Raw genomic sequence first — 54,614 nt, 5'->3', positions numbered from 1 at the left:
CCGGCGGCGAGCCCTTCAGGCCGGACACGCTGTGCGCCTCCTGGTACTCGCTCATGTTGATGGTGACCATCTTGCGCTCGCCGCCGTACAGCACGTCGGCCAGCGCGAGCGCGGTCTCGGTCTTGCCGACGCCCGACGGCCCGATGAACAGGAACACGCCGCGCGGCTTGTCCGGATCCTCGAGGCCGGCGGTGGCGGTGCGCACGCGCTGCGCCACCGCGTCGAGCGCGTGGTCCTGGCCGATCACGCGCGCGCCGAGCAGCGCCTTCAGGTTCATCACGGTCTCGATCTCGTCCTTGACCATGCGGCCGAGCGGAATCCCGGTCCACGCGGCGACGATCTCGGCCACCACGTGCGCATCCACCTGCAGCGGCACCATCGGCTCGACGCCCTGCACCGCCTTCAGCGCGGCCACGCGTTCGGCCAGCTGCGCGCGCACCGCGTCGGCGTCGATCCGCTCGCCGTCGGCCGAGGCCTCGCGCGCGGCGTCGATCTGCGCGCGCAGCGCGACGATCTGGGCCACGATCGCCTGCTCCTCGGCATAGCGCGCCTCGGCCGCCGCCAGCGCGGCCAGGTCGGCCTCGCGCGCCTCGCCGAGCGCGGCGAGCCGCTCGTCGTGCGCGGCACCGCCCGCCACCTCGCGTTCGAGCGCGGCGATCTCGGCGGCCGTGCGTTCGAGGCGCTTCTTCAGGTCGTCGATCGCCGCCGGCGTCGCGCTCTGCGCCAGCGCGACCTTCGCGCAGGCGGTGTCGAGCACGCTGATCGCCTTGTCCGGCAGCTGCCGGCCGCTGATGTAGCGATGCGACAGGCGCACCGCCTCGGTGATCGCGTCGTCGAGGATCCGCACGTTGAAGTGGCGCTCCATCAGCCCGGCCATGCCGCGCAGCATCGCGGCCGCGAGCGGCTCGCTCGGCTCCTCGATCTTGACCACCTGGAAGCGCCGCGCCAGCGCCGCGTCCTTCTCGAAGTATTTTTTGTACTCGCTCCAGGTGGTGGCCGCGATGGTGCGCAGCTCGCCGCGCGCGAGCGCCGGCTTGAGCAGGTTAGCCGCGTCGTTCTGGCCGGCCTGGCCGCCCGCGCCGATGATGGTGTGCGCCTCGTCGATGAACAGGATGATCGGATGCGCGCTCTTCTTGACCTCGTCGATCACGCTCTTCAGGCGGTTCTCGAACTCGCCCTTCACGCTCGCGCCGGCCTGCAGCAGCCCCATGTCGAGCACGTGCAGCGCCACGCCCGCGAGCGGCGGCGGCACGTCGCCGGCGGCGATCCGCAGCGCCAGCCCTTCCACCACGGCGGTCTTCCCGACGCCGGCCTCGCCGGTCATGATCGGGTTGTTCTGGCGGCGCCGCATCAGGATGTCGATCGCCTGGCGGATTTCGGCGTCGCGGCCGATCACCGGGTCGATCCTGCCGTCGCGCGCGCGCTGCGTGAGGTTGGTGGTGTAGGTGTCGAGCGCGGGCGTCTTCGACGGGCCGCCCGCGGCGCCGGCCCCGGCATGGGCCTCGGGCTCGTCGTCGTGCGCGGCCTCGGCGCCGCGCGGCTCGGCCTCGTTCGAGCCGGCCGTGATCTCGTCGAACTTGTGCTTGAGATCGGTCACGCGCACCTGCGCGAACTGCGGCGACATGCGCTGCGCGAATTGCGCGAGATCGGGCGCGCTCAGCAGCGCGAGCAGCAGGTGGCCGGAACGGATCCGGCCGATCTGCGCGTCGAGCGAGGCGATCAGCCAGGCCTGCTGGAACAGCTCGCTCAGATGCACCGAGAACACCGGCGTGCGCGTGTTGCCGCTCTTGAGCGTGTCGAGCTCGCGCTCGAGGTCGCGGCGCAGCGCGTGCGGATCGACGCCGCTCGCGCGCAGCACCACCGGCATGTCGCCCGAGGTCTCGTCGAGCAGCGCGACGAACAGATGCTCCAGATCGACCTCGTAGTGGCCGCGCGCGAGGCATTGGCTGGCCGCGCGTTCGGCCGCCTTGCGGCAGGTCGGGTTCAGTTTCGCAATCAGGGTTTTGAGGGGCGTGCTCATGACGTCGGTCGCTCTCGGGTTCGCTCGGTCGTTGGATTCGGGGGCTTGGCCTGCTCGGGCGCGGCGCTCAGTGGATCACGTGCAGCTCGTAGCGCGCGTCGGCGCGGTCGTGCCGCGCCTCCTGCGTGCAGAGGAACGCGTCCCAGCCGAGCCGCCCGCCGGTGTTGAGGATGGTCGGGCCGACCTCGGCGCGCTTGAGCACCAGCCGGACCTCGTATTCGAGCGTGACGCCGGCCAGCAGCGTCAGCATCCGCTCCAGCGCGACCGCGCGGTCGCCGCCGGGCAGGAACGCCTCGTAGTCGCGCTTCGACAGCGGGCCGACCACCAGCCTCGCGCGCATGTCGCGCTGCCAGACGCGCTCGCCCACCAGCGCGGTGGCGCCGAGCGTGGCGTTGATCTCGCCGAGCACGCTCAGCTGGTCGGGCGGCACGTCGTACCACTTGCCGACGAACTGCTCGACGCGGATCGCCACCTTGAAGTAGTCGGACAGCGTGCGCTGCAGATAGGCGGCCGACACCGGCCGGTGCCGCGCGGCGAGCGCGTAGCCGGCGATCGCCTCGTCGATCACGGCGCCCGTGCCTTCCTGCATCGCGCGCCGCGCGCCGCGATGCGACACGCCGGCCAGCGCGAGCAGCAGCGGCAGGTAGCGCTCGTCGCGGTCGAGTTCGTAGTGCAGCGGCAGCCGGTACTTCTTCCACGCCGAATAGAACAGCGCGGTGGCGCGGTTCGAGAACACGTCGAAGAACGCGCGCGCGGCGTGATCGCGCTTCAGGTGCTCGCGCGCCACCACCTGCTCGGTGTAGTGGTGCGGCAGCGCGCCCTGCCCGCCCAGCAGCCCGAAGAACGCCGGCATGATCGACACGCGGTCGATCGCCTCGCTGCCGATCGCGGCCGCGCGCGCCTCCTCGGTCACGCGCTCGCCGGCCGCGTCGAACGACTGCGCTTCCTCGATCTCGCTCGGCGGGAAGCCGAGCGAGATCGAGTTGCGGAACGCCACGCGCCGCTCGACGATCTCGCCGGGCCGCAGCGCATCGGGCTTCTCCGGGTCGCGCCGCGCGAACCAGGTTTCGAGCAAGCGCACCGCCTGGAAGAACTCGAAGCGATACGGCTCGTCGAGGAACTGCCCGACTACGCCAGGATCGATTCGCCGCTTCGCGGTTTGCATCGCATGATCTCCTCGCCGGTGCGCTTGGACACGACGATCAGTTGCACAAAGCTGTTGAGGTGGACGTACAGCCCGAAGAACGCGTCGAGCATGCGCGCGAACGCGGCCAGGCTGGTGCCGACGAAGTGTTCCTCGTCGATCGTGAGGCGGATCTCGATGCCGCGCACGAAGGTCGCGAACGGCTTGCCGGGCAGCCACTGCACGGCGCCGCGCTGCTCGACCGCGACCAGCCCGTCGATGTGGCGCGTCGAGACCGCCGAGCGGCGCAGGTCGTAGAGCGTGAGCAGTTCCTTGAGCGGCGCGAGGCCGTCGGCCACCAGCGAGACGTGGTTCAGCGCGAGGTGCGAGATCAGCCGCCAGTGCGCGGCGCGCCCGCGCGCGAAGCGCACGCTCGCGGTGGGCCGGCGCAGCATCGTGATGTCGCCGAAATCGGCGCCGCCGTCGGCGAACAGGTCGCCGCCCGCGAGGCCGGTGGCGAGCCCGGCCGGCAGGTCGCGGTTGGTGCAGGTCAGGCGCAGGCTCAGCGTGTCGGTCTGCGGCGCCGACGGCTCGAAATCGATGTCGACGATCGACAGCTCGGTCTCGTAGCCGGGGCTGTGCTGCGCGACCCACTCGTTGCGGCGCGCGAACCAGTAGTGGCCGACGTGGCCGGCCTCGCCGTGGTGCAGCGAGTAGAACGGCCGGAACTCCACCACCGCCTCCTCGTGCGCGGTCTGGCGCACCAGATGCACCGAGTCGATCGAATAGACCTCGTAGGCGAACGCGCGGCGCGCCTCGGCGATCACCGGGTACGCCACGCTCTGGTGATCGACGCGGATCGGCTCGCCGTTCTGCTTGAACAGGTTCACCACCGGCGTGCAGAACAGGCGCAGGTGCGTGGCGCCGAGCATGTCGAGCAGCCGCGCCACGTGCGAATCGCTGCGCACGTCGCTGAGCACGATGTGCAGCGTCAGGCGGTGGCACGGCCCCGCGCGGCGCACCATCGCGGCCAGGTCGAAATCGACGAAATCGAACTTGTCGGGAAACGCGAAGTATTCGGTCAGCAGCCGGTAGGCCGGATGCGAGCGCGCCGGGTAGTCGATCAGCGCGTCCCGCTCCTCGAAGCCGGCCTGCGTGACGGGCGAGCGGCGCAGCGCGGTCCAGCGGCCGTTGCGCTCGGGCTCGACGTAGGTGGCCAGCGTGTTGATGAACAGGCAGTCGGCCAGCGCGGCGACGAACGACTGCTCGCCGTGCAGATGCGCGCGCAGCGCGTCGAGCTTCAGCGCGCCGAGATCGAACTGCGGCGCGAGCGATTCGAAGGTGATCGAGATCACGCCGGTGGCGTTGCCGGGCAGCACGGTGGCGGCCGGCGCGGCGGCGATCGAGGAATAGCGCGCTTCGCTGATGCGGATCGGCGCGATCGTCACGTCGTAGGCGGTGCGGAACTGGCACTGCACGCCGCGGATCGCACGGCTCTTCAGCTCGGTGCCGCGCGCCACGCGATGCGGCGCGGTCAGCTGCGAGACCGCCGAGGTGGGCGCGAACTGCGCGATGGTGCAGGACGGGAACGGCCGCAGGTAGTGCGGATAGAGCACGTCGACGAGCGCCTCGGTGAACTCCGGGTAGTCGTCGTCGAGCTTCTTGTTGATGCGCGCGCCGAGCAGCGCGAACGATTCGATCATGCGCTCGACGTGCGGGTCGTCGCAATGCTCGCCCGTCATCGCGAGCCGCGCCGCGATCTTCGGATAGCGCCGCGCGAACTCGTGCGAGTAGCGCCGCAGAAACGACAGTTCGCGCTCGTAGTACGGCAGCAGCTCTTCCATCCTGATCCCCGAGAAGCCTGGCGCCCGTCCACCATCGGCGGCCGGGCCTGGTCGCCGTCGCGCCGCGCGAGGCGCGCGGCGAAACGATTGAATTTATGTCTTGGCGGCGCGGCCGCGCGTCACCGAGTACTGCAAGGTGGACGGCTGCAGCATCGCGTCGAAGCTGACGGGCTCCTGCGCCGGATGCACGACCAGCAGCGCCCGGATCGCGAAGTTCAACGAGTTGGTCGATTGCTCGTTGAGTTCGAACGATACCGCCACCTGGCGCAAGCGCGGCTCGTGCCGGTCGATCGCCTGCTGGATCGACTTGCAGATGAACGCGCGGTCGTAGTGACTCGCGAGGCTCAGGCCCGCGAAGTCGTTGAGGCCGTAGGTCAGCACCGACTGCTGGCACTGCGGCAGCGCCGTGAGGTCGTCGTCCGTCAGCGCGATGCGCGTGTTCAGGATCGATTCGACGTCACGGGCGACGGTGTTCTTCAGCTCGTCCAGCGACAATTGCCGCATCGCGGGCGAGGCCGGCAGATGCGGTTCGTCGTCGAACAGCTTGTCGAGGAAACTCGGCTCGAAACGTTTCATGGAACGGCGGGCAGCGGTGAAGCAAGACGCCGGGCGGGGCAGCGCATGCCCCGCCCGGTGGGTGTCACGACGCGCTTAGACCGCGTAGGTCTTGTCGTTCTTCGTGAGGCTCCAGGCGCCCTGCGTGTTGCCGCCCTGGTTGCCGCCGATGTTCTGCTTGGTCTGCTTCCACTGCACCGCGGCGTACTTCAGCGAGAACTGCTCGACCGGCAGGCCTTCCTTCTGCACGCTCGGCGTGACGCTCGAGATGATCACGTACTTGAGCTTGATCTCGAGGTACTTGACGCGCTTGCCTTCGCCGTCCGAACGCATGAAGTCGATCGACACTTCGTCGAACGTCGTGCCGCCCGAGGCGTGCTGGTACAGCAGCGGGCTCGCCATGTCGAGCTCCTTCGTGAACACCATGTCGCTGTGTTCGCAGCGCTCGGCGGTGTGGCCGCCCGAGGTGGACGAGGTGGCCGAACGCGGCTGCGTGACCGACCAGTCCCACGACTTGAGTTCGATCCAGCCCGAGTGGTCCTTGTCCTGCGACTCGCCCTTGATGGCCGGATTACCGAAATTGAGATAGATATCTAACATGACGCATCGACTCCCCAAAGAGGTGGTTTTCCCATTTCTGCCCGGGCGGCCCGCCCGGGCGACTTCGACTCAAACGCTCATGAATTTGCCGACTTGGGCAGATCCGCGACCAGGCGCAGCGAGATCGAGAGTTCGTCGAGCTGGAAGTGCGGACGCAGGAACGCGACCGAACGATACGAGCCCGGCTTGCCCGGAATCTCGGCCACCTGGACCGAAGCTTCGCGCAGCGGAAACTGCGCCTTCTGTTCCTGGGTCGCGTTGTCGTCCAGCAGCACGTACTGGGAGATCCAGCGATTCAGGAAAGATTCCACGTTTTGCGCGGAAGCGAAGCTGCCGATCTTGTCCCGCATCATCGCCTTCAGGTAGTGCGCGATGCGCGATACCGAGAAGATGTACTGGAGCTGAGCGGACAGCACTGCGTTCGCGTTCGCGCTGTCGGTGTTGTATTTCTTGGGCTTCTGCACCGACTGGGCGGCGAAGAAGGCGGCGTAGTCGGAGTTCTTGCAGTGGACCAGCGGGATGAAGCCGAGGTCGCTCAGCTCCTTCTCGCGGCGGTCGGTGATCGCGATCTCGGTCGGGCACTTCAGCGCGATCTCGCCGTCGTCGGTCTTGAAGGTATGGGTGGGCAGGTCCTCGACCAGGCCGCCGCCTTCCACGCCGCGGATCGCCGCGCACCAGCCGAAGTCGTCGAACGCGGCGGTCAGGCGCGCCGCGAACGCCCAGGCGGCGTTGCACCATAGATATTTCGAATGATCGGTGCCGTCGACGTCCTCGACGAAATTGAAGCTCTCGGCAATCTGGCCGTCCTTCGGATGGAACGGCAGGCGGCCGAGGAAGCGCGGCAGCGTGAGGCCGACGTAGCGCGAATCCTCCGCGTCGCGGAACGACTTCCACTTCGCGTATTCGACCGTGTCGAACACCTTGCCGAGGTCGCGCGGCTTGCCGAGGTCGGCGAACGACTCGAGGCCGATCAGCTCGGGCGCGGCCGAGGCGATGAACGGCGCGTGCGCGGCCGCGGCCACGTGCGACATCTGCTCGATGAAGTACATGTCCTCGGGCTGGCGCGAGATCTCGTAGTCGCCGATCAGCGCGCCGAACGGCGCGCCGCCGAAGGTGCCGAACTCTTCTTCGTAGACCTTCTTGAACAGCGCGCTCTGGTCGAACTCGGTGGCGGCCTTGAAGTCGCGCACCAGCTCGCGCTTGGGCGCGTGCATCGCCTTGATCTTGATGGTCGAGCCGGTGTTGCTCTCCGAGACCAGATAGTCGAGGCCGCGCCAGGTGCTTTCGAGGCGCTGGAATTCGGCCGCGTGCATCACCGCGCTCATCTGCGCCGAGATCAGCCGGTCGAGTTCGGCCACGCGCGCGTCGATGGTGGCCGACAGGTTGTCCGAGACGATCACGGTGCCGTCGAGCACCTGATGCACGAGTTCGCCGATCAGGTCCTTCGCACGCGCGTGCTCGGATTGCGATTTGGCGACCTTGCTCTTCTCGACGATCTCGTCGAGAAGCGATGTGTCGGCGCCCTCGAGGGCGCCGGACTGCTGGGCCGCAGCCGTTTGCTGGTTCATCTCACCCCCGTGGCTCATTCGCCGCTGTGCTTGCCGTCGTCCGGCTTGCCGTCCGCTTCACCCGACTGCTTCGCGAGCGCCTCGAGCTGCTGCGTGTTGCTGAGCACCTCGCTCAGCAGATCCTCGAGCTTGTCGTTGCCGGCCAGCTTGTTGCGCAGGTCGGCCAGCTTCGAGCGCGCCTCGATCAGGCGGCGCAGCGGATCGATCTGGTTGACCACCTGGTCCGGATCGAAATCGTCGAGCGAGCGGAACTTCAGGTCCACGGCGAACTTGCCGCCGTCCTCGCTGAGCTTGTTCTCGACCTGGAAGGCCGCGCGCGGCTCGATCGCCTTCATCACGTCATCGAAGTTGTCGCGATCGATGTTGACGAACTTGCGATCGCGCAGCTTCGGCATCTCGACCTCGGACTGCCCGGCCAGGTCGCCGACCACGCCGACCACGAACGGCAGCTCCTTCACCTCGATCGCGTCGCCGCGCTCGACCTCGTAGGTCAGCTGCACGCGGGGCGGCCGCACCTTTTGCAGGCGTTTCTGGATACTTTCTTTTTTCGCCATGACGGCTCTCCCGATAACGTGTGGTGGTGGACGTGCGGGGTGCTCAGCGCAGCGCGCTGAACGGGTCGGCGCCGCCCTTGGCCGGCGCCGCTGCCGGCGCGGCCGGCTTGGCGGGTTCGGCGGCCGGTGCCGCGGCGGCCGGCGCGGCGGCGTTCGTCGCCTCGTGCGTGACGCGCTTGCGGTAGACCTTGCGGCGCTTCGGCTGCGGCTTGTCGGCCTGCTGCTCGGGCGGGAACAGCGCGTCCTCGCCGAGCGTGTCGCGCAGCTGCTTGGCGAGCACCAGCGCGTCGGACTTCGCGTCGCCGGCCAGCGACGAATCCTGGCGCAGCTCGCTCAGCGATTCGGTGGCGATGCGCAGGCCCGCCACGGCCAGCACGCTCTTCGACTGGCGGTCGGTGTTGTCGCGCTGCAGCGCTTCCTGCGCCGCGACGATCGCCTGGCCGTAATGGCCCTGCTGGAACTGGATCTGGGCGATGCGCGCCCACGGTTCCTCGCGCGTCGGGTCGGACTTCGCGAGCTGCTGGTAGAGGCCGATCGCCTTGTCCTGGTCTCCCGCCTTCGCGACCGCGTCCGCGTCGTCGAGCGACTTGTTGAACGCGTCGGGCGTCGGCGGAGCCGGCGGCTGCGTTGCACAGCCGGCGATCACGCCACATGCCATCACTACTGCGGAAAGTTTTGCGAACAGTCGGTCTTTCATCGTTTTATCACCGGGCGCGGAGTTTTAAATCGTTGAGTTTCAGTAGTTTTGCTTTGATGCTAGTGCGCGGGTATAGTACCGATCAATTTTTCATAATTCAATGACTGCGACGCGAGTGCCGATTTAAATCCTCGCTGAGGCCCGCCGGATATGGCTGAACGCAATCCCTTCAGCAAAGTGGATAGTAATTTGATGAGAAACATTTACTTGGGTTTTCGTAAATGCGACTGAATTGAAGAAAAAATTTCCGAACGATTGATGCGAGTTGCGGGCAGCCGTTACCGGGGTGCTGGACGGACCCGCAACACAACCACACACGCTATCCAGGCATTTCTGACAGGAACCGACTCGCGTCGCCCTCGATCCACGATGACTCCGTTTCTCTCCCGCTTCGCGCTGCCGCTCGCGGCCTGCGCGCTTCTGGCAGGCTGCGCGGCGGCGGTGCCGCTGCTCGGCTCGGCAAGCAGCGCCGCGCTGCAGATGGTCGGCATCGGCAAGCCCGAGGTGCCTGACGCGCAGAAGCCGCCGCGCAATCTGGGCGTGACCCTCTACGCCGCGCCGAACCTGAACGCCGCCAACGACAACAAGCCGCTCGCGTTAGTAGTCAGGCTCTATACGTTGAAGGATCCGACCTCGTTCCAGCAGGCGCCGTTCGACGCGTTCACCGATCCGGCCAAGGAGAAGGCCGCGCTCGGCGCCGACCTGCTCAGCGTGCGCGAGGTGACGCTGATTCCGGGGCAGCGCTACAACGCCACCGAAAAGGTCTCGCGCGAGGCGCAGGCGTTCGGCATCGTCGCGCTGTTTCGCGCCCCCGCGCTGCAACGCTGGAAACTGGCATTCGATCCGGCGAAATCGGAGAAATCCGGCATAATCATCGGCCTGCACAACTGCGCGATGACGGTGACCGGCGGTAACGTCATCGCGCCGCAACAGGGCATGCCGGTACAGCAGCTCAATATGCTGTCGTCGGTAAGCTGCGGTGGCTGACGGACTCGATGACGATTCAAAGTCAATTAGACAGGTTTGACATTTACGTGACGCGGCGCGCGATTAACCACGGCCGCCACGTAATCACATTCAGGGTTTGAGATGAGTTATTCGGCCAAGGTGCTATGGGGTGAAGGCCTGTTTCTGCGGCCTCAGCACTTTCAACGTCAGGACGCCTATCACGAGGCGCGCCTGTTCGAGTCCGTGCAGGCGATCCAGCCGTACAACTGGGGCGTGCGCTCGGTGAAGCTGGACCGCGACGCGATCAGCAGCAACGTGCTGCGGCTCTCCGAACTGTCGCTGATCTTCCCCGACGGCGCGCTGTACTCCGCGCCGCAGGCCGACGACCTGCCGCCGCCCGTCGCGCTCGACACGCTGCCCGAGGGCATCAACGAATTCACGTTCTACCTCGCGCTGCATCCGCTGCGCGAAGCCGGTTCGAACTACGTGGAAGACGCCGAGGGCGGCTTCGCGAGCCGCTTCACGAGCGAGAACAACCCGATCGCCGACCAGTTCACCGACGCGGCCGAGGCCGACATCACGTTCCTGCGCACCAACGTGAAGCTGATCGCGCACAGCGAGCCGCGCGACCAACTGCTCGCGATCCCGCTCGTGCGCGTGCGCCGCACCGCCACCTCCGGCTTCGAGTTCGACGACACGTTCGTGCCGCCGTGCCTCGCCATCGAGGCTTCCGGCATCCTGATGCAGCGGCTGCGCCAGTTGATCGACGCGCTGCAGGCCAAGGTCAACGCGCTGTACGGCTTCCACCGCGAGCCGACCAAGAACATCATCGAGTTCCGCTCCGGCGACATCGCCTCGTTCTGGCTGCTGCACACCGCGAACGCCGCGTTCGCCTCGCTCGCGCACCTGTACCAGCATGCCGCGCTGCATCCCGAGCGGCTGTTCCAGGAGCTGCTGCGGCTGGCCGGCCAGCTGATGACGTTCTCGAAGTCCTACGCGCTCGCCGACCTGCCCGCCTATCGCCACGACGATCCCGGCCCGCCGTTCGCGCGCCTCGACACCATGCTGCGCGAGTTGCTCGAGACCGTGATCTCGACGCGCTACTTCGCGATCACGCTCGAGGAAGTGCGGCCGTCGTTCCATATCGGCCGGCTCGACTCCGGCAAGATCGACGACAAGACCGAGTTCTACCTCGCCGTGTCCGCCGACATGGCGTCGGTGGAGCTGGTGGACGCCGTGCCCGCGCGCTTCAAGGTCGGCGCGCCCGACGACGTCGACAAGCTGGTGCTGTCCGCGATGCCGGGCGTGCGGCTGTCGTACACGCCGCAGGTGCCGCCCGCGATCCCCGTGCGCCCCGGCGCCTGCTACTTCGCGCTCGACGCGCGCAGCCCGCTCTATGAGCGCATGCTGCAGTCGCAGTCCGCGATGATCTACGCACCGTCGGGCATCAACGACCTCAAATTCGAACTGATCGCCGTCACATCATGAGCTACGCGCCCTCCCTGTTCGGCGGCAACACGCCGCCTCCCGCCCCGCATTCGGCCTCGTCGACCGACGCCAGCTTCCAGGCGCGTTCGCTGCTCGACCTGCTGTACGACGGCTTCTTCATGATGTTCCTGCTGAAGAACGGCCGCGAGCCCGGCGAGGCCAACGAATTCCGCACGCGGATCCAGGAGTTCCTCGCCGATTTCGAGCGCGGCGCGAAGAAGCTCAACGCCGGCGCCGACGACGTGTACGCCGCCAAGTTCGCGTTCTGTGCCGCGATCGACGAGGCCGTGCTGTCGTCGCAATTCAATGTGCGTGCCGAATGGGAGCGCCGGCCGCTGCAGCTCGTGCTGTTCGGCGAACAGCTGGCCGGCGAGAAGTTCTTCCAGTACCTCGAGGAATGCCGCGCGCGCGGCGCCGCGCGCCTGCAGTCGCTCGAGGTGTTCCACATGTGCCTGCTGCTCGGCTTCCAGGGCAAGTACCTGCTCGAAGGGCCCGAGAAGCTCGCCTACCTGACCGCGCGGATCGGCGACGAGATCGCGCAGATGAAGGGCAAGCGCGCGCCGTTCGCGCCGCACTGGGCGCTGCCCGACCAGATCGCGCACCGCCTGAAGCGCGAGGTGCCGCTGTGGGCGATCGGCGCCGTGTTCGCGCTGGTGGGGCTGCTCGCGTTCATCGGGCTCAATGCGTACCTGCGCGACCACACGCTGAAGGCGCTCGCGCCGTATTCGCAGATCATCAAGGTCGGGCCGGAATCGGCGAATTTGACGATTTCGCTGCCTTGAGGGTGATTGGGGGTGGTTTGACGGGTTGAGTTCGGGGCGGCTGCCGGGCTCTGTCTGGATGGCTGCCCGATGTTTTTGTACCGGCGGCGGCGGCCTTGCGCCGCCGTGCTGGTGTCGCTTCTCTTCTTCTCTTGCTGGGCCGGCCGCGCGCTTCATTCATGCGCGTGTACTGCCCGCCCTGCTGCGTTCGCCGTGCGTCCTGCGCGGCGGCTTCCCCTATATTTCAGGCCGACTCGAACTGTGCGATCGCCGATTGCGAGAGGCCCGCGTGCGCGCAGACGCGGTTGCGGCCCGAGATCTTCGCGTCGTAGAGCGCGCGGTCCGCGCGCGCCGACAGCTGTTCGAAGGTTTCGCCCGGCATGCGGCTCGCGAGGCCGCCGCTGGTGCTGTACGAGCAGGGTCCCGCCGCGGTTTCCACCGTGTGCCGGTTGACCTCGTCGCGCAGGCGGTCGGCGATGCGCAGCGCGTCCGAGAGCGTCGTGCGCGGCAGCAGGATCGCGAACTCCTCGCCGCCGAGGCGGCCCAGCGCGTCGCCGCCGCGCAGCTTCTGCAGCATCAGTTCGGCGAACTCGCGCAGCACGCTGTCACCGCCCGCGTGGCCGTAGGTGTCGTTGATCGACTTGAAGTGATCGAGGTCGATCAGCAGCAGCGACAGCGGCGTGCCGTCGCGCTCCGCGTCGCGCACGCGGGCACGCGCCACCACCTCGAAACGCTGCCGCGACAGCGCGCGCGTGAGGAAGTCGTGGTCGATCACGCGGCGCGCGGCCAGCTGCATCGAATCGTGGACCATCATGATCGCGCACATCGACATCACCGGCATGATCGCCGCGCCCACGCAGAGCAGGCTGATGTTGAACGTCGTCAGGTAGACCTGCGCGCCCGCCGGGCCCGGCAGCATGACGAAATAGGCGCCGCGCAGCACCTGGCTGATCGCGAACAGCGTGGCGAAGCCCGCGGTGGCGACGTAGGGATAGCGCGACTGGCCCGAGCGATAGCGCCGGATCACGATCGCCGCGATCGCGAAGCAGACGATCGCCGTGTAGAGCGTGGTGATGCCCACGCGCATCGGGATGCTGTCGGCCACGTAATGCCAGTAGACGAGGGCCGGCAGCGTCAGGCCCGTGAGCAGCCCGAGCCAGGGCCAGCGCGGCGGCAGGTCGAGGAAGCGCGCGTAGCCGGCATAGAGCGTGACGCCCGACAGCACGAACATGCCGTTGCCCAGCACCACCGTGAAGACGTCGGGAATCCGGCCGCGCGCGAGCAGCAGCGCGAGCGACAACGACAGCAGCAGGTTCGCCGCGAACCACTCGCGCACGCCGGCCACGCCGGTGCGAACCAGCGAGCCGAGCAGCACGAGCATCACGAGCCCGAACAGCGCGGTGGTAGCCAGAGCAACGGTGATGGCGGACATGGCAGGTGCGGATACTCGGCACGGCGGCGGACGGCGCGCGGTACACGGACGGATCGACGGAGACCGGAATTTAACAGCTTCGGGAAAAATCGAATGTGAAATAGGATGGCGCGGGGTGGGGGTCGAGGCGCCCGGGATCGGTGCGAAAAGGTTTGCGGGGCGGGGGTGGGGGTGGGCGACGGGAATTGGGAACGGTTCCGTGGCAGCGGCATGGTCCCGAGGAAACGGCCAGATTGCAGGGCTGGCGCGGAAAAACGGACGATTGCAAGGCGCCTCCGCATGCTGTCTGAAAGTTGCGGAGAGAATACGGGTTTATCCCTAGGCCGGGATTTACCATTTTTGTCACATTGGTGTGGTTTGGGGGATGAAAACGGGAGGCGGAGGATGCGCTTCGAGGCGGCTGCAGTCGGTCGCGGGTCCACTGTCTAGTGTCCTGTGGGCAGTCCAATCGTAGGCCAGCAGCGTCTAGCATTCCCTGGGCAGACCATCCCTGCAACGGGTCGCGACTGCCATAGTCACGCGCTAATACGCCCAATTTTCATGCCGTACCGGCAAGCGGTTCAGTTCATCTCTCAGTTGCCGCCACTGCGGCATGAAACGGTCCATCAACGACTGGAACCGAGCGTTGTGCGTCGGCTCGATCAGGTGCAGCAACTCATGCACGAGGATGTATTCCAAGCACTCTGTTGGCTTGCGAGCCAAGTCCGTATTCAGGCGGACGTTGCCCAATACCGGGTTGCAGCTTCCCCACTGCGTTTTCATGTGCTGCACGAGGACACGGTGGGCTTTCACGCCCAGAAGCGGCTCCCACTTTTTCAGCAACGCCGGCACGACTGCACGAACCTGGTCCCGGTACCAAGCGTCAAGCGCTTCACGGCGGCGGCTCGCGTCACCGCCGGGGCGTATGCTGAGTTCGAGCGTCGAATGGTTCAGCCGCACGGCCGGTGCCGAATCGGATTCCACAATTCGCAACAGGTAACGCTTTCCCCACACATAGTGGCTCTCCCGGTCCAGATATTCACGTGCCGTCTCCCGTTCCTGCGAAAGTAGTTTGCGTTGCTCTCGCCTGATCCAGCCCAGCCGGGTGATGGCATACGCGCGGATGATGTCGGGCGTCATGAGCAGCGGCGCAGAAATCCGAACGCGCCCGTCCGGCGGGTATCGATTCGTTTCAGCACCGCCAGGATCTCGGGAGCGTCAATTTCCGCAATCGGACGCTTGTCGAGCCAAGAAAACACACCGCTCTTCAGCCGCACCAACGTCCTCTCGTGCTGCCAAGGCTCGACGTACGGTCGACGCTCCTCTAACCAAGCCCGCCACAACTTCGAATGAATTATCAGCCGCTAAACGGGCAGCTCGCCTATCCGCCTTCTCCGCCTCGCCCGAATCCGATCCCTTTGCCAATTACTCGCGTGCCTCCGCTCGCCGCTGACGGGCAAGGGCGAGGCGAACCTCGGGGTAGACGCCCAAGGCCAAGGTTTTCTGCTTTCCCGGATAGCGGTAAGCGAGCCGCCAATACTTCCAGCCGTTCGACTGGAGCACAGGAACATGCCGTTGCCGTCCGTCAGCACGTAAGGCTTGTTGAGGCTTGCGTTGCGAATCGCGAGGTCTGAAAGATTCATTTCGTTGATACCAACGAACATACCCGCAAGCCTTTCAGACCTAGTTGGATTTCTTCGGCCCCCAAAGGACGCCGTACAACAAAAAACCCCGCAGAATCAAGGATTCTAGCGGGGTTTTCGGACGATTTCGGAGAAGCATTTGGTGCCGGCTGCAGGACTCGAACCCGCCACCTGATGATTACAAATGCCTATCGAACTGGCACTATACGCCACTATCGCTTACTACACGGGCGAGGAGCCCCACACAGGCCACTTCATGCCCCCGTCCGCTAACTATTGCGTTGACAGTCGGTTGACGCGCAGCTGACACGCGTCGCGCAAGGCATCGGACACCACGAAGAAGACGAATGGAACCAACAATCAGCGTAACATCGATTGCAGTGAAGAGCACCGTGTCGGCGATCTGGAGCTTGCTGAAAAAGCCGTTCGAGCTCGTCACCCAACTCCTCTTTTATGCTGCCTACGAGGTGTCCACGCAGCATCGGTCCCTCCGGGATTTCAAGGGCCTATGGCGAGACGAACTCGGCGATTACTTTGACTACAGCGTGAACTGGAGAAAGGTGTTTCTTGGAAAGGAACAACAGGCATGCACGCTGTGGATCAAGGCGAAGGAGGGACGGTCGTTTCGGCGGGTCACCGTGTGCGTGACAGCATCGCTCGAAACGCTGTGCTATCAATCGGTGGTGATCCTTTACGACATCGGCGAGACGCCGACGGTCGTGGCCGTTCCAAGCATTCCGCTTCGACATGTCGAGGTGCGGGGCAATATGGTCTATGTTCCATACAACACCGTGCGCGCCGAAGTGAAAGAGTTGGTCGACGCCGACGGCGAACCAATTCCGCTACCGCGCAAAACGGCGGACTACGGGCACCCTATCGACAACCTCGAAGCGGCGATGGGGCTCCGTAAGAGCGACGTGTTTCGGTGGGGGAAATGGTGGAACCTCGACCTCTTGGAAGGCGAGAAGCACGAATTCAGAGTCAACTTTCGTGGCATGGCCTTCCACGCGAAGTTTCACGGCCAAAGATTCTCCCACGGTTGGTACTCCTTGCTGGCCTGGCTTTCCAAGTGGAACTGGTTTCTTGAAGCCTGTTTTTGGTCGCAAAATCTGGTTACAGCAAAGCAACTGAGGCGCGCATTTGCGGAACATTTCAGCGGTGACGCATAAACAGCCAGATCCAATCAGCACGTTCCATCGGTACCAATCCCGCTGCATCTATCGCCCCAGTCAGACCCATTTAGTGTCGCTAACACAAGTCATCCACGAATCTCGAGCAGATAACGGCGGCAGCCAGGAAGAGCAAAGCGGCATGAATATCGAGACGGCGCTCGAAGCGAATCCGGAGCTTTCCAAATCCGGCGAACCAAGCGTGCGTGCGCTCGACGACCCAACGATGCCGCCCCAGCCGTTCGCTGCTTTCGATACCGCGGCGGGCGATACGGGCCTTGATGCCGCGCTGTCTCAGATAACGCCGGCAACGCACGAAGTCATACCCTTTGTCAGCGTGCAGTTTGCTCGGACGCTTGCGCGGCTGGCCGTTCAGGCCCGGTACCGCAGGAATGGCATCAAGCGTGGGTTCGAATGCCATCGAATCGTGCCGGTTGGCTCCCGTAATCGTGATAGCCAGCGGGATGCCGCGTGCATCTACGACGATGTATCGTTTCGATCCGAGCTTGCCTCGGTCCGTCGGGTTGGGGCCGGTTTCCTGGCCCCCCGGGGGCTGGAGACGCTCGCTCCATCGAGGCTCGCGCGCTCCCAATCGATCTGGTCGTGTTCACGCAACCGACGCAGCATCGCCAGATGAAGCCGATGCCATACGCCTTGCGCTTGCCAATCTCGCAGACGTCGCCAGCACGTCATGCCACTGCCGAAACCCAGTTCCTGCGGCAGGTCTTCCCACGGAATGCCAGTTTGCAGCACATACAGGATGCCGCTGAGCGCGGCTCGATCATCGACCGTGCGTCGTCGTCCGCCCTTGGGCGAGGGAGTGAACTCCGGAATCAGAGGTTCCAGAGCCACCCACAACTCGTTGCTGATTTTGCGTCTTGCCATGCAGCAGACGATACGACGTCTGCTGCATCATGTCTAGGTTGCGTTAGCGGCTCTAAGGCCGGCTGGCTCGTCGACATCCAGCCTGGGGGCCGCGGAGGAAAGCGCTACCGCAAAACGCTCAAGACGCAAGCCGAAGCGAAAGCATACGAAGCATGGCTCACGGCGAAGGTTGTTCAAGCACCCGAGTGGGTCCCCGCACCGAAAGACTCGCGGCGTCTGTCGGAACTCATCGAACTATGGAATCTTCATCACGGAATGCAATTGCGGCACACGCGCACGTACCCGACGCTCAAACGTATTTGCGTAGCGCTAGGCAACCCGCTGGCGACAGCATTCAGTGCTGAAGACTTCGCGTCTTATAGGGCATCGAGGATCGCGGAGGGTGTAACTGCCAACACGGTCAATCGCGAGCACGCCTATTTGAGAGCCGTCTTCAACGAGCTCGCGCGTCTCGGTCATTGGCCCGGAGCAAATCCGCTAGCACGCCTCCGTCAATTTCGGATCGCAGAGCGAGAGTTATCCTTTCTAACATTGGAACAGATCGAGGTATTGCTGGACGCCCTCGGTCGGAGGAAAAGAAAAGATGCCCTCCTGATTACTAAGCTGTGCTTGGCAACTGGAGCTCGCTGGAGCGAAGCCGAAAGTCTTCGCTTGCAACAACTGCGGGGAAACGCAGTGCACTACACGCAAACAAAGACTGATAAAAATCGCTCAGTGCCCCTCGACGGTACGTTAGCCGACGAAATATTAGCGTTCCACGCCTCAAAGCCGAAAGCTATCGGCGATCGCTTTTTCGAAAATTCCGCCGGAGCCTTCCGAATGGCAATTGAAGATGCGCAAATTGACTTGCCTGAAGGGCAGCTTACGCATGTTCTACGTCATACATTCGCGAGCCATTTTATGATGAACGGCGGGAACATCTTAACGCTGCAACGCATCCTCGGGCATTCAAGCCTACAAATGACGATGCGTTACGCCCACCTAGCCCCCGATCATTTGCAAGAAGCACGGCAGCACAACCCCTTAGCGACCCTCCGGAATAGGGAGCGTCTCGCGAATGCGCCATCAACCAAACTCACAGCGAATTGATGTCACTGATTTTGCTTCGCGGAGCTGACCTCGACGCTACGTCGATAATCAAAAGCAACGCGCGATGGGTACGCAACAGATCACCGACCTCCAGCTCTTCGAAGGTAGCGCCCAACATTAGTCGTATCGAGGATGCCACGACCGTGCCCAAATCCATCACGCATAACCAACGCGCATCGATGGTAAAACCCAAGGCGGCTGAGGCGGCGCTGGACCAAGACTTCCAGTTTTTGCAGTAAAGTATCGTCGAATCGAAGCGGATAACAATCGCCACACCGCCCCGGGGAAAAATGTCAGCATCCAGAAAGCATGTCCAGGCTCGGCGCATTTGCGCTCACGCTTGGACGCAGTCATCCAACTTCGAGCACTCGCCCATAAGCGCCACGTCGTCTAGGCGTCAACTGTTGCAGGAGCTCGAATGATCAATCTTCCAGTTCTGGAGCGCGTGCGCGTAAGCAATTACGCGTTGTATGTTGGCACCCCAGATTCACCCGGCCTGGACCACACCTTCAGACCAGGCGTAAACGTCATTGTCGGCATCAACGGCCTAGGCAAGACTACTCTGCTCAATATCCTTCTCCGCTCGTTGACCGGTGCGTCAGACATCCCGGGAGACGATCAACTGGGAGACAAGAAACGCCGCCTGGTGCCCTCAGATCGGCTATGGTTTCGCCGCAGAGTGCCTGACGACGCCGTCGATGCACGAGTTACCGTGTGGTTCCATTTGGGAGCTCAATACTTCGAGGTGACGCGCTCGCTTGCCAACCTAGACATCCTTGAACTCTCGGTCGATCAACAATCGCTTCCCGCAGCACGGCCAGCAGAGCTAGAAGCAACATTTCGCGAACATGTAGTCGCGGCGACGGGGCTTACGTCGTTCGATGATTTCGTGTTCCTTCTACGTTATGTTGTCTTTTACCTTGAGGATCGCCGCAGTCTGGTCTGGGATGCTGCAGCACAGGGCGATATTCTAGGCATCCTTTTTGGAGAGAAAGGTGCCGACCGCAAAGAATATGTCGAGCTGTTCAACGAGCTTGTAAGCAAGGACAGCGAATACCGAAACGTGTATGCCGTCGTAAACAAGCGTAGAAAGGATATCGCTAGGCAAGTCAGCAGCATCGAAGGTGGACAAATCGACTTACTCATAAAGACGCTGGAAGCGCGACGGAGTGAGCTGACCGACCTTGCAAAGCAGAAAAACGATGTCTCGCGCGAGCGCGACTCGTTGCGCCAGCAAATAGAGAACCGACGACAGGAAGTACACGAGAAGCGCGCCGACCTAGCGTATCGACTCAACACATTTTACGAAACGTTCTTCCCAAGCGTAAATGACGCCGGACGATACTTGCTCGCCCACTTTGAGGCTGGCGCAGGGTGCTTAGTCTGTGGCAATCAGGACGCTGACGCCGTCGCACACGTGAACACGAAGCTCTACATGAATACCTGTCCGGTGTGCGAAAGCCCTATCGATGACGGGATACAGACAGAGCACGATCCGCACGCCAGCGAATACATAGAACAACAGCGAGCTTTAATTTCTAAGGCTGAGCGTGATTTGGACGCAATGCAGTCCCCGCTGAAGGATGCAGAAAATGCCTATTCAGAAACTGCGGCGAAGCTGGTAGCCGCCACAGCAGCGGTGACATCACTGGAACAGCAACTACAAGCGTTTGGCCAGACAATGCCAGAGGCGATAGAACGTCGTACTGAACTGGAAGGACGGCTAGCGACGTTCGAAGCTACACTGAATCAGATCGACGTAGAAAGAATCGAGCTAACCGAGCAATTCCGGGAGTTGGCACATGCTATCGACCGCGAGGTGCAAGCGGTCTCAACACAGATCGAAACAGTGTTCGCTAAGTATATACGCGGCTTTTTGGCGGAGCAGTGTGAAATCAAATACACGCCAAGGCAGAGCCGTATTGGACAGCGCAGTGCTACGGAGAGTTTCCCGTTTCCACATTTCGTGCCTGCGCTGACATCCGGTGTCCATCGCGACACAGCGACCGTTAGGGAGTTTGGGCAATCAGTCTCCGAATCACAAAAGGAATTTATCGACCTCGCGTTTCGCATGGCACTGCTGGAACTGGCCGCGCCGGACGCACCCACAATGCTCATACTAGAAACGCCTGAAGCAAGCTTGGATTCCGTCTTTGTACCGCGGGCTGCCGATCTGCTGAGACGATTTGCGTCGCGTCCGGGGAATGCTGCTGCGACTAGACTGATTGCGTCGTCCAACGTCAATCGCGAGCAGATGATTCCAGCTTTGTTTGGAGCTTACCCCGACCAACGATTTTATGGTCAAGTAACCGACGAGGCGCCACAAGAGACGCCAGCTGCGATCCCCATGGAGCAGCGAGCCGCGCATGTCCTCGATCTCCTAACGATCGCAGCCCCCACCAGGGCGCTCGATCGGTTCCGGCAAGCCTACGAGGACGAACGAGACCATGCCATCTATCCGGAACGCTACGTCGGAACGAACGCATGAGCACGCCAACGCATGAGGCACGATTAGAGAATGCCGGCATGTGGAAGGCATGGGTGCTGCTGTGCATCGCGGAAGCATCTCGCATGGGGCTTACGCCGATGGCAACGCCTCAGCTACATGTCGTCCTGTACCTAGCCAACACGTTGGCCGACTTGTTCGACGTAACCCGTGTCCGCGGACGTGTCTTGAAGCATGGTCCGTTTCCGTTCTTTCCGGATGTACAGCGTGAAATTGACAGGCTCGCCTTTGCGGGCGTGCTGTCGATCGAGCGAGTTGACTTCGGATCAAAAAATCGTCTGACGGCGCATTACTCATTAGGTGCCACTGGTCGGCAGATCTACTCCAACTTACTAAATCACGCCGAGGCCAAACGCACAGCGAGATTGTTTCGGGAACTCGTTTCCGCATGCTTCGGCCGCTTTCTCGCTAATAGAGCTGACATCGGCCCCATCGACGCCAATTATGGCAATGCCACGGTGATAGATGGAGAAGTCGTCGATTTCGCTGAGTGGACAGACGAGAACAAGAATATCGAGGTAGCGCATCACCTGATCGATCGGCTACGGGCTCTCCGACCCGATGCTGAGCGTGACGGCGTACGCCTTTACTGCGACTACCTTGACAAAGCGATGGCACTGACATGAATAAGTCGACCAAGAGCCAATTTGGCGGAGCTCTTCAGGCAGCATTAGACGCAGTGATCGAAAAAGGGGCGTCAGTCATTTCTGTGGCTGAGGCGGGGAGCAAGGAGGCGTTCTTGGACGGTTGGACAAGGACTCTGATCGCACATGCTCGCCACCTACGAGCCAGCAAACAAGAACTGCATGGGCCGATCGTCATGGTGCATATCGACGATAGCGGTCCGTTTGCGACCAGCATGGGCTGGAAACGTAACCCAATGCTTGGTTCGTCGCCAACGGATAAGCTCGCTGGTATTTTGGCCGCCGGCACTGGAGACATCGGTGGCTGCGTGCATCCGAAGCGATTCACTGGCACAACCGAAGTCGTGGAAGAAATTCAGAATGCGGGCCTCGGTTCTGCGCTCACCGTCGCGTTAACGAGCGTTTCAAAACTAGTTATTTGGCCGCGCGGCATTGACGATCTGTCCGCGCCGTATCAGCACGAGCTAGATGACGCTCCAGTGGTCGTTGATCTAGCGGCCATCGCGCAGGCGCTCGACCAATTCTACGAGGTGTGCGCGCGGCAAACCACGACCTGGTGGCTAAATGCGAAACAGCGGGTCACGGTTTCGAGCCCAGAAAGCACGGTGCAAAACGACCTGTGGCACTTCTTGCTAGGAAAGTACTCGGACGTCGCACGCATCCGCTCCGAGCCAAACATCGGAAACGGTCGAGCCGATCTGACGGTAATACCCTTCAATGTGGGCCACAACAGTGCTGTCCTTGAACTGAAGACCACCCGCGACGCGTACACGCCTGCTAACGATCCAACAGCAGTGCCGGACCCCTTAAAGAAGAAGAAACTGACCAAGATCAGCTTGAAGGAAAACATCGCATGGGCATGCTCAGGCATCCAGCAGACCGCGGCCTACCGGGATCATGAAAAGCTGGATGGCGCTTTCCTATGCGTTTACGACTTCTGCGCTGGCAATAAGAAAGAGATCGACGATGCCATTCAAACGCCGGCGATCACATACAACGTTATTGCCAAGCGCTACTGGATCACCGCTTCCCACAAGGAGCACCGTGAGGACCTGTACCCGCTCGAAGACCCCCCCGCCTAATTCGGATCAAAGGCTGAGTTCGACCACGCTCTCAGCAAGCTGGAAGTGGCCACCTTGCTGAGCACTCAGCCGCATTTGACGAACTTCGCGAGTCAACACGTGACCGAAACCGATCTCCGACGCGAGTTCCGCAAGAATTGCCGCCACCTCGATGCGCACACTCGCGTAGCGGGAGTCTCCCACCACCATAATGACCTTTCCTGACGGCGCAAGAAGGCGCTTGCACTGCTCTAGCACAGCCTCCAGATCTCGGAAGTAGGCGCCAACCATGGCCGGGATGTTGCCGTCCCACAAAGTCTCTTGATGCGAATGAAGCGCCTTCAGCGTTTGACTCAGCTTGTGCGACGGCCTCTGCGGAAGCTCATAAGGACGTCGAATCTGGACATGGGAGCGGAGGGTTTCCTTACGCAGTTTCTGATTCTCCGTGGCACTGCGAAGATAGCCAAGCACCCAAAGTTCGACATTGTAGATGTCCGTGTAATCGAAGGAGTTTGGGTACGGCGGGGAGAAGACGATCAAGTCCGCCGGCTCATTGATCTGAGGCAGTGCCGCACGCGAGTCCCCATTGATAACCGAGACGCGAGAACGAGGGCGCTGCTCGAAACGAAGAACGTCTTCGAACGATGTGTTGAACTGACTTGCAAACATCTCGTCCAATAGGCGCGGAGTCGGTTCGTTTTCCTGCCAACCGGACCGATAGCGCCGGCCCTTCCCATTAACGTATACGTTACTGCAGTCCACGAGCACGGCACCTAGCACTACTCGAAAGAAGCGCTGGACAACATCATCTTCAATGGCATCGATGCAGGTGAGGTATTGCGACAATCGCCGAGCAACATTCAGGGGGAAAATCCAACGATTCTTGCCTTCCCCTTCGACGAACGTTGGCGGCCAATGACCCAGCCGAGAAATGTTGCTACGGGTGCTAGGCAGCATCGCTTGGAAATCGGCTGCGGCCGAGCGCAGCGCATCCGCGGAAAGCGTGCTTACTTTTGCTTGAATTACGTCTGCTAGAAATGGATTGACCTCAATTGTCGTTGCATCGATCGACAATAGTTGCGCGGTGATTGCGCTCGTGCCAGAACCTCCAAATGGATCGATCACATGGCGAGGACGATACCCAAGCGAATCAATGGCAGCGCTTACGAAGTCTGGAGAGAACGCTTCCTTGAAGTGAAACCAACGCTGAAAGGCTGTGTGCTTTCCATCCTGATTTGTTGTCAGAGGGGCAGTCGGTGCGCGCGCGTAGTCTGCTTCGCAGTCTTTGCCGGCGCCGAGCCACTGCGGCGCCCTTGCAAAACACTCCTGCAGGATCTGTAGATAACGCTCCGGTGGATTTCGCATGATGGCCAGGCCTTGTTGGTGATTGCGATCGCGAAGTACGCGCGCACGAAATTGTCAGCCGGAAGTTCTACATCACAGAGGCTAGTCACCTACCCCGTCAGATGGCGATGAAAGACACAATCGGGCTCCTCCTGCTGCACCCGAGGGAGGGCGCTGATAAGAGAGCTTATATGTCCGCTTTTATCGTTGGTGTCAACTGCGACTTCTTTTGAGCTACGCGGCGGCAACACATCACCGCCAGACGTTTATTTGCTTGGCAGCAATTGCCGGTCGCGACCATCGGCGCAATGGCCGCAGATGCCTCCAACCCACACATGCCGTTGACAGTTCGTTGACGAGAACCAGAAACGTCAAGGGCTTAGCCAAAGCTAAGCCCTTGATTTATTTGGTGCCGGCTGCAGGACTCGAACCCGCCACCTGATGATTACAAATCAACTGCTCTACCAGATGAGCTAAGCCGGCGTAGCCGCGGATTCTACCTCATTTCACGATCTTGAGGCGGGGTCGGTTGCTCTTTCCCGCCGCGCCGTCGTCGTCGGGTGAAGGCGACGGCGTGGATGAGGACGAAGCCGAAGCCGAGCCCGAAGGCACGTCCGCGCCCTCCGACGGCTCCGCAGCCCCATCGGCAGCCGAACGCGAGGCACCACCAGCGCCAGCCCCCGCCGCACCACCGTCACCCTCGTCCGCCTCCACCAGCGTCGTCTCACCCGGCTCATCGGCCGCCAGATCGACCTGGAACGCCATCCCCTGCCCGTTCTCGCGCGCGTAGATCGCGAGAACGTTCGCCACCGGCACCTCGAGCTTGTGCGCCTTGCCCGAAAAGCGCGCCGTGAATTCGATCCAGTCGTTGCCCATCTGCAGCGCGGTGGTCGCCTCGAAGCTGATGTTCAACACGATCTCGCCGTCGCGCACGTACTGCCGCGGCACGCGCGTCGAGTTGTCGACGCGCACCGCGATGTGCGGCGTATAACCGTTGTCCGTACACCACTCGTAGAGCGCGCGCAGCAGATACGGCTTCGTGGAAGTCTCTTGCATCACTGTCCTCGTACAGGCACGCGCGCGGCAGGCTGCGCCGCGCGCGCACCGATGGCCGCAGGCCGTTTAACGGCGCATCACCTTTTCCGACGGCGTCAGCGCCTCGATGTAGGCCGGGCGGCTGAAAATGCGCTCGGCATACTTCATCAGCGGTGCCGCGTTCTTCGACAGCTCGATGCCGTAGTGATCGAGGCGCCACAGCAGCGGCGCGATCGCGACGTCGAGCATCGAGAACTCCTCGCCGAGCATGTACTTGTTCTTCACGAAGATCGGCGCGAGCTGCGTGAGCCGGTCGCGAATCGCGAGGCGCGCCTTCTCGTGGTTCTTCTCGGCGGCCTTGCCCTTCTCGTTCTCGAGCGTGCTGACGTGAACGAACAGCTCCTTCTCGAAGTTCAGCAGGAACAGGCGCGCGCGCGCACGCTGCACCGGGTCGGCCGGCATCAGCTGCGGGTGCGGGAAGCGCTCGTCGATGTACTCGTTGATGATGTTCGATTCGTACAGAATCAGATCACGCTCGACGAGAATCGGCACCTGACCATACGGATTCATCACGGCGATGTCCTCGGGCTTGTTGAACAAGTCCACATCGCGAATCTCGAAGTCCATGCCCTTTTCGAACAGCACCAGCCGGCAGCGCTGGGAGAAGGGGCACGTCGTGCCGGAATACAGAACCATCATAATTAGCGTTTCCTAAAAAAAGCCGAGGGCCGGCGCGCGGATCAACCTGCCAGCAGGTCGCTCCTTGCGACGGCCCCACGCCGGTCTTGGCGTGTCTACTTGATATCTTTCCAATAGGCGGCGTTGAGCCGCCAGGCGAAAAAGCTCAGGATGCCGAGGAACAGCAGCACCCAGACGCCCACGCGCTTGCGGGTCTGCTGCTCGGGCTCGGACATCCAGCCCAGATACGCGACGAGGTCGGCCACGGCAGCATCATAATCCACCGCCGAAAGCGTCCCCTGCGTGACGGTCTGGAAGCCGACGAGCCTGCGCACCTTCTCGCCCGTCTCCTCGTTCGTCGTTTCCTCGTATTTCGGCACACGCTGCCCCTGCAACTGCCACAGCACATGGGGCATGCTGACGTTCTCGAACACCGCGTTGTTCCAGCCCGTCGGGCGCGTCTCGTCGCGGTAGAAACTTCGCAGATACGTATAGAGCCAGTCGCGGCCGCGCGCGCGCGCTTCCACCGAGAGGTCGGGCGGCGTCACGCCGAACCAGCGCTTGGCGTCGTCGGGCCGCATCGCCACCGACATCGGGTTGCCGACCTTGTCCGTCGTGAACAGGAGATTCGCCTCGATCTCCTTCTGGGATATCCCCAGATCCGTCAGACGGTTGTAGCGCATCAGGTTCGCGCTATGGCAATTCAGGCAATAGTTTACAAACAATTGCGCGCCATGTTGCAGGGCAACGAGATTTTCCGCGTTATCGGGCGCCCGGTCGAGCGGAAAATTACCCTCGTCGGCACGCGCCGCGCCGCCCAGCAGCGCCAGCGACGTCGCACCAATCAGCAGGAACGTCTTCAATAGCGTCCTCATCATCGTGTTCTCCTCGCTCGCATTAGTGGGGCCGGAATTTGACGCGCTCGGGCGGCTGCTTGAATGTGCCAAGCGGGGTCCAGAGCGGCATGCCGAGGAAAAACGCGAAGTAGACCAGCGCGCATACCTGCGCGATCAGCGTCTTGGCGGGCGACGGCGACTGGGTGCCGAGGAACCCGAGCGTCAGGAACGCGACGACGAAAATCCCGAGGAACACCTTGTGGAACGTGGGCCGGTAGCGGATCGACTTGACCGGGCTGCGGTCGAGCCAGGGCAGGAAGAACAGCGAGATCACGGCGCCGCCCATCACCACCACGCCCCAGAACTTCGATTCGGTCAGCGCCATGAACACGATCAGCACGACGGCCAGCCCCGGCAGGCCGATCCGCCATTTGCCGCGGGCCCGCCAGAGCGCGACCAGCCCGAGCACGGCGATCACCACCATCAGCACGATCTTGAACGGATCGGTGGTGGCGCGCAGCATCGCGTAGAACGCGGTGAAATACCACACCGGCGCGATCTCGGGCGGCGTCTGCAGCGGGTTGGCGGGCACGAAGTTGTTGGCTTCGAGGAAGTAGCCGCCCATCTCCGGCGCGAAGAACACCACCAGCGCGAAGATCATCAGGAACACGCAGACCCCGAAGTAGTCATGCACGGAGTAGTAGGGGTGGAACGGGATGCCGTCGAGCGGAATCCCGTGCTCGTCCTTCTTCTCCTTGATCTCGATGCCGTCGGGGTTGTTCGAGCCGGTCTCGTGCAGCGCGACCAGGTGCGCGACCACCAGCCCGACCAGCACCAGCGGAATCGCGATCACGTGGAACGCGAAGAAGCGGTTCAGCGTGACGTCGGACACCACGTAGTCGCCGCGGATCCAGAGCGAGAGGTCCGGCCCGACGAACGGGATCGCCGAGAACAGGTTCACGATCACCTGCGCGCCCCAGAACGACATCTGGCCCCACGGCAGCAGGTAGCCGAAGAACGCCTCGGCCATCAGGCACAGGAAGATCGCGCAGCCGAAGATCCACACCAGCTCGCGCGGCTTGCGGTACGAGCCGTACATCAGCCCGCGGAACATGTGCAGGTAGACCACGATGAAGAACATCGAGGCGCCCGTCGAGTGCATGTAGCGGATCAGCCAGCCCCACGGCACCTCGCGCATGATGTACTCGACCGACGCGAACGCGAGCGTCGAATCGGGCTTGTAGTTCATCGTCAGGAAGATGCCCGTGACGATCTGGTTCACCAGCACGAGCAGCGCGAGCGAGCCGAAGAAGTACCAGAAGTTGAAGTTCTTCGGCGCGTAGTACTCGGTCACGTGCTTCTTGAGCGTGACCGTGAACGGGAAACGCGCATCGATCCAGCCCATCAAACCCGTCGTGGCGACAGTCTTGTTGTCGGTGGCCATCACGCTTCTCCTTTCTCGTCCTTGCCGATCACGACCGTGGTGGCCGAGGTGAACATGTAAGGCGGAACGTCGAGGTTCTGGGGCGCGGGCTTGTTCTTGAACACGCGGCCGGCCAGATCGTAGGTGGAGCCGTGACACGGACACAGGAAGCCGCCCGGCCAGTCGTCGGGCAGGTTCGGCTGCGGGCCGGGCGTGAAGCGCGAGGTGGGCGTGCAGCCGAGGTGCGTACACACGGCCATCACGACGAGGATGTTCTTGCGATCGGCCCGCGAGCGATATTCGTTCGCGCAGTACGCGGGCAACGGCATCGAATAGGTGGATTTGGACTGCGGGTCGGCCAGCTCGGGATCGGCCTTCTTCACGTCGGCCAGCATCGCGTCGGTGCGGTTCAGGATCCAGACCGGCTTGCCGCGCCAGGCCACGGTGACGAGCTCGCCCGGCTTCAGCCCGCTGATGTCGACCTCGACTGGCGCGCCGGCCGCCTTCGCCTTGGTCGACGGCGCGAGCGACGCCGCGAACGGTATGACCGTGGCGACCCCGCCGACCCCGCTCGCTACGGATGTCGCAATCAGCCAGGTACGGCGGCCGCTGTCGACGCGTTTCTCTTCTTTATCTCGCATCTCACGCCCCACTTCTGAGTTGGATTCACCGTCACGACTTCGCATACCGCCGCTAGTGTGCGCGAACGGGGCCTGCATTTTCAAGGCCCGATTCATAAAATCGACGCGAAGTCTTTGATCGGCAAGGGTTTTCCCCCATCGCCGCAGAACCAATCCAGATCAATTTTTAAGCAGACGCTTCATTGCATTTCGAGGGTGCGCCGCCGCAATTCCGGGCGTTTCAAACGGGGTTCGGGATGTCGATGAACGTGTGCTCGAGGCCGAAATGTTCGGACAAATGGCGGCCGAGCGCCTGGATGCCGTAGCGCTCGGTGGCATGGTGCCCCGCCGCAACGAAGGCCACGCCGCTCTCGGCCGCCGCGTGCGTGACGAATTCGGACGCCTCGCCGGTCAGGAACACGTCGGCGCCGGCCTCGATCGCGGCGTCGAAATAGCTTTGCGCGCCGCCTGTACACCAGGCCACGCGGCGCAGCTGCTGGTCGCTGTCGCCGAGCACGAGCGGGGTGCGGCCGAGCGTGTGCTCGACCTTGGCGGTGAAGTGCTCGAGCGAGACCGGCATCGGCAGCGTGGCCATCCAGCCGAGGTCCTGCTCGCCGAAATGCGCGTCGGCGATCAGGCCGAGGCGCGCGCCAAGCTGCGCGTTGTTGCCGAAATCGGGATGCGCGTCGAGCGGCAGGTGGAATGCGAACAGGTTCAGCTCGGCGCCGATCAGCAGCTTCAGCCGCTGGTACTTGCGCCCGGTGACCTGCGCCGGCTCGTTGCGCCAGAAATAGCCGTGGTGGACCAGCACCGCGTCCGCGCCCCATTCGATCGCGCGTTCGAGGAACGCGGCCGAGGCGGTCACGCCGGTGGCGATCCGCTCGATCCGGCGGCGCCCCTCGACCTGCAGCCCGTTGGGGCAGTAGTCCTTGAAGCGCGCGGTTTCAAGGGTATTGTTCAAGTACAATTCGAGTTCGATCCGGTCCATATAATCCCCTAATCTCTTCAAATGCTTAGACGCTTCTGGCTGTTCTTCGCACAGGCGGTGACGGTGCTGCTCGCGCTGATGTTCATCGTCGCGACCCTCAAGCCACAATGGCTGCAGCGCCAGGGACAGCTCGGCAAGCAACTCGCGGCACCGATCGTGGCGTTGCGCGAAGTCACGCCGGGCGGTGCCGGCGCGCCGGCGCAGACGTCCTACGCGGACGCCGCGCAAAAGGCGATGCCGGCCGTGGTCAACGTGTTTTCGAGCAAGGACGGCTCGCTGCCGCCCGACCCGCGCGCGAAGGATCCGCTGTTCCGCTACTTCTTCGGCGACCGCAATCCGCGCCGGCAACAGGAAGAACCGGCGTCGAACCTGGGCTCGGGCGTCATCGTGAGCCCGGAAGGTTACATTCTAACGAACCAGCACGTGGTGGACGGCGCCGACCAGATCGAGGTGGCGCTGGCCGACGGCCGCACCTCCACGGCCAAGGTGATCGGCAGCGACCCCGAGACCGACCTCGCCGTGCTGAAGATCAACCTGACGAACCTGCCGACCATCACGCTCGGCCGCTCGGACCGCGCGCGCGTGGGCGACGTGGTGCTCGCGATCGGCAACCCGTTCGGGGTCGGCCAGACCGTGACGATGGGCATCATCAGCGCGCTCGGGCGCAACCATCTCGGCATCAACACCTTCGAGAACTTCATCCAGACCGACGCGCCGATCAACCCGGGCAACTCGGGCGGCGCGCTGGTGGACGTGAACGGCAACCTGCTCGGCATCAACACGGCGATCTACTCGCGCTCGGGCGGCTCGCTCGGGATCGGCTTCGCGATCCCCGTCTCGACCGCGCGCACGGTGCTGGAAAGCATCATCACGACGGGCGCCGTCACGCGCGGCTGGATCGGCGTGGAACCGCAGGACGTCACGCCCGAGATCGCCGATTCGTTCGGGCTCGCGCAGAAGACCGGCGCGATCGTGGCCGGCGTGCTGCAGGGCGGCCCGGCCGACAAGGCCGGCATCAAGCCCGGCGACATCCTGACCACCGTCAACGACGAGCCGATCACCGACACCACCAAGCTGCTCAACGTGGTCGCGCAGATCAAGCCGGGCACGCCGACCAAGGTGCAGGTGGTGCGCAAGACGCGCAGCTTCGAGGTGACGGTGGTGATCGGCAAGCGCCCGCCGCCGCCGAAGCAGGCCAACGACGACCAGAACGACGACGCCGAATGAGCGCGTGAGGCGCGGCGCCCGGCGAGGTGGCCGGCGCGCGCTCGGCGAGGTGGCGGGAGGTTGCAAGGCATGCGACGGCCGCGCCTCGGGGCCGGCAAGCGGCGCGTGTTGCGAGGCGATGCGCCGGTATCGATTGCCTCGCAATGGCGGCCATCATGCGCATATGCCGCCCGCATCGGATCAGCCCCGCTCACGTCGTCCCTGCCGCCCGCGGGCCGAACAGTCATGCGCGGCTACGACACCACTCAACGCCGCCGCCCAACTTCTCCCGCAACGAAAAAGGGCGGCCCATGCCGCCCTTCCCGATGATTCGACCACCGCGCACGCCGAGGCGTCAGCCCGTCGCTCCGGACTCCTCGTCCTTCTTCGCGGGCGCGCCGTGGCCGACGAAGATCCGCGCGGCCAGCAGCCCGACTTCGTAGAGCACCACGAGCGGCAGCGCCAGCATCAGTTGCGAGAACACGTCGGGCGGCGTCACCACCGCCGACACGACGAACGCGCCGACGATCACGTAGGGCCGGATCTCCTTCAGCTTCTTGAGCGGCAGCACGCCCATGCGCACCAGCAGCACCACGATCACCGGCACCTCGAACGTGACCCCGAACGCGAGGAACATGCCGAGCACGAAGCTCACGTAGTTGTCGATGTCGGTCGACATCTCGGCGCCGAGCGGTGCGTTGTAGTGCGCCATCACGCGGAAGATGGTCGGGAACACCACGAAGTAGGCGAACGCCATCCCGCACAGGAACAGGAAGTAGCTGCTGCTGACGAGCGGCAGCACCAGCCGCTTCTCGTGCTGGTAGAGCCCCGGCGCGACGAACGCCCAGATCTGGTAGAGCACGATCGGCAGCGCGATCACCAGCGCGACGAGCATCGTGACCTTCATCGGCACGAAGAACGAGCCCGTCACGTCGGTGACGATCATCTTGCCGTCCTTCGGCAGGTTCTGCATCAGCGGCCGCGCCAGCAGCCGGAAGATGTCGGGCGCCCAGTAGACGAGCCCGACGAACACCACGAGCACGGCGCCGCCCGCCCGGATCAGGCGGTCGCGCAGCTCGACGAGATGGGAGATGAAGGTTTCTTCCCGGCCTTCTTCCGGAGTGTGCTGGGGGTCGCTCACGCAGGCCCTCGGTTCAGGTGATGGGCACGCATCGTCGGCATCGTCAGATGCTCAAAAGAAGCGCACGGGCCGGCGCAGGCTGGCCGGCTGATGGCGCGCGACGCGCGCGGCGCCGGACTGCACGCGGGTGCGGCGCAGCGAGGCGCGCTTGTACCAGACCGGCGTGGCCGACTGCCTGACGCGCCAGTTGCGGCGTTTCGGCGTGAAGCCGGCGCTGGCCCCGCTGCCCTGCCACGACGTCGAGCCGAAGCCCGAGACGCCATCGGCCGACACCGAAACCGGCGACGACGCCGAGTCGCCCGAGACGGCCGAACTCCAGGCGTCGTTGAGGTCCGCCTCATGCTGCCGCAGGTTGTCGTGAATCGTGTTCTCGACGTTGCGCGCGGCGCTCTCGAAGTCGGTGCGCATGGTGCGCAGCGCATCGAGTTCGATCTCGCGCGAGACTTCCGCCTTCACGTCGTTGATGTAGCGCTGCGCGCGCCCGAACAGCGCGCCGGCCGTGCGCGCGACGCGCGGCAGGCGCTCGGGGCCGAGCACCACGAGCGCGACGACGCCGATCAGCGCCATCTTGGAAAGACCCAGATCCAGCATCGCGACGTCCCGTCAGCGCGCGTTCATCACGCCTTGTTCGAATCGGACGAACGCGCCGCTTCCTTCGCGTCGACGTTCACCGAACCGTTGCGCGGCAGCTGCTGCGCGTCGGCCGGGGTCTCGTTTTCCTTCATGCCGTCCTTGAAGCCCTTCACCGCACCGCCCAGATCGCTGCCGATGTTGCGCAGCTTCTTCGTGCCGAACACCAGTGCCACGATCAGCAAAACGATCAGCCAGTGCCAAATGCTCAATCCGCCCATGATGCCACTCTCCTCAACCTCGCCGCCGCGGCGGCGTCAACTGCCGGCGACGCCGGCCTCTTTCCCGATACGGGCCGGCGCCGGTGCGGCGCGGCTCGCGATGATCTTTCCTTGCGGGGCCCGATTCACCCCATCCGCTTCCAAGGGCGCGGCCCCGCGAGCAGGTGCGCGTGCAGGTGGAACACTTCCTGCCCGCCGCCCGGCCCGGTGTTGATGACGGTCCGGAACCCGGTTTCGCCGCCCGTGTACGCGCAGCCGAACTGCTCGGCCAGCCGCGCGACGAGGACCAGCATTCTACCAAGCAGCGGCGCGTCCTCAGGCGCGGCCGCCGACAGTGTCGCCAGATGCCGGCGCGGAATCACCAGCACGTGCGTGTCGGCCGCCGGATGAATGTCGCGGAACGCGACGAACTCGTCGTCCTGGTGGACCTTTTCGCTCGGAATCTCGCCCGCCGCGATCTTGCAGAACAGGCAATCCGGATCGTGACTCATCGTGCTCTCCGCGTCGCGCCGCCCCCGACCCTCAGAACCAGGCCTTCGGATCGAGCGGCTTGTCGTCGTTCAGGAACAGCCAGCCTTTGATGATACGGTACAGCGTCCAGACCCACGTCGCACCGAGTACAAAAAAGCCGACCACGACGAAGCTCAGCATGACGCCGATCAGGTAGAGGATCAGCGCACGCCAGAAGGTGCGGATCTGCCACTCGAAATGCTGCTGGTAACGCGTGCCGACCACGTCCGGCCGCTTCACGTAGTTGATGATGATCGCGATCAGGCCGGTGATGCCGCCCGTGAGCCAGTGGACCGCGTACAGCGCATACAGCACATGGGTCAGCGTGCGCAGCGAGCCGTCACGGCTGCCCGCCGGCGCGGCGCCGGGATAGGCCGGATAGCGATCCGGAACGGAAGCGTCGCCGGGGCGCCACGAAGGATCTTCCACGATGCTACCTCCCTTTGATGACATCACCGAAGCAGGGCCCGCACCCGGACGTCGCCGCCCGGGCCGCGCCGCTCAGCCGCCGCTCAACCGTCGCCGTTCTCGCGCTCGCGGCGCTTGCGCAGCGCCTTTTCCTCGAGGCCCGACAGGCCCTCGCGGCGCTCCAGCTCGGCCAGCACGTCGGCCGGGCTCAGCTCGAAATGCGACAGCATCACGAGACAGTGGAACCAGAGGTCGGCAACCTCGCCGACCAGTGCCGTCGGCGCGCCGCCCTGGCGCACGTCCTTGGCGGCCAGCACGACCTCGGTCGCTTCCTCGCCGATCTTCTTGAGCACCGCGTCGTCGCCCTTGTGGAACAGGCGCGACACGTAGGATTGCTCGGGATCGCCGCCCTTGCGGCTGTCGATCACGGCCGCGAGGCGCAGCAGCGTGTCGTTGGTGGTCTGCGTCATTTGTAGATGTGCTCGGGATCTTTCAGCACCGGCTCGACGGCGGCCCAGTCGCCGCCCTCGGCGGTGCCCTCGAATTTCTGGAAGAAGCAGGAATGGCGGCCGGTGTGGCAGGCGATGCCCGACACCTGGTCGATCTTCAGCAACACCACGTCCTCGTCGCAATCGAGCCGCACTTCATGCACGTGCTGCACGTGCCCCGATTCCTCGCCCTTGAACCAGAGCCGCTGGCGCGAGCGCGAATAGTAGACCGCGCGCCCCGTCTCGACGGTCTTCGCGAGCGCCTCGCGGTTCATCCACGCGAACATCAGCACGTCGTTCGTGCCGACTTCCTGCGCGATCACCGGCACGAGGCCGTTGGCATCCCAACGCACCTTGTCGAGCCACGCGGGGGAAGAAGTCGCTTGGGTCGTCGTCATGATCAGAGCCTCACCGGAATGCCGCGCCCGGCCATGAAGCGCTTCGCCTCGCCGACCGTGTGTTCGCCGTAATGGAAGATGCTGGCCGCGAGCACCGCGTCGGCATGGCCGTCGACGATGCCGTCGGCCAGGTGTTCGAGCGAGCCCACGCCGCCCGAGGCGATCACCGGCACCGGCACCGCGTCGGACACGCCGCGCGTGAGCGCCAGGTCGAAGCCGGACTTGGTGCCGTCGCGGTCCATGCTGGTCAGCAGGATCTCGCCCGCGCCGAGTTCGGCCATGCGGCTCGCCCATGCGATCGCGTCGAGCCCGGTGGCCTTGCGCCCGCCGTGCGTGAACACTTCCCAGCGCGGCGTCTCGCCCTCGGCCGAGACGCGCTTGGCGTCGATCGCCACCACGATGCATTGCGAGCCGTACTTGTTCGCCGCGTCGGCGACGAGCTGCGGATTGGCGACCGCCGACGAGTTCATGCTGACCTTGTCCGCGCCCGCGTTGAGCAGGCGCCGCACGTCCTCGACGGCGCGCACGCCGCCGCCCACCGTCAGCGGGATGAACACCTGCGAAGCCACCGCCTCGATGATCGGCAGGATCAGGTCGCGCTGGTCGGAGGTGGCGGTGATGTCGAGGAAGGTCAGTTCGTCGGCGCCCTGGTCGTCGTAGCGTCGCGCGATTTCGACGGGGTCGCCCGCGTCGCGCAGCTCGACGAAATTGACGCCCTTCACGACGCGCCCGGCGGTCACGTCGAGACAGGGGATGATGCGTTTAGCTAGAGCCATGATGGTACACAGGTGCCGCAGGTGAGGCCGCCCGCGGCGCGGGCGGCTTGGGCGATGACGCCGGCGGCGCTCGGCCGCCGCGGGTCAGGCGTCGTCGAGTTCGCCGTTCAGTTCGTCGGCGCGCTTCTGCGCGACCGAGAAGTCGAGATCGCCGGAGTAGATCGCGCGGCCGCAGATCACGCCTTCGATGCCCTCGCCTTCCACGCTGCAGAGCTGCTCGATGTCGTTCAGGTTCGACAGGCCGCCGCTCGCGATCACGGGAATCCCGACCGCCTGCGCGAGCTTCACCGTCGCCTCGATGTTGATGCCCTGCAGCATGCCGTCGCGGCCGATGTCGGTATAGACGATCGATTCGACGCCGTAGTCCTCGAACTTCTGCGCGAGGTCGATCACCTCGTGGCCCGTCAGCTTGCTCCAGCCGTCGGTGGCGACCTTGCCGTCCTTGGCGTCGAGCCCGACGATGATGCTGCCCGCGAACGCCGTGCAGGCATCCTGCAGGAAGCCCGGATCCTTGACGGCCGCGGTGCCGATGATCACGTAGGACAGGCCCGCGTCGAGATACTTCTCGATCGTCTCGAGGCTGCGGATGCCGCCGCCGAGCTGGACGGGGATCTCGTCACCGACCTCGGCGAGGATCGCCTCGATCGCCTCGAGGTTCTTCGGCTTGCCCGCGAACGCGCCGTTCAGGTCGACCAGATGCAGGCGCCGCGCGCCGAGATCGACCCATTTGCGGGCCATCGCCGCGGGATCCTCGGAGAAAATCGTCGCCTGGTCCATATCGCCCTGTTTGAGGCGCACACACTGACCGTCTTTAAGATCGATGGCCGGAATCAGCAGCATAGCAATCGGAAGTCGTCTGAAAAGAAGAAGGGGTGACGCGCCATTGCCGGCCCAACCGGCACCGCGCCGTCTGCTAGTTTAGTACAAGTCTTTCAGGGTTTTGACGCGCGAGCCCCACGCCACGGGCATGTCTGGCCCGTTCGCCGTGGCGTGCGCGCGACGTTCAGGGCTGCCAATGCACGAAATTGCGGTAAAGCCGCAGCCCGACCTCGGCGCTCTTTTCCGGGTGAAATTGGGTCGCGAAGATGTTGTCGCGCGCCACCGCCGAGACGAACGGCTCGCCATACGCGGTCTCGCCCGCCGCGTGTGCCGCATTCTCGGGCGCCACGTAGTAGCTGTGGACGAAGTAGAAGAACGCCTCGTCCGGCACGCCGGCCCAGAGCGGATGCGCGAGCGTCTGGCGCACGCGGTTCCAGCCCATCTGGGGCACCTTGAAGCGCGAGCCGTCGTCCTGCACCCGGCCGGCCAGGTCGAAGCGCAGCACCTTGCCCGGCAGCAGCCCGAGGCCCGGCGTGTCGCCCTCCTCGCTCCAGTCGAACAGCATCTGCTCGCCGACGCATACGCCCAAGAGCGGCTTGCTGCGCGACGCCTCGATCACCGCCTCCTGCAGCCCCGATTCGCCGAGGCAGCGCATGCAGTCGGGCATCGCGCCCTGGCCCGGCAGCACCACGCGGTCGGCCGCGCGGATCGCCTCGGGACGATCGACGATCGCCACCTGCGCATCCGGCTCGGCCTTCATCAGCGCCTGGGCCACCGAACGCAGGTTGCCCATCCCATAATCCACAATCGCAATCGAAGTTTTCATTTCAGTGCAGGCAGCAAAGCCTTCAGTCCGTCGACGATGAATTCCACCGCCAGCGCCGACAGCATCAATCCCATCAGCCGCGTTGCAATATTAATGCCGGTGCGGCCGATCCAGTTCGCGATCGGCTCGGCGAGCCGCATCGCGAGGAAACAGAGCAGCGCGAGCACCGCGCCGATCGCGATCAGGCCGATCCGGTCGTACCAGTGGACCGCGCCCGCCGAATAGACGATCACCGTGCTGATCGAGCCGGGGCCCGTCAGCAGCGGGATTGCGAGCGGCACCACGGCGATGCTGTGCTTCGATTCGGCCTCGTCGCGCTCTTCCGCGGTCGAGCGCGTGTTGCCCATCTGCGCGTTCAGCATGTTGATCGCCATCAGCAGCATGATGATGCCGCCGCCGACTTCGAGCGAGGCCACCGAGATCCCGAAGAAACGGATGATCTGCTGGCCGAGCAGCGTGGTGACCGCGATCACGCAGAACACCGACACCGCCGCGATGCGCACCGTCCTGCGCCGCTCGGCGTCGGTCAGCGCCGCCGTCAGGCTCAGGAAGAACGGCACCGCGCCGAGCGGGTTGATCAGCGCGAGCAGCGATATGAACGATTTGAGCAGGTCCATCGTGCGGTGTCGGATGCGGCGCGGCGCGCGCGGCGGGACTGGCGTCCTGACGGGCCGCGGTCAGAACCGCGGGGCCGCTAGCGCCGGTCCGGGTTCGCTCAGAGGCTGCCCTTGGTCGACGGAATCTGCCCGGCCGCGCGCTCGTCGATCTCGACGGCCATCCGCAGCGCGCGCCCGAACGCCTTGAACACGGTCTCGAGCTGGTGATGCGCGTTGAGGCCGCGCAGATTGTCGATGTGCAGCGTGACGCCCGCGTGGTTCACGAAACCGCGGAAGAACTCGATCGACAGGTCCACGTCGAAGGTGCCGATCCGCGCGCGCGTGAACGGCACGTGGAATTCGAGGCCGGGCCGGCCCGAGAAGTCGATCACCACGCGCGAGAGCGCCTCGTCGAGCGGCACGTAAGAATGGCCGTAGCGGCGGATGCCCTTGCGCTCGCCGATCGCCTTCGCGACCGCCTGGCCGAGCGTGATGCCGACGTCCTCCACCGTATGGTGGTCGTCGATATGCGTATCCCCATGCGCTTCGATGTCGAGATCGATGAGACCATGGCGCGCGATCTGGTCGAGCATATGGTCGAGGAACGGCACGCCGGTGGCCAGTTTCTGCTGGCCGGTGCCGTCGAGATTGATCTTCACACGGATCTGCGTTTCGCTCGTATCGCGAACGACTTCCGCCACGCGCATGGTGATTCCTTGAAATGACTGGGTAATGGGGGACGAGTGAGGCCGCGGCGACCGCCCGGCGGCGGGCGGCCCGCGCTAGCGCAGCACCAGTCGCAACGCGGCGAGCAGCGCGGCGTTCTCGTCAGGAGAACCGACCGTCAGCCGCACGCAGTTCGCGAGCAACGGGTGCATTTTACTCACGTTTTTGATCAAGACCCGCTCGGCGAGCAGCGCGTCGAACAGGGCCGGCGCGTCGGGCACCCGCACCAGCAGGAAATTGCCGGCGCTCGGGAACACCGTCGCGCCGGGCAGCGCGGCCACCGCCGCCGCGAGCCGGCCGCGCTCGGCGCGCAATTCCGCGGCCTGCGCGTCGAACACGTCGAGGTGGTCGAGCAGGTAATCGACGCTGGCCTGGGTCAGCACGTTGATGTTGTAGGGCGGGCGCACCTTGTCGATTTCGGCGAGCCAGGCCGGCGCGCCGACCAGATAGCCGAAGCGGACCCCGGCCAGGCCGAGCTTCGAGACGGTGCGCATCACCACCACGTTGTCGAATTCGGGCACGCGCGCGAGCCAGCTGCGCTCGGCGAACGGCTGGTAGGCCTCGTCGATCACCACCAGGCTCGTGCTCGCGGCGGCGATCACGCGCTCGATGTCGGCGTCGGCGTAGAGCGTGCCGGTGGGATTGTTCGGGTAGGCCAGATGGATCAGCGCCGGCTGGTGTTCGGCGATCGCCGCGAGCAGCGCGTCGAGGTCGAGGGACATATCCTCGCGCAGCGGCACGCCGACGAACCCCATCTGCGCGAGGCGCGCGTACTGCTCGACCATCACGAAGCCGGGCACCGGCATCAGCACCTTCGCGCCGGGCCGGGCGCAGGCCACCGACAGCATGCCGATGATCTCGTCCGAGCCGTTGCCGAGCAGCACCTCGCAGCCGTCGGGAATCCCCATCGCGGCGCGCAGCTTGCCGATCAGCGCGGCGGGGCGCGGCGGCGGATAGCGGTTCAGCGCGACCTGCGCGAGCCGCTCGCCGAGCCCGGCCGCGAGCGGCGCCGGCAGCGCATACGGGTTCTCCATCGCGTCGAGCTTCACGAGCCCGGTCGCGTCGGGCACCGGGTAGCTCGTCATCGCGAGCACGTCGCGGCGGATGATGTCTTGTGGCGTCGTCATGGTGGGTTCGCGGCGTGCCTCGCGCCGCCCGTGTCGGCGGCCCGGATCGTCCGGGCCGCGGGTCTCGATGCCGCCGGCCCTGCCGCGGCCGGTCTCGTCGCCGTTGCGATGGTTTTTTGCCGTGGCCTTGCACTACCGCCGCCGCGCCCGTCATTCAGGCCGGGCCGCGCGGCGGCCGCGGCCGCTCAGTTGCCGTGGTTGCGCATCCGGTATTCGGCGCTTCGCGCGTGCGCCTGCAGCCCTTCGCCGTAGGCCAGCTCCGAGGCGATCTCGCCGAGCGTCTGCGCGCCGTCCGCGCTGACCTCGATCAGGCTCGAGCGCTTGATGAAGTCGTAGACGCCGAGCGGCGACGAGAAGCGCGCCGTGCGCGAGGTCGGCAGCACGTGGTTCGGCCCGGCACAGTAGTCGCCAAGGCTCTCGCTCGTGTAGCGGCCGAGGAAGATCGCGCCGGCGTGGCGGATCAGCTTGCCCCATTGCTGCGGTTCCAGCGCCGAGATCTCGAGGTGCTCGGGCGCGATCTCGTTGGCGATCTTGCAGGCCTCGGCCATGTCGCGCACCGTGATCAGCGCGCCGCGCCCTTCCAGCGAGGCGCGGATCACGGCCTCGCGCGGCATGGTCGGCAGCAGCTCGTCGATCGCCTTCTCGACGCGCTCGATGAACGCCGCGTCGGGGCACAGCAGGATCGACTGGGCGAGTTCGTCGTGCTCGGCCTGCGAGAACAGGTCCATCGCGACCCAGTGCGGATCGGTGGTGCCGTCGCAGAGCACGAGGATCTCGGACGGCCCGGCGATCATGTCGATGCCGACCGTGCCGAACACGCGCCGCTTGGCCGAGGCCACGTAGGCGTTGCCGGGGCCGCAGATCTTGTCGACCGCCGGCACCGTCGCGGTGCCGTAGGCGAGCGCGGCCACCGCCTGCGCGCCGCCGATCGTGAACACGCGATCGACCCCGCCGAGATAGGCGGCCGCGAGCACGAGGTCGTTCTTCACGCCGTCGGGCGTGGGCACCACCATCACGATCTCGCCGACCCCGGCCACCCGCGCCGGAATCGCGTTCATCAGCACCGACGACGGATAGGCGGCCTTGCCGCCCGGCACGTAGAGGCCGACGCGGTCGAGCGGCAGCACCTTCTGGCCCAGCACCGTGCCGTCCGATTCGGTGTACTGCCAGCTATGGCTGCCGCATTCGAGCTTCTGCTTCTCGTGGTAGCCGCGCACGCGCGCGGCGGCCGCTTCCAGCGCCGCGCGGCGCTTCGGCTCGAGCGTCTCGAGCGCGGCCTCGAGCACGTCCTGGCGCAGCTCCAGCGCGGCCACGCTCGGCGCGTCGAGCCGGTCGAAGCGGTTCGTGTAGTCGAGCACGGCCGCGTCGCCGCGCGTCTTCACGTCGGCGAGAATCGCGGCGACCGAGCGCTCGATCGCCTCGTCCTCGCTCGCCTCGAAGGCGAGCACCGCGCGCAGCGCGGCGCCGAAGCCCTCGCTGCGCGAATCGAGTTTGCGAATCTTGATGGACATGATGCTGTTCGTTCCGGTAATGCGCCGGTGCCGGGAGCGGTCAGCTCCCGCTCTGCTTCGACGCGCGTTCGAACGCGTCGAGGATCGGTTTCAGCGCGGCGCGCTTCAGTTTCAGCGCGGCCTGGTTCACGACGAGGCGCGACGAGATCGGCATGATCTCCTCGACCTCGACCAGATTGTTCGCCCGCAGCGTGCCGCCCGAGCTGACCAGGTCGACGATCGCGTCGGCCAGGCCGACCAGCGGCGCAAGCTCCATCGAGCCGTACAGCTTGATCAGGTCGACGTGGACGCCCTTGGCCGCGAAGTGCTCGCGCGCGGTGGACACGTACTTCGTCGCGACGCGCAGCCGCGCGCCCTGGCGCACCGCGTTCGCGTAGTCGAAGCCCGCCTGCACCGCCACCGACATCCGGCAGCGCGCGATGTTCAGGTCGATCGGCTGGTAGAGCCCGCCGCCGCCGTGCTCGATCAGCACGTCCTTGCCGGCCACGCCGAAATCGGCCGCGCCGTACTCGACGTAGGTCGGCACGTCGGTGGCGCGCACGATGATCACGCGCACGTTCGGGTCGTTGGTCGGCAGGATCAGCTTGCGCGACGATTCGGGATCCTCGGCCACCTCGATGCCGGCCGCCGCGAGCAGCGGCACGGTTTCCTCGAAGATACGCCCTTTCGACAGCGCGAGGGTCAGCGGTGCGGTCATGCGGCACTCCCGGTGATGCGGCGCACGTCGGCGCCAACTGCGTTCAGCTTGGCTTCCATCCGATCATAGCCGCGATCGAGATGGTAGATCCGGTCGATGACGGTCTCGCCGTCGGCGCACAGTCCCGCGATCACGAGGCTCGCCGAGGCGCGCAGGTCGGTGGCCATCACGTTGGCGCCCGACAGCCGCGCCACGCCCGTGACGAGCGCCGTGTTGCCGTCCACCACGATGTCGGCGCCGAGCCGGTTCAGCTCCTGCACGTGCATGAAGCGGTTCTCGAAGATGGTCTCGACCACGTGCGCGGTGCCCGCGGCCACTGCGTTCAGCGTCATGAACTGCGCCTGCATGTCGGTCGGGAACGCCGGATATTCGGAGGTGCGGATCGCTACCGCGGCCGGGCGCCGGTCCATCGTCACGCGCAGCGTGTCGCCGCGCTCGTCGAGCTTCGCCCCCGTCTCGCGCAGCTTGCCGAGCACCGCGTCGAGCAGGTTCGCGCGCATGCCGCGCAGCGTGAGTTCGCCGCCCGCCGCCGCCGCCGCGCAGAGGAACGTGCCGGCCTCGATGCGGTCCGGCACCACCGCATGGCTCGCGCCGTGCAGCCGCTCGACGCCCTGGATCACGAGCCGGTCGGTGCCGATCCCGTCGATCCTCGCGCCCATCGCCACCAGCAGGTTGGCAAGGTCGGTCACCTCGGGCTCGCGCGCGGCGTTCTCGATCACGGTCTCGCCGTCGGCCAGCGTGGCGGCCATCAGCAGGTTCTCGGTGCCGGTCACCGTGATCATGTCGGTGACGATCCGCGCGCCCTTCAGGCGCGTGGCGCGCGCCTCGATGTAGCCGTGCTCGATGGTGATCTCGGCGCCCATCGCCTGCAGCCCCTTGATGTGCTGGTCCACCGGCCGCGCGCCGATCGCGCAGCCGCCCGGCAGCGACACCTTCGCGTAGCCGAAGCGCGCCAGCAGCGGGCCGAGCACGAGGATCGACGCGCGCATGGTCTTGACCAGCTCGTAGGGCGCCACCGGCTCGCTCACGCTGGCCGCGTCGAGCGTGACGCGCGCGCCGTCCACCTCGCTCTTCACGCCCATCCCGCCGAGCAGCGCGAGCATGGTGCGCACGTCCTGCAGGTCGGGCACGTTGTCGAGCCGCAGCGGCTCGGCGCTGAGCAGGCCCGCGCAGAGGATCGGCAGCGCCGCGTTCTTCGCGCCCGACACCTGGATCTCTCCGGCGAGCCGCGCGCCGCCGGTGATCACGAGCCGTTCCTCATGCCCTTGCGAAGCCCGGCCGGCGGCCGGATTCGCCGTCGCGACGTGACGTACCGCGTCGCGTTCTTTTACTGAAACTTGCACGAAGGATGTCCGTTCTTTACGTGTTCTGCCATTCGGCGGGCGTCAGCGTCTTCATGCTGAGCGCGTGGATTTCCTGCTTCATGCGGTCGCCGAGCGCCGCGTAGACGAGCTGATGGCGCTGGATCGGACGCTTGCCTTCGAAATGCTCCGAGACGATGGTCGCGAAGAAATGCTGGCCGTCGCCTTCGACTTCCAGATGCGTGCAGGCGAGCCCGCCCGCGATGTATTGCTTGACCTGTTCGGGAGTCGGCAACATGAGAAATGCTCCAGTCGGTGCGTTCAGTGACGCAGCTTGTAGCCGGTCGCGAGCAGCCGCATCGCGACGAGCGCGAGCAGCACGAAGAAACCGGCGACGATCGCGAGGCTTTGATACGGGTTGATGTCGGCGACGCCGAAGAACCCGTAGCGGAAGCCGTCGATCATGTAGAAAAACGGATTGAGACGCGACACCTCGCGCCACAGGGGCGGCAGCGAGTGGGTCGAGTAGAACACGCCGGACAGGAACGTCAGCGGCATGATCAGGAAGTTCTGGAACGCGGCGAGCTGGTCGAACTTCTCGGCCCAGATCCCGGCGATCAGGCCGAGCGTGCCGAGGATCGCCGAGCCGAACAGCGCGAACAGCACGATGAACAGCGGCGAGGCGAAGCCGACCGGGATGAACCAGACCGTCACCACGAACACGCCGACGCCGACCGCGAGCCCGCGCACCACGGCCGCGAGCACGTAGGCCGAGAAGATCTCGGCATACGACAGCGGCGGCAGCAGCACGAACACGAGGTTGCCGGTGATCTTCGACTGGATCAGCGACGACGAGCTGTTGGCGAACGCGTTCTGCAGCACGCTCATCATCACCAGCCCCGGCACCAGGAAGCTCACGTACTCGACGCCGGGATAGACGTTGACGCGGCCCGACAGCGCGTGGCCGAAGATCGTCAGGTACAGCAGCGCCGTGACCACCGGCGCCAGCACGGTCTGAAACGCCACCTTCCAGAACCGCAGGATTTCCTTGTAGAACAGCGTGCGAAACCCGCTCATGCCAGACCCTCGATCACATCGGCTCCGTTCATCACCTGGACGAACACGTCTTCGAGGTCGGCCTTGCGCACCTCGATCTCGTCGAACGCGCAGCCCGCCGCGCGGCAGGCCGACAGGATCGGTTCGACCTCGTCGTAGCTGCTGAGCCGCAGCAGGTGCTCGCGCGCGCCGGGCGCGACGGCCTCGGTCTGCAGCGCGCGCAGTTCGGCGGGCAGCTCGCCCTGCGCGAGACGCAGGTACAGCTGCAGCCCCGCGAAGCGCTGCAGCAGCGCGCTGGTGCGTTCGAGCGCGACCACCTCGCCGCGCCGCAGCATCGCGATGCGGTCGCACAGCGACTCGGCTTCTTCCAGGTAGTGGGTGGTCAGCACGATCGTGTGGCCTTCGCGGTTCAGGCGCGAGATGAACTTCCAGAGCGTCTGGCGCAGCTCGACGTCCACGCCGGCGGTCGGCTCGTCGAGCACGATCACGGGCGGCCGGTGGACCAGCGCCTGCGCCACCAGCACACGGCGCTTCATGCCGCCCGACAGCGCGCGCATGTTGGCGTCGGCCTTCTCGGTGAGATCGAGATTGGCCATCACTTCATCGATCCAGTCGTCGTTGCGGCGCAGCCCGAAATAGCCGGACTGCAGCCGCAGCGTCTCGCGCACCGAGAAGAACGGATCGAACACGAGTTCCTGCGGCACCACGCCGAGCGCGCGGCGCGCGTCGCGGAAGTCGGTCACGACATCATGCCCGCGCACCGAGATGCTGCCTTCGTCGGCGCGGGCGAGTCCCGCGAGGATGCTGATGAGGGTCGTCTTGCCGGCGCCGTTGGGGCCGAGCAGGCCGAAGAACTCGCCTTCCTCGACGGACAGGCTGACGCCCTTCAGCGCCTGGAGCGACGCATAGCGCTTCTTGACGTTTCGGATTTCTATGGCTGACATGACTGAGCGCGGCACGGGCGCCGCGACGCCTGATTCTGGTCGTGAAGTCGAATGGGGAAAAATGGGGGCCGATTGGAAGCCCCGCAAAACGGTTGATTATAGGGCAAACCGGGCAGCCGGATGGGCGCGGCCGAGCCGCGACGATCCGGGACGCCCGGGCGCGCGGCGCCGGGCGTCAGGCGGCGAGCGTCAATGTCGCTCGCCGAGGAGGGAGTCGATGCCGTAGGCCCGCGCGAGGCTGGCGAGCGTGGGCGGCAGGTTCAGGATCTCGAGCGCGGCGCCGCGCGCCCGGGCGGCGCGCTGCCACGCGAGCAGCACGGCGAGCGCGGCCGAGTCGAACTGCGCGAGCGCCGCGCAGTCCACCGCGGTCGCGCCGCCGGCGATGCGGCCGAGCCCGTCGTCGAGCGCGGCCTTCGCGCTCGCGTGGGTCAGCGAGGCGCCGGTGGCGAACTGGCTCACGATGCCTTGCCGGCCGCGAGCTGCTGGTTGCGCTGCGTGAGGAACTGGATCAGCCCGTCCACGCCGCTCTGCTGGATCTTCTCGTTGAACTGCTGCTGGTAGGTCTGGATCAGCCAGGCGCCGAGCACGTTCAGGTCATAGACGCGCCAGCCCTGCTGCGTCTTGTAGAGGCGGTAGTCGATCTGCACCGGCTGGCCGTTGTTCGAGGCCAGCGTGCGCACCACCACGTCGGTCGCGCCCGGATCGGCGCGGAACGGCGGGTACTGGATCTGCTGGTCGGCCTTCAGCTGCGCAATCGCGCCCGAATAGGTGCGGATCAGCAGCATCTTGAACTGCTCGATCACCTTGTCCTGCTGGTCCGGCGTCGCCGCGCGCCAGTTGCGGCCCATCACGAGCTGCGTGGTGCGGCGGAAGTCGGTGTACGGGAGGATGTCGCGATTGACGATGTCGGTGATCCGGCCGATGTCGCCCGGCTTGATCGACTGCGCCCGGACCTCGTTCATCACCTGTTCGGTCGCGGTCTTGATCAGCGCCTGCGGGTTCGACTGGTCGACCTCGGCATGGGCGGCGCTGCCGAACGAGAAAAACGCGGCTACCACGGGAATCAGAAACAGTTTTTTCATGAGATGTCCTGCGAAGTGAGTCGGTGCTGCATTTTGAACCAGCGGCGGACTTCTTGTTGCATCCGCCGCCGTCACAAACGTTTCCGGCTGTAACGAACCGCGGCGCGATCAGTGCAGCCGCAGGCTCGGCCAGTGGAAACCGTTCGGCGCCGGCGGCACCACGTTCTGAGCCGGCACGTGGGTGGCGCTGGCCGGATTCGGCATGGCCGCGGCCGGCGCCGAGGCGGCCGAAGCGGCATCCTGGGCCGGGGCCGTCGCACCCGGCGACACCGCCGCGCCGGCTGCCGCACCGGCCGCACCCGCGCCGGCACCGGCCGCCGGTGCCGCGCCGTCGTCGGGCAGATCGTACTTCGGCAGCGTTTCCGAGCCGTAGTCGGGCACGTTCGCGGCCGCCTTGCCGCCGGGGCCGCCCGAGGCGGCGATCAGCGACTGGCGGCGCTGCAGGTAGGCGTTGCGCACGAACGAGTACTTGTCGATCGCGGCCGCGTCGAGCACGTCGCCGGCGCCAAGCAGGTTCGCGCGCGTATTGACCAGGTTCACGCCGAACAGGCCCCAGCTCACCGCATCCGAATTCACCCAGGTGAGCGGGTTGCCGACGTAGTCGACCCCGAGGCCTGCCGTGTCGCGCACGGTGCTCGGCCCGAGGAACGGCAGCACCACGTACGGGCCGGGCGGCACGCCGTAGTGGCCCATCGTGATGCCGAAGTCGTTGGTGTGCTTCGGCAGCTTCGCCACCGTCGCCACGTCGAACAGGCCGCCCACGCCGAACACCGTGTTGATCACCACGCGCATGATGTCGCCCACGCCGTCGGCGATGCGCAGCTGCACGAGGTTGTTGGCGGCGATGTAGACGTCGCCGATGTTCGAGAAGAAGTTCGTCACGCTGTCGCGCACCGGCTGCGGCACCGCCCACTGGTAGCCCTTGGCGACGGGCTTCAGCGCATAGGTGTCGACGGTGTCGTTGAACTTGTACATCGTCCGGTTGAAGCCTTCGAGCGGATCGCCCTTGGTGGGCGTCTGGACGGTGGCGCAACCGCTCATCGCGGCGACCGCCGCGAAGGTCAAGGCCGCGTTCCTGAGGCGCATGGTCTGCATGATCGTGTTCCCTCTTCTCTTTTCTCTGTCTGTTGCCTCGCCGGTGGGGACGGCGCGAGCGCTCAATGGGCAGCCGCCCCCGACGCCGCGGCCGGCTTGCTGCCGCCCGCGTCCGCTGCCTTGCTGTACAGGAACTGTCCGATCAGGTTCTCGAGCACGATCGCCGACTGCGTCATCGAGATCGTGTCGCCCGCCTTCAGCATCTCGGTGTCGCCGCCCGGCTCGAGGCCGATGTACTGCTCGCCGAGCAGGCCCGAGGTCAGGATCTTGGCCGAACTATCCTTCGGGAATTCGTATTGCTTGTCCAGTTCGATCGTCACCACCGCCTGGTAGGTATTGGTGTCGAAGCCGATCGCGCCGACCCGGCCCACCACCACGCCGGCGCTCTTCACGGCGGCGCGCGGCTTCAGGCCGCCGATATTGTCGAACTTCATCTTGACGGGATAGGTCGGCTGGAACGACAGCGAGCTCATGTTGCCCACCTTCAGCGCGAGAAACAGCAGCGCCAGGAAACCCAGCACCACGAACAGGCCGACCCAGAAGTCGAGAGCAGTCTTTTTCATCGTCATCTCAGGAATAGCCGACTCAGCTGAACATCAGCGCGGTCAGCAGAAAATCGAGGCCGAGTACCGCGAGCGACGCGTACACGACGGTTCGGGTGGTCGCGCGCGACACGCCCTCGGGCGTCGGCTTCGCCTCGTAGCCCTGGTAGAGCGCCACGAAGGTGACCGCGAAGCCGAACACGACGCTCTTGAGCACGCCGTTGCCGACGTCGCTCCAGGCGTCCACGCCGCCCTGCATCTGCGACCAGAACGCGCCCGGATCGACGCCGATCAGGATCACGCCCACCACGTAGCCGCCGATCACGCCCACCGCGCAGAAGATCGCCGAGAGCAGCGGCATCGTGATGATGCCGGCCCACATGCGCGGCGCGATCACGGTCTTGATCGGGTCCACCGCCATCATCTCGAGCGCGGTCAGCTGCTCGCCCGCCTTCATCAGGCCGATCTCGGCCGTCAGCGAGGTGCCCGCGCGGCCCGCGTACAGCAGCGCGGTGACCACCGGGCCCAGTTCGCGCACCAGCGACAGCGCCACCAGCAGCCCGAGCGACTGCTCGGCGCCGTAGCGGTTCAGCGTGTAGTAGCCCTGCAGCCCCAGCACGAAGCCGACGAACAGGCCCGACACGGCGATGATCACGAACGAATAATTGCCGAGGAAGTGGATCTGTTTCGTGACGAGCCGCGGGCGGCGCAGCAGCGGGAAGAATTCGAGCACGAGCCGCACGAACAGGCGCGTGGCGTAACCCGTGCGTTCGAGGCCGCCCAGCACGAAACGACCGATAGCGCTGATCATCGGCGCCCTCCGCCAAGGCCGAAGTCCGCGTCGAGCGGCGGACTCGTGTAGTGGAACCGGAACGGGCCGTCGGGCACGCCGTCGATGAACTGGCGCACGCTCGGCTCGGTCGAGGCGCGCAGCTCGTCAGGCGTGCCTTCGGCGAGCACGCCGCCGTTACCGAGGAAGTAGACGTAGTCGGCGATCGCGAACGATTCCGGCACGTCGTGCGTGACCAGGATCGAGGTCGCGCCGAGCGCCTCGTTCAGCGTGCGGATCAGGTTCGCGGTAATGCCGAGCGAGATCGGGTCGAGGCCGGCGAACGGCTCGTCGTACATGATCAGCTGCGGGTCGAGCGCGATCGCGCGTGCCAGCGCGACGCGGCGCGCCATGCCGCCCGACACCTCGGACGGCATCAGGTCGCGCGCGCCGCGCAGGCCGACCGCGTTGAGCTTCATCAGCACCAGGTCGCGGATCAGCGGCTCGGGCAGGTCGGTGTGCTCGCGCAGCGCGAACGCGACGTTGTCGAACACCGACATGTCGGTGAACAGCGCGCCGAACTGGAACAGCATGCCCATCTTGCGGCGCAGCGCGTAGAGACCGTCGCGCGACTGCGCGCCGACGTCGGCGCCGTCGAACAGCACCTGGCCCCGGCGCGCGCGCACGAGGCCGCCGATCAGGCGCAGCACGGTCGTCTTGCCACAGCCGGAGCCGCCCATCACGGCCACCACCTGACCGCGCCCGAAGCGCAGGTTCAGATTGGACAGCACGAGGCGGTCGCCGTAGCCGAAATCGACGTCGCGAAGTTCCAGCAGGGACTCGGAAGGGGAGCTCACGGAGCTGACAATCCTGTAACGCAGAACGCCGAATTATAGGGCCTGCTACGGTTTGGTGTCGGCAGAGTGTGCAGCGCGGCAATTTCGGCCGCTGGCCAAACATTACGTGACGTAACCGCGGCGGCGCCGGAAAGCCGCGAGCGGCCGCCCGGCGCGGCGGTGCGGGACCGCCTGTCCCGGCGGCAAGGGGCCGCCGGCAGGATCCGCCGGCCCGGCCGCGGCGGGCACGATGAGGCACGATCGGGCACGGCGGGATGCCCGCGCATCGGGTGCGCGGGCGCAACGCTTCGTCTCAGCGATCGAAGCAATCGGCGAGCGAGGCCACCGCGGCGCGCGGGTCCGCGGCCTGGGTGATCGCGCTGACCACGGCCACGCTGCCGACCCCGGCCGCGATCACCTCGGGCAGGTTCGCGGCCGTCACGCCGCCGATCGCGACGAGCGGCGCGCGCTGCCCGGCGAAGCGCGCGTAGCGGGCGAGCCGCGCGAGGCCCTGCGGCGGCACGGCCACCGCCTTGGTCGCAGTGGCGAACACCGGGCCGAGCGCCAGATAGCTGGGCCGCTGGCGCAGCGCGACCAGCATCTCGTAGTAGCCGTGGCTCGACAGGCCGAGCCGCAGGCCGGCCGCCGCGATCGCGCCGAGCCCGGCCTCCTGCAGGTCCTCCTGGCCGAGATGCACGCCGTAGGCGCCGGCCTCGATCGCGAGCTGCCAGTGGTCGTTGATGAACACGCGCGCATCCGGGTAGCGGCGCCCCGCCGCCACCGCGCGCGTGATCTCGGCGGCCAGCGCGTCCGGCGCGGCGTCCTTCACGCGCAGCTGCACGGTGCGCGCGCCGTAGTCGAGCACGCGTTCGACCCATTCGGCCGACGGCACCACCGGATACAGCCCGAGCCGCGCCGGGCACGGCGCGAAGGCCGGCTCGGGCGCGCCCGGCGCGCCGGCGATCGACGGAAAGCGGGCCGGTTCGACCGGCCATGGATCGCCGTCGGCCGCCTCGTCGCCGTCGCGCCAGGCGAGCGCCAGCACCAGCGCGTCGTGCGGCTCGAATCCGCAGTCGGCGAACGCGGCCAGCGCGGCGATCCAGTCGTCGGCGAGCGGCGCGGCGGCGGTCAGCGCGTAGCGCGCGTCGGCGCCCGTCAGCGTGGCGTGCCGCTCGTCGATCTCGAGCACGGCGCCGCCGGCCGCGATCAGTTCGGCCGCGCGCCCGGCCTTGGCATCGCCGGCCGTCGCCACCAGCAGGTCGCCCGGCTGCGCGCGTTCGGGTACCGCAACACAGATTCGCATCGGCGCGCGGCGCGTGGGCCACTCGCCGAGCCGCGCGCGGATCCGCTCGGCGGCGCCCGCCAGCTCGTCCACCGGGGGCCAGAACAAATCACCGAAGCGCGTGCTCATTGCGCACCTCCATCCTGGTGCCAGAACGGCATGCCGACCACCGGCGTGCTCGCGTGCGCGGTCTCGCGCGGGTCCATCGGCCCGGCCCGCCACGCGTCGCGGCCCGCCTCGACGGCCTGCGCGAACGCGCGCGCCATCGTCTCGGGATGGGTGGCCTGCGAGACGGCCGTATTCAGCAGCACGCCGTCGAAGCCCCACTCCATCACCTGACACGCGTGCGACGGCACGCCGAGCCCGGCATCGACGATCAGCGGCACGTCCGGTAGCCGCTCGCGCAGCACGCGCAGCGCGTAGGGGTTCATCACGCCCTTGCCGGTGCCGATCGGCGCGCCCCACGGCATCAGCGCCTCGCAGCCGGCGTCGAGCAGCCGCCGGCCGATCACGAGATCCTCGGTGCAGTACGGCAGCACCTTGAAGCCGTCCTTGACCAGCAGCGTGGCCGCCTCGATCAGGCCGACCGGATCGGGCTGCAGCGTGTAGTCGTCGCCGATCAGTTCGAGCTTGATCCAGTCCGTCTCGAACACCTCGCGCGCCATCTGGGCCGTGCTGACCGCCTCGGCGACGGTCTGGCAGCCGGCCGTGTTCGGCAGCAGCGGCACCTCGTGGCGCCGCAGCAGGTCGAAGAAGCCGGCCTCGGCGGTGCCGGCGTTCATCTGCCGGCGCAGCGCGACGGTGACCATGCCGGGCCGCGACGCGGCGATCGAATCGGACAGCGACTGCAGCGACGGATAACGGGACGTGCCGAGCAGCACGCGGCTTTGCAGCGCGGTGCCGTACAGCGTCAGCGAATCGGTGGAGGAACGGAGCGTCATGGGGAAGTCCTGTGAAAGGTCTGCCGGGCGGGGAACCGGGCGGCGCCGGTCAGCCGCCTGCGACGGGATGCACGACGTCGAGCCGGTCGCCGGCCGCGAGCGCATGCTCCGCGTGCCGCGCGCGCGCGACGAACGCGCCGTTGACGGCGACCGCGAACGGCGGCCGGGCCTGGTAGGCGGCGAGCGCGTCGGCGACGGTCGCGCCGTCGGGAAGCGTCAGCGTCTGCTGGTTGATCTGGATGTCCATGGTGTCGGTAGAAGATCGTGCCGCGCGCTCATGCGCGCACGGGGTCGGGTTGGTACTGGAACAGCGTCGGCCAGCGCACAGCGCGGCGCCATGCGGCGAGCGCATCGCGGCCCTCGCCCGCTCCGCCTGCCTCGTCGCTGCCACCGGTGCCGAACTCGCCGCCGAACCACGCATGCACGAATTCGACGGCCGCCTGCGCGACTTCCGGCGCGATCATGAAGCCGTGCCGGTACAGCCCGTTCACCGCCAGCGTCGCACCGCCGTTCCAGACGATCGCGGGCCGGTGATCGGGCAGCGTCGGCCGGCACTGCGAGCCGAGTTCGAGGATGCGCGCCTCGCCGAACGCCGGATGCACGGAGAACGCCGCGCTCAGCAGTTCGAGCGCCGAGCGCACGCTGACGGGCGACAGGTCCTCGCCTTCCACCTCGGTCGCGCCGATCACGTAGAGATCGTCCTGCTTCGGCGCGATGTAGAGCGGATAGCGCGGGTGCAGCAGCCGCACCGGCCGCGTGAGCCCGATGCCGGGCGCGTGGATCCGCGCGACCTCGCCGCGAATCCCGCGCAGCGCCGGCAGCGCCGCTTTCGCGCCAAGCCCGCGGCAGTCGATGGTGAGCCGCGCGCGCGGCTCGGGCGCCGTCTCGACGGCCGTGTTCCAGTGCGTGTCGACGCCGCGCGCGGCGAGCCCCGCGGCCAGCGCGGCGAGCGTCTGGCGATTGTCGAGCTGGCCTTCGCGCGGCAGCAGCAGGCCGCGCGCGAAGCGCCCGGCCAGCGCCGGCTCGGTCGCGCCGACCTGCTCGCCCGCCAGCGCGACGAGGCCGCCGTCGACGAGCGGCGCCGGCGCGTTGGCGCGCACGCGGCGCTCGAACAGCGGCGCCTCGGCGCGATCGGCGTGATGCCAGACGACCAGCGTGCCGTTGCGCTGGAAGAACACCGGCTCGGGCAGCTCGGCGAGCCACGCCGGCCAGCGTTCGAGCGAGGCGGCGCCGAGTTCGGTGATCAGCAGCTCGGCACTGGCGGCCTCGGCGAGCGGCGCGAGCATCGCCGCCGCGACCCAGGCGGCCGCGCCGGACCCGGCCGCGTCGCCGCGCTCGTGCAGCGCCACGCGCAAGCCCGCGCCGGCGAGCCGCCATGCGATCAGCCGGCCGACGAGGCCGCCGCCCAGCACGGCGACGTCGGGGCGGGTGCCGGTCGTGCCGCTCATCGCGCGGCCTTCCCGACGGGGCGCGCCGCCGCGCGAGCGGACGCGCGCGGCGCCAGGATCAAGCCACCCGAGGCAAGATCAAAGCGGCAAGCGGAACCTGAGGAACGAACAAGACTAAGCGGTGGGACGTGAAGAACGGGCATGGGCTCCTTCCGTAACGCGCGACTGCGCAATCGAACGGACGAAACCGGCGGCGGGGAGCCGACCCGGAAGCCAACGCCACGCGCCCCGTTCCAATGCGAACGACGGCGGCCGAACGACAACGGCGGGCGCGACCCGGTGGAATCGAAAACTTCCCGCGCCGGTATTATCCGGATCGGGTGCGAAGGGTCTCTCTCAGCCTTGCCGCCGCGCATCCCGATGCATCGTTCACCGGACGCCGACAGGCAGCAAAGCACCCCTGTTTCGTCTGGCGGCCATTAGACCACAGAAGCGGAAACGGTCGCAAACCGCGGCGCAGCATGGCTTGCGCGAGATCGCGTCGAATCGGGAAGCGGCCGGCGAGCGCCCGCGGCGGCCTCGCGGCGCGCCCCATTTTCCCGCCTTCTGCGCGAGCCGGCGCGGCGCTGGCACAATGCTGGCGTTGCGCCTTGTCCATGGCGGCCCCGCGCCGAGCGTGCCGGCCCGTTAAGTGCCGTTTAAGCGAGGCGCGACACAATCCGCCGGGCATCGCCATATGGCACGATTTCAGGCGCGCCGCCGCGTCCATCGGTTCGCATCGCGCGGCGCTTCGACCTTCGCGGCCCTGCGCCGCCTCACCCAGCAGGAAGTTCATGACCGCACCGTCCTCCGTCGTCCGCGCCGCGAACGACGCCTCGCCCGACGACATCCGCGTCTCCGCCTGGAGCCTCATCAAGCCGTACTGGGTGTCCTCGGAATGGAAGATCGCCTGGAGCCTGCTGCTCTCGATCATCGCGATGAACCTCGCGAACGTCTGGATCAGCGTGAGGATCAACGCCTGGTACGCGGACTTCAACAACGCGCTGCAGCAGAAGAACGCCGCGCAGTTCCCGCACCTGCTGCTGATCTTCAGCGGCCTCGCGTTCGCCTCGATCATCCTGTTCGTCTACAGCCGCTACCTGCGCCAGCTGCTCGGCTTCCGCTGGCGCCAGTGGGTCACCAACAGCGCGCTCGACGAATGGTTCGGCGATCGCGCGTTCTACCGGATCGAACGCGACCGCCTCGCCGACAACCCGGACCAGCGGATCACCAACGACCTCAACTCGCTGGCCACCACCACGCTCGCGCTGTCGCTGGACCTGCTGTCCACCGTGGTCACGCTGTTCTCGTTCATCACGATCCTCTGGGGCCTGGCCGGCGCGCTGTCGATCCCGCTCGGCGGCAGCACGATCCAGATCCCCGGCTACATGGTGTGGGCCGCCGCGCTCTACGCGCTGGTCGGTTCGTTCGTGATGCACAAGGCAGGGCATCCGCTGGTGTCGATCAACTATCAGCAGGAGCGCGTCGAGGCCGATTTCCGTTTCGGCCTGATCCGGATCCGCGAGAACGCCGAGCAGATCGCGTTCTACGACGGCATGGCGCTCGAGAAGCAGGGCGCGCAGGACCTGTTCCAGCGGATTCGCGACAACTGGTGGCGGCTGATGGCCTATACGCGGCGCCTGAACTTCGTGCTGAACTTCTACGGCCAGCTGGCGATCATCTTCCCGCTCGTGGTAGCCGCGCCGCGCTATTTCGCGGGCGCGTTCTCGTTCGGCGTGCTGATGCAGATCACCAACGCATTCAGCACC

Annotated in this window: 60 protein-coding genes, 1 tRNA gene and 1 riboswitch (2 of these 62 only partly in view); of the genes, 10 read left to right on the top strand and 51 right to left on the bottom strand. The window is 65.8% G+C overall.

Going from position 1 to position 54,614, the window contains the following annotated elements; genetic code table 11:
- From tssH to BpN12_RS16410, 8 genes are all read right to left on the bottom strand, one after another.
- On the bottom strand, window positions 1–2,020 hold the 5' portion of the coding sequence (gene tssH, locus BpN12_RS16445; RefSeq protein WP_246796571.1) for a type VI secretion system ATPase TssH. The gene continues 650 nt to the left of window position 1, outside the view; only the first 2,020 of its 2,670 coding nucleotides appear in the window; it begins with the start codon at window positions 2,018–2,020; its stop codon lies off the left edge, out of view.
- A gap of 67 nt (window positions 2,021–2,087) precedes the next feature.
- On the bottom strand, window positions 2,088–3,185 hold the full coding sequence (tssG, locus tag BpN12_RS16440) for a type VI secretion system baseplate subunit TssG (RefSeq protein WP_246796570.1): 1,098 nt from the start codon (window positions 3,183–3,185) through the stop codon (window positions 2,088–2,090).
- On the bottom strand, window positions 3,149–4,987 hold the full coding sequence (gene tssF, locus BpN12_RS16435; RefSeq protein ID WP_246796569.1) for a type VI secretion system baseplate subunit TssF: 1,839 nt from the start codon (window positions 4,985–4,987) through the stop codon (window positions 3,149–3,151). Before tssF ends, tssG begins: the two co-directional genes overlap by 37 nt.
- A gap of 93 nt (window positions 4,988–5,080) precedes the next feature.
- Window positions 5,081–5,563: a type VI secretion system baseplate subunit TssE gene (gene tssE, locus BpN12_RS16430; RefSeq protein WP_055137947.1), complete on the bottom strand. Its 483-nt coding sequence runs from the start codon at window positions 5,561–5,563 to the stop codon at window positions 5,081–5,083.
- Window positions 5,564–5,638: 75 nt separating this feature from the next.
- Window positions 5,639–6,142 carry an Hcp family type VI secretion system effector gene (locus BpN12_RS16425; RefSeq protein ID WP_246796568.1) on the bottom strand — a complete coding sequence of 168 codons (504 nt, stop codon included), beginning with the start codon at window positions 6,140–6,142 and terminating at the stop codon, window positions 5,639–5,641.
- 77 nt (window positions 6,143–6,219) lie between these two features.
- A complete protein-coding gene (gene tssC, locus BpN12_RS16420) occupies window positions 6,220–7,710 on the bottom strand; it encodes a type VI secretion system contractile sheath large subunit (protein ID WP_246796567.1) in 1,491 nt (496 codons plus the stop codon).
- A 14-nt stretch (window positions 7,711–7,724) separates the two neighbouring features.
- Entirely contained in the window at window positions 7,725–8,264 is a 540-nt protein-coding gene (tssB, locus tag BpN12_RS16415; protein ID WP_246796566.1) for a type VI secretion system contractile sheath small subunit, read from the bottom strand.
- Window positions 8,265–8,307: 43 nt separating this feature from the next.
- Window positions 8,308–8,961 carry a tetratricopeptide repeat protein gene (locus BpN12_RS16410; protein ID WP_246796565.1) on the bottom strand — a complete coding sequence of 218 codons (654 nt, stop codon included), beginning with the start codon at window positions 8,959–8,961 and terminating at the stop codon, window positions 8,308–8,310.
- 369 nt (window positions 8,962–9,330) lie between these two features.
- On the opposite strand from BpN12_RS16410, the gene tssJ reads away from it, so the two are divergent.
- From tssJ to icmH, 3 genes are all read left to right on the top strand, one after another.
- Window positions 9,331–9,948, top strand: coding sequence for a type VI secretion system lipoprotein TssJ (tssJ, locus tag BpN12_RS16405; RefSeq protein ID WP_246796564.1), 618 nt, complete (start codon window positions 9,331–9,333; stop codon window positions 9,946–9,948).
- Window positions 9,949–10,050: 102 nt separating this feature from the next.
- On the top strand, window positions 10,051–11,397 hold the full coding sequence (tssK, locus tag BpN12_RS16400) for a type VI secretion system baseplate subunit TssK (protein WP_246796563.1): 1,347 nt from the start codon (window positions 10,051–10,053) through the stop codon (window positions 11,395–11,397).
- The gene (icmH, locus tag BpN12_RS16395) at window positions 11,394–12,179 is read left to right on the top strand and encodes a type IVB secretion system protein IcmH/DotU (RefSeq protein WP_246796562.1); all 786 of its coding nucleotides are present in this window, start codon (window positions 11,394–11,396) and stop codon (window positions 12,177–12,179) included. The genes tssK and icmH overlap by 4 nt, the downstream gene beginning before the upstream one ends.
- A gap of 223 nt (window positions 12,180–12,402) precedes the next feature.
- Here icmH and BpN12_RS16390 read toward each other — a convergent pair whose 3' ends face one another.
- The 4 genes from BpN12_RS16390 to BpN12_RS33400 form a co-directional block, all read right to left on the bottom strand.
- Window positions 12,403–13,590, bottom strand: coding sequence for a GGDEF domain-containing protein (locus BpN12_RS16390; protein WP_246796561.1), 1,188 nt, complete (start codon window positions 13,588–13,590; stop codon window positions 12,403–12,405).
- A gap of 522 nt (window positions 13,591–14,112) precedes the next feature.
- Complete coding sequence (locus tag BpN12_RS16385; protein ID WP_246796560.1) at window positions 14,113–14,709, bottom strand: M48 family metallopeptidase; 597 nt, start codon at window positions 14,707–14,709, stop codon at window positions 14,113–14,115.
- Entirely contained in the window at window positions 14,706–14,849 is a 144-nt protein-coding gene (locus tag BpN12_RS16380; protein ID WP_246796559.1) for a phage integrase central domain-containing protein, read from the bottom strand. Before BpN12_RS16380 ends, BpN12_RS16385 begins: the two co-directional genes overlap by 4 nt.
- Window positions 14,850–14,994: 145 nt before the next feature.
- Entirely contained in the window at window positions 14,995–15,132 is a 138-nt protein-coding gene (locus BpN12_RS33400; protein WP_342346212.1) for an Arm DNA-binding domain-containing protein, read from the bottom strand.
- Window positions 15,133–15,559: 427 nt separating this feature from the next.
- Here BpN12_RS33400 and BpN12_RS16375 point away from each other — a divergent pair, with 427 nt between their 5' ends.
- The gene (locus BpN12_RS16375; protein ID WP_246796558.1) at window positions 15,560–16,381 is read left to right on the top strand and encodes a hypothetical protein; all 822 of its coding nucleotides are present in this window, start codon (window positions 15,560–15,562) and stop codon (window positions 16,379–16,381) included.
- A gap of 79 nt (window positions 16,382–16,460) precedes the next feature.
- Here BpN12_RS16375 and BpN12_RS16370 read toward each other — a convergent pair.
- Window positions 16,461–17,266 (bottom strand): IS5 family transposase gene (locus BpN12_RS16370; protein WP_246796557.1). Its coding sequence is split into 2 segments (ribosomal slippage): window positions 16,461–16,936 and window positions 16,936–17,266, totalling 807 coding nucleotides; the frame shifts between segments, so codons are not numbered across the junction.
- A gap of 255 nt (window positions 17,267–17,521) precedes the next feature.
- Here BpN12_RS16370 and BpN12_RS16365 point away from each other — a divergent pair.
- Window positions 17,522–18,355 (top strand): phage integrase, encoded by an 834-nt coding sequence (locus BpN12_RS16365; protein ID WP_246796556.1) that lies wholly within the window; start codon window positions 17,522–17,524, stop codon window positions 18,353–18,355.
- Here the strand turns inward: BpN12_RS16365 and BpN12_RS16360 are convergent.
- Window positions 18,342–18,683 carry a hypothetical protein gene (locus tag BpN12_RS16360; protein ID WP_156438235.1) on the bottom strand — a complete coding sequence of 114 codons (342 nt, stop codon included), beginning with the start codon at window positions 18,681–18,683 and terminating at the stop codon, window positions 18,342–18,344. The genes BpN12_RS16365 and BpN12_RS16360 overlap by 14 nt on opposite strands.
- 90 nt (window positions 18,684–18,773) lie before the next feature.
- On the opposite strand from BpN12_RS16360, the gene BpN12_RS16355 reads away from it, so the two are divergent.
- Genes BpN12_RS16355 through BpN12_RS16345 form a run of 3 tightly spaced genes read left to right on the top strand, consistent with a single transcriptional unit; the run spans window position 18,774 to window position 22,587 of the window.
- A complete protein-coding gene (locus tag BpN12_RS16355; protein ID WP_059472250.1) occupies window positions 18,774–20,843 on the top strand; it encodes an AAA family ATPase in 2,070 nt (689 codons plus the stop codon).
- Window positions 20,840–21,487, top strand: coding sequence for a hypothetical protein (locus BpN12_RS16350; RefSeq protein ID WP_146123369.1), 648 nt, complete (start codon window positions 20,840–20,842; stop codon window positions 21,485–21,487). The genes BpN12_RS16355 and BpN12_RS16350 overlap by 4 nt, the downstream gene beginning before the upstream one ends.
- Window positions 21,484–22,587: a hypothetical protein gene (locus tag BpN12_RS16345; RefSeq protein WP_246796555.1), complete on the top strand. Its 1,104-nt coding sequence runs from the start codon at window positions 21,484–21,486 to the stop codon at window positions 22,585–22,587. The genes BpN12_RS16350 and BpN12_RS16345 overlap by 4 nt, the downstream gene beginning before the upstream one ends.
- A gap of 6 nt (window positions 22,588–22,593) precedes the next feature.
- Here BpN12_RS16345 and BpN12_RS16340 read toward each other — a convergent pair whose 3' ends face one another.
- The 8 genes from BpN12_RS16340 to BpN12_RS16305 form a co-directional block, all read right to left on the bottom strand.
- Window positions 22,594–23,931, bottom strand: a complete 1,338-nt coding sequence (locus tag BpN12_RS16340; protein WP_059472247.1) for an SAM-dependent methyltransferase — start codon at window positions 23,929–23,931, stop codon at window positions 22,594–22,596.
- 386 nt (window positions 23,932–24,317) lie between these two features.
- Window positions 24,318–24,393 (bottom strand) — tRNA-Thr (locus BpN12_RS16335).
- Window positions 24,394–24,411: 18 nt separating this feature from the next.
- Entirely contained in the window at window positions 24,412–24,966 is a 555-nt protein-coding gene (locus BpN12_RS16330; RefSeq protein ID WP_246796554.1) for a ClpXP protease specificity-enhancing factor, read from the bottom strand.
- 66 nt (window positions 24,967–25,032) lie between these two features.
- A complete protein-coding gene (locus BpN12_RS16325; protein WP_012734444.1) occupies window positions 25,033–25,644 on the bottom strand; it encodes a glutathione S-transferase N-terminal domain-containing protein in 612 nt (203 codons plus the stop codon).
- A gap of 95 nt (window positions 25,645–25,739) precedes the next feature.
- Window positions 25,740–26,498, bottom strand: a complete 759-nt coding sequence (locus BpN12_RS16320; protein ID WP_246797927.1) for a cytochrome c1 — start codon at window positions 26,496–26,498, stop codon at window positions 25,740–25,742.
- 22 nt (window positions 26,499–26,520) lie between these two features.
- Window positions 26,521–27,903 (bottom strand): cytochrome b, encoded by a 1,383-nt coding sequence (locus BpN12_RS16315; RefSeq protein ID WP_246796553.1) that lies wholly within the window; start codon window positions 27,901–27,903, stop codon window positions 26,521–26,523.
- A complete protein-coding gene (gene petA, locus BpN12_RS16310) occupies window positions 27,903–28,523 on the bottom strand; it encodes a ubiquinol-cytochrome c reductase iron-sulfur subunit (RefSeq protein ID WP_246796552.1) in 621 nt (206 codons plus the stop codon). Before petA ends, BpN12_RS16315 begins: the two co-directional genes overlap by 1 nt.
- Window positions 28,524–28,743: 220 nt before the next feature.
- Window positions 28,744–29,490 (bottom strand): Nif3-like dinuclear metal center hexameric protein, encoded by a 747-nt coding sequence (locus tag BpN12_RS16305; protein WP_246796551.1) that lies wholly within the window; start codon window positions 29,488–29,490, stop codon window positions 28,744–28,746.
- A 21-nt stretch (window positions 29,491–29,511) separates the two neighbouring features.
- On the opposite strand from BpN12_RS16305, the gene BpN12_RS16300 reads away from it, so the two are divergent.
- Window positions 29,512–30,717, top strand: coding sequence for a Do family serine endopeptidase (locus BpN12_RS16300; protein WP_042623687.1), 1,206 nt, complete (start codon window positions 29,512–29,514; stop codon window positions 30,715–30,717).
- A gap of 334 nt (window positions 30,718–31,051) precedes the next feature.
- On the opposite strand, the gene tatC is transcribed toward BpN12_RS16300, so the two are convergent.
- The 29 genes from tatC to BpN12_RS16155 form a co-directional block, all read right to left on the bottom strand.
- Window positions 31,052–31,837: a twin-arginine translocase subunit TatC gene (tatC, locus tag BpN12_RS16295; protein ID WP_246796550.1), complete on the bottom strand. Its 786-nt coding sequence runs from the start codon at window positions 31,835–31,837 to the stop codon at window positions 31,052–31,054.
- 51 nt (window positions 31,838–31,888) lie between these two features.
- Window positions 31,889–32,428 carry a Sec-independent protein translocase protein TatB gene (tatB, locus tag BpN12_RS16290; protein ID WP_246796549.1) on the bottom strand — a complete coding sequence of 180 codons (540 nt, stop codon included), beginning with the start codon at window positions 32,426–32,428 and terminating at the stop codon, window positions 31,889–31,891.
- Window positions 32,429–32,454: 26 nt separating this feature from the next.
- The gene (tatA, locus tag BpN12_RS16285; protein WP_198250486.1) at window positions 32,455–32,688 is read right to left on the bottom strand and encodes a Sec-independent protein translocase subunit TatA; all 234 of its coding nucleotides are present in this window, start codon (window positions 32,686–32,688) and stop codon (window positions 32,455–32,457) included.
- A gap of 125 nt (window positions 32,689–32,813) precedes the next feature.
- Window positions 32,814–33,179 carry a histidine triad nucleotide-binding protein gene (locus BpN12_RS16280; RefSeq protein WP_246796548.1) on the bottom strand — a complete coding sequence of 122 codons (366 nt, stop codon included), beginning with the start codon at window positions 33,177–33,179 and terminating at the stop codon, window positions 32,814–32,816.
- 31 nt (window positions 33,180–33,210) lie between these two features.
- Window positions 33,211–33,627: a DUF4870 family protein gene (locus tag BpN12_RS16275; RefSeq protein ID WP_042623682.1), complete on the bottom strand. Its 417-nt coding sequence runs from the start codon at window positions 33,625–33,627 to the stop codon at window positions 33,211–33,213.
- 83 nt (window positions 33,628–33,710) lie between these two features.
- The gene (locus BpN12_RS16270) at window positions 33,711–34,076 is read right to left on the bottom strand and encodes a phosphoribosyl-ATP diphosphatase (protein WP_042623681.1); all 366 of its coding nucleotides are present in this window, start codon (window positions 34,074–34,076) and stop codon (window positions 33,711–33,713) included.
- A complete protein-coding gene (gene hisI / locus BpN12_RS16265; protein WP_246796547.1) occupies window positions 34,073–34,492 on the bottom strand; it encodes a phosphoribosyl-AMP cyclohydrolase in 420 nt (139 codons plus the stop codon). Before hisI ends, BpN12_RS16270 begins: the two co-directional genes overlap by 4 nt.
- A gap of 2 nt (window positions 34,493–34,494) precedes the next feature.
- Entirely contained in the window at window positions 34,495–35,268 is a 774-nt protein-coding gene (hisF, locus tag BpN12_RS16260) for an imidazole glycerol phosphate synthase subunit HisF (RefSeq protein ID WP_246796546.1), read from the bottom strand.
- A gap of 84 nt (window positions 35,269–35,352) precedes the next feature.
- Window positions 35,353–36,108 (bottom strand): 1-(5-phosphoribosyl)-5-[(5-phosphoribosylamino)methylideneamino]imidazole-4-carboxamide isomerase, encoded by a 756-nt coding sequence (gene hisA, locus BpN12_RS16255; protein ID WP_042623678.1) that lies wholly within the window; start codon window positions 36,106–36,108, stop codon window positions 35,353–35,355.
- Between the two features lie 163 nt (window positions 36,109–36,271).
- The gene (hisH, locus tag BpN12_RS16250) at window positions 36,272–36,913 is read right to left on the bottom strand and encodes an imidazole glycerol phosphate synthase subunit HisH (RefSeq protein ID WP_246796545.1); all 642 of its coding nucleotides are present in this window, start codon (window positions 36,911–36,913) and stop codon (window positions 36,272–36,274) included.
- Window positions 36,910–37,530, bottom strand: coding sequence for a MarC family protein (locus BpN12_RS16245; protein WP_246796544.1), 621 nt, complete (start codon window positions 37,528–37,530; stop codon window positions 36,910–36,912). Before BpN12_RS16245 ends, hisH begins: the two co-directional genes overlap by 4 nt.
- 98 nt (window positions 37,531–37,628) lie before the next feature.
- Window positions 37,629–38,216, bottom strand: a complete 588-nt coding sequence (hisB, locus tag BpN12_RS16240; RefSeq protein ID WP_246796543.1) for an imidazoleglycerol-phosphate dehydratase HisB — start codon at window positions 38,214–38,216, stop codon at window positions 37,629–37,631.
- Window positions 38,217–38,291: 75 nt separating this feature from the next.
- The gene (gene hisC / locus BpN12_RS16235; protein WP_246796542.1) at window positions 38,292–39,362 is read right to left on the bottom strand and encodes a histidinol-phosphate transaminase; all 1,071 of its coding nucleotides are present in this window, start codon (window positions 39,360–39,362) and stop codon (window positions 38,292–38,294) included.
- 185 nt (window positions 39,363–39,547) lie between these two features.
- Window positions 39,548–40,873 carry a histidinol dehydrogenase gene (gene hisD / locus BpN12_RS16230; protein WP_246796541.1) on the bottom strand — a complete coding sequence of 442 codons (1,326 nt, stop codon included), beginning with the start codon at window positions 40,871–40,873 and terminating at the stop codon, window positions 39,548–39,550.
- 40 nt (window positions 40,874–40,913) lie between these two features.
- Window positions 40,914–41,570 (bottom strand): ATP phosphoribosyltransferase, encoded by a 657-nt coding sequence (gene hisG / locus BpN12_RS16225; protein WP_198250495.1) that lies wholly within the window; start codon window positions 41,568–41,570, stop codon window positions 40,914–40,916.
- Window positions 41,567–42,913, bottom strand: a complete 1,347-nt coding sequence (gene murA / locus BpN12_RS16220; protein WP_246796540.1) for a UDP-N-acetylglucosamine 1-carboxyvinyltransferase — start codon at window positions 42,911–42,913, stop codon at window positions 41,567–41,569. The genes hisG and murA overlap by 4 nt, the downstream gene beginning before the upstream one ends.
- A gap of 16 nt (window positions 42,914–42,929) precedes the next feature.
- On the bottom strand, window positions 42,930–43,169 hold the full coding sequence (locus BpN12_RS16215; protein ID WP_246796539.1) for a BolA family protein: 240 nt from the start codon (window positions 43,167–43,169) through the stop codon (window positions 42,930–42,932).
- Window positions 43,170–43,192: 23 nt separating this feature from the next.
- The gene (locus tag BpN12_RS16210) at window positions 43,193–43,948 is read right to left on the bottom strand and encodes an ABC transporter permease (RefSeq protein ID WP_246796538.1); all 756 of its coding nucleotides are present in this window, start codon (window positions 43,946–43,948) and stop codon (window positions 43,193–43,195) included.
- Window positions 43,945–44,871, bottom strand: coding sequence for an ABC transporter ATP-binding protein (locus BpN12_RS16205; protein ID WP_246796537.1), 927 nt, complete (start codon window positions 44,869–44,871; stop codon window positions 43,945–43,947). Before BpN12_RS16205 ends, BpN12_RS16210 begins: the two co-directional genes overlap by 4 nt.
- Window positions 44,872–45,060: 189 nt before the next feature.
- A complete protein-coding gene (locus BpN12_RS16200) occupies window positions 45,061–45,330 on the bottom strand; it encodes an STAS domain-containing protein (RefSeq protein WP_042623668.1) in 270 nt (89 codons plus the stop codon).
- Window positions 45,327–45,953 carry an MlaC/ttg2D family ABC transporter substrate-binding protein gene (locus tag BpN12_RS16195; protein WP_246796536.1) on the bottom strand — a complete coding sequence of 209 codons (627 nt, stop codon included), beginning with the start codon at window positions 45,951–45,953 and terminating at the stop codon, window positions 45,327–45,329. Before BpN12_RS16195 ends, BpN12_RS16200 begins: the two co-directional genes overlap by 4 nt.
- 108 nt (window positions 45,954–46,061) lie before the next feature.
- Window positions 46,062–47,048, bottom strand: coding sequence for an MlaA family lipoprotein (locus BpN12_RS16190; protein WP_246796535.1), 987 nt, complete (start codon window positions 47,046–47,048; stop codon window positions 46,062–46,064).
- Window positions 47,049–47,110: 62 nt separating this feature from the next.
- Entirely contained in the window at window positions 47,111–47,617 is a 507-nt protein-coding gene (gene mlaD / locus BpN12_RS16185; RefSeq protein ID WP_246796534.1) for an outer membrane lipid asymmetry maintenance protein MlaD, read from the bottom strand.
- Between the two features lie 16 nt (window positions 47,618–47,633).
- On the bottom strand, window positions 47,634–48,401 hold the full coding sequence (gene mlaE, locus BpN12_RS16180; RefSeq protein ID WP_042623664.1) for a lipid asymmetry maintenance ABC transporter permease subunit MlaE: 768 nt from the start codon (window positions 48,399–48,401) through the stop codon (window positions 47,634–47,636).
- On the bottom strand, window positions 48,398–49,216 hold the full coding sequence (locus tag BpN12_RS16175; protein WP_198250503.1) for an ABC transporter ATP-binding protein: 819 nt from the start codon (window positions 49,214–49,216) through the stop codon (window positions 48,398–48,400). The genes mlaE and BpN12_RS16175 overlap by 4 nt, the downstream gene beginning before the upstream one ends.
- 292 nt (window positions 49,217–49,508) lie before the next feature.
- Entirely contained in the window at window positions 49,509–50,606 is a 1,098-nt protein-coding gene (gene thiE, locus BpN12_RS16170; RefSeq protein ID WP_246796533.1) for a thiamine phosphate synthase, read from the bottom strand.
- Window positions 50,603–51,418 (bottom strand): thiazole synthase, encoded by an 816-nt coding sequence (locus BpN12_RS16165; protein ID WP_246796532.1) that lies wholly within the window; start codon window positions 51,416–51,418, stop codon window positions 50,603–50,605. Before BpN12_RS16165 ends, thiE begins: the two co-directional genes overlap by 4 nt.
- A 49-nt stretch (window positions 51,419–51,467) precedes the next feature.
- Window positions 51,468–51,665 carry a sulfur carrier protein ThiS gene (gene thiS, locus BpN12_RS16160; RefSeq protein ID WP_198252621.1) on the bottom strand — a complete coding sequence of 66 codons (198 nt, stop codon included), beginning with the start codon at window positions 51,663–51,665 and terminating at the stop codon, window positions 51,468–51,470.
- 28 nt (window positions 51,666–51,693) lie between these two features.
- Complete coding sequence (locus tag BpN12_RS16155) at window positions 51,694–52,866, bottom strand: FAD-dependent oxidoreductase (protein WP_246796531.1); 1,173 nt, start codon at window positions 52,864–52,866, stop codon at window positions 51,694–51,696.
- Window positions 52,867–53,142: 276 nt separating this feature from the next.
- A riboswitch (TPP riboswitch) is annotated at window positions 53,143–53,278 on the bottom strand.
- A 361-nt stretch (window positions 53,279–53,639) separates the two neighbouring features.
- Between BpN12_RS16155 and BpN12_RS16150 the strand changes: the two genes are divergently transcribed.
- Window positions 53,640–54,614, top strand: the 5' portion of a protein-coding gene (locus BpN12_RS16150) for an ABC transporter ATP-binding protein/permease (protein ID WP_246796530.1). 789 nt of this gene lie beyond the right edge of the window; 975 of the gene's 1,764 nt are visible here — the first part of the coding sequence; it begins with the start codon at window positions 53,640–53,642; its stop codon lies off the right edge, out of view.

This window comes from Burkholderia perseverans (assembly GCF_022870505.1).
GTDB classification, from domain to species: Bacteria; Pseudomonadota; Gammaproteobacteria; order Burkholderiales; family Burkholderiaceae; genus Burkholderia; species Burkholderia plantarii.
This window is presented reverse-complemented; position numbering and strand designations above follow the sequence as displayed.

What these genes read in the sequence shown, in the direction of transcription:
- tssG (WP_246796570.1), bottom strand. Translation starts at nt 3,185, where the DNA reads ATGCAAACCGCGAAGCGGCGAATCGATCCTGGCGTAGTCGGGCAGTTC.
- tatA (WP_198250486.1), bottom strand. Translation starts at nt 32,688, where the DNA reads ATGGGCGGATTGAGCATTTGGCACTGGCTGATCGTTTTGCTGATCGTG.
- BpN12_RS16305 (WP_246796551.1), bottom strand. Translation starts at nt 29,490, where the DNA reads ATGGACCGGATCGAACTCGAATTGTACTTGAACAATACCCTTGAAACC.
- BpN12_RS16245 (WP_246796544.1), bottom strand. Translation starts at nt 37,530, where the DNA reads ATGGACCTGCTCAAATCGTTCATATCGCTGCTCGCGCTGATCAACCCG.
- hisD (WP_246796541.1), bottom strand. Translation starts at nt 40,873, where the DNA reads ATGTCCATCAAGATTCGCAAACTCGATTCGCGCAGCGAGGGCTTCGGC.
- tatB (WP_246796549.1), bottom strand. Translation starts at nt 32,428, where the DNA reads ATGCTGGATCTGGGTCTTTCCAAGATGGCGCTGATCGGCGTCGTCGCG.
- BpN12_RS16365 (WP_246796556.1), top strand. Translation starts at nt 17,522, where the DNA reads ATGCAATTGCGGCACACGCGCACGTACCCGACGCTCAAACGTATTTGC.
- tssJ (WP_246796564.1), top strand. Translation starts at nt 9,331, where the DNA reads ATGACTCCGTTTCTCTCCCGCTTCGCGCTGCCGCTCGCGGCCTGCGCG.
- BpN12_RS16300 (WP_042623687.1), top strand. Translation starts at nt 29,512, where the DNA reads ATGCTTAGACGCTTCTGGCTGTTCTTCGCACAGGCGGTGACGGTGCTG.
- tssC (WP_246796567.1), bottom strand. Translation starts at nt 7,710, where the DNA reads ATGAACCAGCAAACGGCTGCGGCCCAGCAGTCCGGCGCCCTCGAGGGC.
- BpN12_RS16390 (WP_246796561.1), bottom strand. Translation starts at nt 13,590, where the DNA reads ATGTCCGCCATCACCGTTGCTCTGGCTACCACCGCGCTGTTCGGGCTC.
- hisA (WP_042623678.1), bottom strand. Translation starts at nt 36,108, where the DNA reads ATGCTGCTGATTCCGGCCATCGATCTTAAAGACGGTCAGTGTGTGCGC.
- tssB (WP_246796566.1), bottom strand. Translation starts at nt 8,264, where the DNA reads ATGGCGAAAAAAGAAAGTATCCAGAAACGCCTGCAAAAGGTGCGGCCG.
- BpN12_RS16215 (WP_246796539.1), bottom strand. Translation starts at nt 43,169, where the DNA reads ATGTTGCCGACTCCCGAACAGGTCAAGCAATACATCGCGGGCGGGCTC.
- BpN12_RS16355 (WP_059472250.1), top strand. Translation starts at nt 18,774, where the DNA reads ATGATCAATCTTCCAGTTCTGGAGCGCGTGCGCGTAAGCAATTACGCG.
- BpN12_RS16270 (WP_042623681.1), bottom strand. Translation starts at nt 34,076, where the DNA reads ATGACGCAGACCACCAACGACACGCTGCTGCGCCTCGCGGCCGTGATC.
- BpN12_RS16330 (WP_246796554.1), bottom strand. Translation starts at nt 24,966, where the DNA reads ATGCAAGAGACTTCCACGAAGCCGTATCTGCTGCGCGCGCTCTACGAG.
- tssK (WP_246796563.1), top strand. Translation starts at nt 10,051, where the DNA reads ATGAGTTATTCGGCCAAGGTGCTATGGGGTGAAGGCCTGTTTCTGCGG.
- BpN12_RS16165 (WP_246796532.1), bottom strand. Translation starts at nt 51,418, where the DNA reads ATGACGCTCCGTTCCTCCACCGATTCGCTGACGCTGTACGGCACCGCG.
- BpN12_RS16340 (WP_059472247.1), bottom strand. Translation starts at nt 23,931, where the DNA reads ATGCGAAATCCACCGGAGCGTTATCTACAGATCCTGCAGGAGTGTTTT.
- BpN12_RS16280 (WP_246796548.1), bottom strand. Translation starts at nt 33,179, where the DNA reads ATGAGTCACGATCCGGATTGCCTGTTCTGCAAGATCGCGGCGGGCGAG.
- BpN12_RS16195 (WP_246796536.1), bottom strand. Translation starts at nt 45,953, where the DNA reads ATGAAAAAACTGTTTCTGATTCCCGTGGTAGCCGCGTTTTTCTCGTTC.
- BpN12_RS16345 (WP_246796555.1), top strand. Translation starts at nt 21,484, where the DNA reads ATGAATAAGTCGACCAAGAGCCAATTTGGCGGAGCTCTTCAGGCAGCA.
- tssE (WP_055137947.1), bottom strand. Translation starts at nt 5,563, where the DNA reads ATGAAACGTTTCGAGCCGAGTTTCCTCGACAAGCTGTTCGACGACGAA.
- BpN12_RS16350 (WP_146123369.1), top strand. Translation starts at nt 20,840, where the DNA reads ATGAGCACGCCAACGCATGAGGCACGATTAGAGAATGCCGGCATGTGG.
- hisB (WP_246796543.1), bottom strand. Translation starts at nt 38,216, where the DNA reads ATGCGCGTGGCGGAAGTCGTTCGCGATACGAGCGAAACGCAGATCCGT.
- BpN12_RS16320 (WP_246797927.1), bottom strand. Translation starts at nt 26,498, where the DNA reads ATGAGGACGCTATTGAAGACGTTCCTGCTGATTGGTGCGACGTCGCTG.
- hisC (WP_246796542.1), bottom strand. Translation starts at nt 39,362, where the DNA reads ATGACGACGCCACAAGACATCATCCGCCGCGACGTGCTCGCGATGACG.
- BpN12_RS16360 (WP_156438235.1), bottom strand. Translation starts at nt 18,683, where the DNA reads ATGCGCCGAGCCTGGACATGCTTTCTGGATGCTGACATTTTTCCCCGG.
- mlaD (WP_246796534.1), bottom strand. Translation starts at nt 47,617, where the DNA reads ATGACGATGAAAAAGACTGCTCTCGACTTCTGGGTCGGCCTGTTCGTG.
- hisF (WP_246796546.1), bottom strand. Translation starts at nt 35,268, where the DNA reads ATGGCTCTAGCTAAACGCATCATCCCCTGTCTCGACGTGACCGCCGGG.
- tssF (WP_246796569.1), bottom strand. Translation starts at nt 4,987, where the DNA reads ATGGAAGAGCTGCTGCCGTACTACGAGCGCGAACTGTCGTTTCTGCGG.
- hisG (WP_198250495.1), bottom strand. Translation starts at nt 41,570, where the DNA reads ATGACCGCACCGCTGACCCTCGCGCTGTCGAAAGGGCGTATCTTCGAG.
- mlaE (WP_042623664.1), bottom strand. Translation starts at nt 48,401, where the DNA reads ATGATCAGCGCTATCGGTCGTTTCGTGCTGGGCGGCCTCGAACGCACG.
- petA (WP_246796552.1), bottom strand. Translation starts at nt 28,523, where the DNA reads ATGCGAGATAAAGAAGAGAAACGCGTCGACAGCGGCCGCCGTACCTGG.
- BpN12_RS16385 (WP_246796560.1), bottom strand. Translation starts at nt 14,709, where the DNA reads ATGACGCCCGACATCATCCGCGCGTATGCCATCACCCGGCTGGGCTGG.
- thiS (WP_198252621.1), bottom strand. Translation starts at nt 51,665, where the DNA reads ATGGACATCCAGATCAACCAGCAGACGCTGACGCTTCCCGACGGCGCG.
- BpN12_RS16315 (WP_246796553.1), bottom strand. Translation starts at nt 27,903, where the DNA reads ATGGCCACCGACAACAAGACTGTCGCCACGACGGGTTTGATGGGCTGG.
- icmH (WP_246796562.1), top strand. Translation starts at nt 11,394, where the DNA reads ATGAGCTACGCGCCCTCCCTGTTCGGCGGCAACACGCCGCCTCCCGCC.
- BpN12_RS16410 (WP_246796565.1), bottom strand. Translation starts at nt 8,961, where the DNA reads ATGAAAGACCGACTGTTCGCAAAACTTTCCGCAGTAGTGATGGCATGT.
- hisH (WP_246796545.1), bottom strand. Translation starts at nt 36,913, where the DNA reads ATGAAAACTTCGATTGCGATTGTGGATTATGGGATGGGCAACCTGCGT.
- BpN12_RS16190 (WP_246796535.1), bottom strand. Translation starts at nt 47,048, where the DNA reads ATGCAGACCATGCGCCTCAGGAACGCGGCCTTGACCTTCGCGGCGGTC.
- thiE (WP_246796533.1), bottom strand. Translation starts at nt 50,606, where the DNA reads ATGAGCACGCGCTTCGGTGATTTGTTCTGGCCCCCGGTGGACGAGCTG.
- BpN12_RS16425 (WP_246796568.1), bottom strand. Translation starts at nt 6,142, where the DNA reads ATGTTAGATATCTATCTCAATTTCGGTAATCCGGCCATCAAGGGCGAG.
- BpN12_RS16325 (WP_012734444.1), bottom strand. Translation starts at nt 25,644, where the DNA reads ATGATGGTTCTGTATTCCGGCACGACGTGCCCCTTCTCCCAGCGCTGC.
- BpN12_RS16155 (WP_246796531.1), bottom strand. Translation starts at nt 52,866, where the DNA reads ATGAGCGGCACGACCGGCACCCGCCCCGACGTCGCCGTGCTGGGCGGC.
- BpN12_RS16205 (WP_246796537.1), bottom strand. Translation starts at nt 44,871, where the DNA reads ATGTCAGCCATAGAAATCCGAAACGTCAAGAAGCGCTATGCGTCGCTC.
- hisI (WP_246796547.1), bottom strand. Translation starts at nt 34,492, where the DNA reads ATGACGACGACCCAAGCGACTTCTTCCCCCGCGTGGCTCGACAAGGTG.
- BpN12_RS16210 (WP_246796538.1), bottom strand. Translation starts at nt 43,948, where the DNA reads ATGAGCGGGTTTCGCACGCTGTTCTACAAGGAAATCCTGCGGTTCTGG.
- BpN12_RS16375 (WP_246796558.1), top strand. Translation starts at nt 15,560, where the DNA reads ATGGAACCAACAATCAGCGTAACATCGATTGCAGTGAAGAGCACCGTG.